Annotated in this window: 52 protein-coding genes and 1 pseudogene (1 of these 53 running past the window's edge); 33 read left to right on the top strand and 20 right to left on the bottom strand. The window is 71.8% G+C overall.

The window, feature by feature from the left end:
• The 3 genes in view from ACIRR9_RS06710 to ACIRR9_RS06700 are tightly spaced (at most 10 nt apart) and all read left to right on the top strand, a layout consistent with a single transcriptional unit that may run on beyond the window.
• Positions 1 to 561, top strand: partial view of an SDR family oxidoreductase gene (locus ACIRR9_RS06710; RefSeq protein ID WP_403748306.1) — the 3' portion only. It extends 183 nt beyond the left edge of the window; only the last 561 of its 744 coding nucleotides appear in the window; the start codon falls outside the window, past its left edge; its stop codon occupies positions 559 to 561.
• 3 nt (positions 562 to 564) lie between these two features.
• Complete coding sequence (locus ACIRR9_RS06705; protein WP_403748303.1) at positions 565 to 1773, top strand: aspartate transaminase; 1209 nt, start codon at positions 565 to 567, stop codon at positions 1771 to 1773.
• A 10-nt stretch (positions 1774 to 1783) separates the two neighbouring features.
• The gene (locus ACIRR9_RS06700) at positions 1784 to 2461 is read left to right on the top strand and encodes a 4-carboxy-4-hydroxy-2-oxoadipate aldolase/oxaloacetate decarboxylase (RefSeq protein ID WP_365336372.1); all 678 of its coding nucleotides are present in this window, start codon (positions 1784 to 1786) and stop codon (positions 2459 to 2461) included.
• A 35-nt stretch (positions 2462 to 2496) separates the two neighbouring features.
• Here ACIRR9_RS06700 and ACIRR9_RS06695 read toward each other — a convergent pair whose 3' ends face one another.
• From ACIRR9_RS06695 to ACIRR9_RS06685, 3 genes are all read right to left on the bottom strand, one after another.
• Entirely contained in the window at positions 2497 to 3408 is a 912-nt protein-coding gene (locus tag ACIRR9_RS06695; RefSeq protein WP_403748300.1) for a squalene/phytoene synthase family protein, read from the bottom strand.
• Between the two features lie 52 nt (positions 3409 to 3460).
• On the bottom strand, positions 3461 to 4417 hold the full coding sequence (locus ACIRR9_RS06690) for an alpha/beta fold hydrolase (protein ID WP_403748298.1): 957 nt from the start codon (positions 4415 to 4417) through the stop codon (positions 3461 to 3463).
• Positions 4418 to 4478: 61 nt separating this feature from the next.
• Complete coding sequence (locus ACIRR9_RS06685; protein ID WP_403748295.1) at positions 4479 to 6116, bottom strand: MFS transporter; 1638 nt, start codon at positions 6114 to 6116, stop codon at positions 4479 to 4481.
• A gap of 183 nt (positions 6117 to 6299) precedes the next feature.
• Between ACIRR9_RS06685 and ACIRR9_RS06680 the strand changes: the two genes are divergently transcribed.
• Complete coding sequence (locus ACIRR9_RS06680; protein WP_403748293.1) at positions 6300 to 7235, top strand: LysR family transcriptional regulator; 936 nt, start codon at positions 6300 to 6302, stop codon at positions 7233 to 7235.
• A 197-nt stretch (positions 7236 to 7432) separates the two neighbouring features.
• Entirely contained in the window at positions 7433 to 8185 is a 753-nt protein-coding gene (locus tag ACIRR9_RS06675; protein ID WP_384564744.1) for a YoaK family protein, read from the top strand.
• Between the two features lie 19 nt (positions 8186 to 8204).
• Here ACIRR9_RS06675 and ACIRR9_RS06670 read toward each other — a convergent pair whose 3' ends face one another.
• Positions 8205 to 9734, bottom strand: a complete 1530-nt coding sequence (locus ACIRR9_RS06670; protein WP_403748290.1) for an APC family permease — start codon at positions 9732 to 9734, stop codon at positions 8205 to 8207.
• Positions 9735 to 10012: 278 nt separating this feature from the next.
• On the opposite strand from ACIRR9_RS06670, the gene ACIRR9_RS06665 reads away from it, so the two are divergent.
• The gene (locus ACIRR9_RS06665) at positions 10013 to 11530 is read left to right on the top strand and encodes a cytochrome bc complex cytochrome b subunit (protein WP_403748289.1); all 1518 of its coding nucleotides are present in this window, start codon (positions 10013 to 10015) and stop codon (positions 11528 to 11530) included.
• Here ACIRR9_RS06665 and ACIRR9_RS06660 read toward each other — a convergent pair.
• Entirely contained in the window at positions 11448 to 11852 is a 405-nt protein-coding gene (locus tag ACIRR9_RS06660; RefSeq protein ID WP_403748287.1) for a cytochrome c oxidase subunit 4, read from the bottom strand. The two genes, ACIRR9_RS06665 and ACIRR9_RS06660, sit on opposite strands and share 83 nt — an antisense overlap.
• Positions 11849 to 13528: a cytochrome c oxidase subunit I gene (ctaD, locus tag ACIRR9_RS06655; RefSeq protein ID WP_403748284.1), complete on the bottom strand. Its 1680-nt coding sequence runs from the start codon at positions 13526 to 13528 to the stop codon at positions 11849 to 11851. Before ctaD ends, ACIRR9_RS06660 begins: the two co-directional genes overlap by 4 nt.
• Before the next feature lie 385 nt (positions 13529 to 13913).
• On the opposite strand from ctaD, the gene ACIRR9_RS06650 reads away from it, so the two are divergent.
• The 4 genes from ACIRR9_RS06650 to ACIRR9_RS06635 all read left to right on the top strand — a co-directional run bounded on the left by ACIRR9_RS06650 (position 13914) and on the right by ACIRR9_RS06635 (position 15919).
• On the top strand, positions 13914 to 14555 hold the full coding sequence (locus ACIRR9_RS06650; RefSeq protein WP_403749000.1) for a dienelactone hydrolase family protein: 642 nt from the start codon (positions 13914 to 13916) through the stop codon (positions 14553 to 14555).
• A 102-nt stretch (positions 14556 to 14657) separates the two neighbouring features.
• Positions 14658 to 15047 carry a TetR/AcrR family transcriptional regulator gene (locus tag ACIRR9_RS06645; protein ID WP_403748281.1) on the top strand — a complete coding sequence of 130 codons (390 nt, stop codon included), beginning with the start codon at positions 14658 to 14660 and terminating at the stop codon, positions 15045 to 15047.
• 33 nt (positions 15048 to 15080) lie between these two features.
• Complete coding sequence (locus ACIRR9_RS06640) at positions 15081 to 15344, top strand: TetR-like C-terminal domain-containing protein (RefSeq protein WP_403748278.1); 264 nt, start codon at positions 15081 to 15083, stop codon at positions 15342 to 15344.
• Positions 15341 to 15919, top strand: coding sequence for an epimerase (locus tag ACIRR9_RS06635; protein WP_403748276.1), 579 nt, complete (start codon positions 15341 to 15343; stop codon positions 15917 to 15919). Before ACIRR9_RS06640 ends, ACIRR9_RS06635 begins: the two co-directional genes overlap by 4 nt.
• Before the next feature lie 248 nt (positions 15920 to 16167).
• Here the strand turns inward: ACIRR9_RS06635 and ACIRR9_RS06630 are convergent, their stop codons facing one another.
• Positions 16168 to 16941, bottom strand: a complete 774-nt coding sequence (locus ACIRR9_RS06630) for a hypothetical protein (protein WP_403748273.1) — start codon at positions 16939 to 16941, stop codon at positions 16168 to 16170.
• Positions 16942 to 16956: 15 nt separating this feature from the next.
• Complete coding sequence (locus ACIRR9_RS06625) at positions 16957 to 18129, bottom strand: MFS transporter (RefSeq protein ID WP_403748998.1); 1173 nt, start codon at positions 18127 to 18129, stop codon at positions 16957 to 16959.
• A 117-nt stretch (positions 18130 to 18246) separates the two neighbouring features.
• On the opposite strand from ACIRR9_RS06625, the gene ACIRR9_RS06620 reads away from it, so the two are divergent.
• The 3 genes from ACIRR9_RS06620 to ACIRR9_RS06610 all read left to right on the top strand — a co-directional run bounded on the left by ACIRR9_RS06620 (position 18247) and on the right by ACIRR9_RS06610 (position 20637).
• Entirely contained in the window at positions 18247 to 18660 is a 414-nt protein-coding gene (locus tag ACIRR9_RS06620; protein ID WP_403748270.1) for a hypothetical protein, read from the top strand.
• Positions 18661 to 19068: 408 nt separating this feature from the next.
• Positions 19069 to 19860, top strand: a complete 792-nt coding sequence (locus ACIRR9_RS06615) for a universal stress protein (protein ID WP_403748267.1) — start codon at positions 19069 to 19071, stop codon at positions 19858 to 19860.
• 150 nt (positions 19861 to 20010) lie between these two features.
• Positions 20011 to 20637, top strand: a complete 627-nt coding sequence (locus ACIRR9_RS06610) for a hypothetical protein (RefSeq protein WP_403748264.1) — start codon at positions 20011 to 20013, stop codon at positions 20635 to 20637.
• 190 nt (positions 20638 to 20827) lie between these two features.
• Here ACIRR9_RS06610 and ACIRR9_RS06605 read toward each other — a convergent pair whose 3' ends face one another.
• The 4 genes from ACIRR9_RS06605 to ACIRR9_RS06590 all read right to left on the bottom strand — a co-directional run bounded on the left by ACIRR9_RS06605 (position 20828) and on the right by ACIRR9_RS06590 (position 26497).
• Positions 20828 to 21718 carry a universal stress protein gene (locus ACIRR9_RS06605; RefSeq protein WP_403748261.1) on the bottom strand — a complete coding sequence of 297 codons (891 nt, stop codon included), beginning with the start codon at positions 21716 to 21718 and terminating at the stop codon, positions 20828 to 20830.
• A gap of 122 nt (positions 21719 to 21840) precedes the next feature.
• Positions 21841 to 23802, bottom strand: coding sequence for a PAS domain S-box protein (locus tag ACIRR9_RS06600; protein WP_403748260.1), 1962 nt, complete (start codon positions 23800 to 23802; stop codon positions 21841 to 21843).
• 211 nt (positions 23803 to 24013) lie between these two features.
• Positions 24014 to 26323 (bottom strand): heavy metal translocating P-type ATPase, encoded by a 2310-nt coding sequence (locus ACIRR9_RS06595; RefSeq protein WP_403748257.1) that lies wholly within the window; start codon positions 26321 to 26323, stop codon positions 24014 to 24016.
• A gap of 30 nt (positions 26324 to 26353) precedes the next feature.
• Entirely contained in the window at positions 26354 to 26497 is a 144-nt protein-coding gene (locus ACIRR9_RS06590) for a hypothetical protein (protein ID WP_403748254.1), read from the bottom strand.
• Positions 26498 to 27446: 949 nt separating this feature from the next.
• Here ACIRR9_RS06590 and ACIRR9_RS06585 point away from each other — a divergent pair.
• The 3 genes from ACIRR9_RS06585 (at position 27447) to ACIRR9_RS06575 (ending at position 31896) form a co-directional block, all read left to right on the top strand.
• On the top strand, positions 27447 to 29873 hold the full coding sequence (locus tag ACIRR9_RS06585) for a SpoIIE family protein phosphatase (protein ID WP_403748251.1): 2427 nt from the start codon (positions 27447 to 27449) through the stop codon (positions 29871 to 29873).
• 188 nt (positions 29874 to 30061) lie between these two features.
• Positions 30062 to 30736 (top strand): CBS domain-containing protein, encoded by a 675-nt coding sequence (locus ACIRR9_RS06580; protein ID WP_403748250.1) that lies wholly within the window; start codon positions 30062 to 30064, stop codon positions 30734 to 30736.
• 134 nt (positions 30737 to 30870) lie between these two features.
• Positions 30871 to 31896 carry a 6-phosphofructokinase gene (locus tag ACIRR9_RS06575; RefSeq protein WP_403748248.1) on the top strand — a complete coding sequence of 342 codons (1026 nt, stop codon included), beginning with the start codon at positions 30871 to 30873 and terminating at the stop codon, positions 31894 to 31896.
• Between the two features lie 36 nt (positions 31897 to 31932).
• On the opposite strand, the gene ACIRR9_RS06570 is transcribed toward ACIRR9_RS06575, so the two are convergent.
• Positions 31933 to 32823, bottom strand: a complete 891-nt coding sequence (locus ACIRR9_RS06570) for a universal stress protein (RefSeq protein WP_403748246.1) — start codon at positions 32821 to 32823, stop codon at positions 31933 to 31935.
• 270 nt (positions 32824 to 33093) lie between these two features.
• Between ACIRR9_RS06570 and ACIRR9_RS06565 the strand changes: the two genes are divergently transcribed.
• The 3 genes from ACIRR9_RS06565 to ACIRR9_RS06555 all read left to right on the top strand — a co-directional run bounded on the left by ACIRR9_RS06565 (position 33094) and on the right by ACIRR9_RS06555 (position 37366).
• On the top strand, positions 33094 to 34146 hold the full coding sequence (locus ACIRR9_RS06565) for a class I fructose-bisphosphate aldolase (RefSeq protein ID WP_403748244.1): 1053 nt from the start codon (positions 33094 to 33096) through the stop codon (positions 34144 to 34146).
• Positions 34147 to 34444: 298 nt separating this feature from the next.
• Entirely contained in the window at positions 34445 to 35503 is a 1059-nt protein-coding gene (locus tag ACIRR9_RS06560; protein WP_403748242.1) for a YbhN family protein, read from the top strand.
• A gap of 273 nt (positions 35504 to 35776) precedes the next feature.
• A complete protein-coding gene (locus ACIRR9_RS06555; protein ID WP_403748240.1) occupies positions 35777 to 37366 on the top strand; it encodes an oleate hydratase in 1590 nt (529 codons plus the stop codon).
• Positions 37367 to 37800: 434 nt separating this feature from the next.
• Here ACIRR9_RS06555 and ACIRR9_RS06550 read toward each other — a convergent pair whose 3' ends face one another.
• Positions 37801 to 38055, bottom strand: a complete 255-nt coding sequence (locus tag ACIRR9_RS06550; protein WP_403748238.1) for a hexameric tyrosine-coordinated heme protein — start codon at positions 38053 to 38055, stop codon at positions 37801 to 37803.
• A gap of 104 nt (positions 38056 to 38159) precedes the next feature.
• Here ACIRR9_RS06550 and ACIRR9_RS06545 point away from each other — a divergent pair, with 104 nt between their 5' ends.
• Complete coding sequence (locus ACIRR9_RS06545; RefSeq protein WP_403748995.1) at positions 38160 to 38576, top strand: DUF1622 domain-containing protein; 417 nt, start codon at positions 38160 to 38162, stop codon at positions 38574 to 38576.
• A 34-nt stretch (positions 38577 to 38610) separates the two neighbouring features.
• Here the strand turns inward: ACIRR9_RS06545 and ACIRR9_RS06540 are convergent, their stop codons facing one another.
• The 3 genes from ACIRR9_RS06540 to ACIRR9_RS06530 form a co-directional block, all read right to left on the bottom strand.
• The gene (locus ACIRR9_RS06540; RefSeq protein ID WP_403748237.1) at positions 38611 to 39015 is read right to left on the bottom strand and encodes a tautomerase family protein; all 405 of its coding nucleotides are present in this window, start codon (positions 39013 to 39015) and stop codon (positions 38611 to 38613) included.
• A gap of 52 nt (positions 39016 to 39067) precedes the next feature.
• On the bottom strand, positions 39068 to 39871 hold the full coding sequence (locus ACIRR9_RS06535) for an MBL fold metallo-hydrolase (RefSeq protein ID WP_403748236.1): 804 nt from the start codon (positions 39869 to 39871) through the stop codon (positions 39068 to 39070).
• A gap of 127 nt (positions 39872 to 39998) precedes the next feature.
• Positions 39999 to 40874 carry a LysR family transcriptional regulator gene (locus ACIRR9_RS06530; protein WP_403748234.1) on the bottom strand — a complete coding sequence of 292 codons (876 nt, stop codon included), beginning with the start codon at positions 40872 to 40874 and terminating at the stop codon, positions 39999 to 40001.
• 128 nt (positions 40875 to 41002) lie between these two features.
• Between ACIRR9_RS06530 and ACIRR9_RS06525 the strand changes: the two genes are divergently transcribed.
• Genes ACIRR9_RS06525 through ACIRR9_RS06515 form a run of 3 tightly spaced genes read left to right on the top strand, consistent with a single transcriptional unit; the run spans position 41003 to position 43495 of the window.
• Positions 41003 to 42190, top strand: a complete 1188-nt coding sequence (locus ACIRR9_RS06525) for a YbfB/YjiJ family MFS transporter (RefSeq protein ID WP_403748231.1) — start codon at positions 41003 to 41005, stop codon at positions 42188 to 42190.
• Positions 42191 to 42215: 25 nt separating this feature from the next.
• On the top strand, positions 42216 to 43247 hold the full coding sequence (locus ACIRR9_RS06520; RefSeq protein ID WP_403748229.1) for a nitronate monooxygenase: 1032 nt from the start codon (positions 42216 to 42218) through the stop codon (positions 43245 to 43247).
• On the top strand, positions 43244 to 43495 hold the full coding sequence (locus ACIRR9_RS06515; protein WP_403748227.1) for a hypothetical protein: 252 nt from the start codon (positions 43244 to 43246) through the stop codon (positions 43493 to 43495). The genes ACIRR9_RS06520 and ACIRR9_RS06515 overlap by 4 nt, the downstream gene beginning before the upstream one ends.
• 39 nt (positions 43496 to 43534) lie before the next feature.
• Here ACIRR9_RS06515 and ACIRR9_RS06510 read toward each other — a convergent pair whose 3' ends face one another.
• A complete protein-coding gene (locus ACIRR9_RS06510) occupies positions 43535 to 44467 on the bottom strand; it encodes a helix-turn-helix domain-containing protein (protein WP_403748225.1) in 933 nt (310 codons plus the stop codon).
• 96 nt (positions 44468 to 44563) lie between these two features.
• Between ACIRR9_RS06510 and ACIRR9_RS06505 the strand changes: the two genes are divergently transcribed.
• Together ACIRR9_RS06505 and ACIRR9_RS06500 are read left to right on the top strand one after the other, a co-directional pair.
• Positions 44564 to 45346: an MBL fold metallo-hydrolase gene (locus ACIRR9_RS06505; RefSeq protein ID WP_403748223.1), complete on the top strand. Its 783-nt coding sequence runs from the start codon at positions 44564 to 44566 to the stop codon at positions 45344 to 45346.
• Positions 45347 to 45389: 43 nt separating this feature from the next.
• Positions 45390 to 46034 (top strand): NAD(P)-dependent oxidoreductase, encoded by a 645-nt coding sequence (locus tag ACIRR9_RS06500; protein ID WP_403748222.1) that lies wholly within the window; start codon positions 45390 to 45392, stop codon positions 46032 to 46034.
• 369 nt (positions 46035 to 46403) lie between these two features.
• On the opposite strand, the gene ACIRR9_RS06495 is transcribed toward ACIRR9_RS06500, so the two are convergent.
• Entirely contained in the window at positions 46404 to 47102 is a 699-nt protein-coding gene (locus tag ACIRR9_RS06495; RefSeq protein WP_403748219.1) for a CBS domain-containing protein, read from the bottom strand.
• 22 nt (positions 47103 to 47124) lie between these two features.
• Positions 47125 to 47461: pseudogene (locus ACIRR9_RS06490) on the bottom strand (cyclic nucleotide-binding domain-containing protein); the annotation flags it as partial.
• 204 nt (positions 47462 to 47665) lie between these two features.
• Between ACIRR9_RS06490 and ACIRR9_RS06485 the strand changes: the two are divergent.
• From ACIRR9_RS06485 to ACIRR9_RS06450, 8 genes are all read left to right on the top strand, one after another.
• Positions 47666 to 49123: an APC family permease gene (locus tag ACIRR9_RS06485; RefSeq protein ID WP_403748217.1), complete on the top strand. Its 1458-nt coding sequence runs from the start codon at positions 47666 to 47668 to the stop codon at positions 49121 to 49123.
• A 24-nt stretch (positions 49124 to 49147) separates the two neighbouring features.
• Positions 49148 to 50353, top strand: coding sequence for an arginine deiminase (locus tag ACIRR9_RS06480; RefSeq protein WP_403748215.1), 1206 nt, complete (start codon positions 49148 to 49150; stop codon positions 50351 to 50353).
• A gap of 19 nt (positions 50354 to 50372) precedes the next feature.
• Positions 50373 to 51374 (top strand): ornithine carbamoyltransferase, encoded by a 1002-nt coding sequence (gene argF, locus ACIRR9_RS06475; RefSeq protein WP_403748213.1) that lies wholly within the window; start codon positions 50373 to 50375, stop codon positions 51372 to 51374.
• Positions 51375 to 51377: 3 nt separating this feature from the next.
• Entirely contained in the window at positions 51378 to 52301 is a 924-nt protein-coding gene (locus ACIRR9_RS06470; protein ID WP_403748210.1) for a carbamate kinase, read from the top strand.
• A gap of 114 nt (positions 52302 to 52415) precedes the next feature.
• Positions 52416 to 54674, top strand: coding sequence for a formate C-acetyltransferase (gene pflB / locus ACIRR9_RS06465; RefSeq protein ID WP_403748208.1), 2259 nt, complete (start codon positions 52416 to 52418; stop codon positions 54672 to 54674).
• Positions 54671 to 55408 (top strand): pyruvate formate-lyase-activating protein, encoded by a 738-nt coding sequence (gene pflA / locus ACIRR9_RS06460; protein WP_403748206.1) that lies wholly within the window; start codon positions 54671 to 54673, stop codon positions 55406 to 55408. The genes pflB and pflA overlap by 4 nt, the downstream gene beginning before the upstream one ends.
• 137 nt (positions 55409 to 55545) lie before the next feature.
• Positions 55546 to 56454, top strand: coding sequence for a universal stress protein (locus ACIRR9_RS06455; RefSeq protein WP_403748205.1), 909 nt, complete (start codon positions 55546 to 55548; stop codon positions 56452 to 56454).
• Positions 56455 to 56586: 132 nt separating this feature from the next.
• Positions 56587 to 56756 (top strand): hypothetical protein (locus ACIRR9_RS06450; RefSeq protein WP_403748992.1); only part of this gene is annotated, 170 nt, incomplete at its 3' end.

Here is a 56756-nt window from a genome sequence, read left to right as displayed (position 1 = left end):
ACCGAGGCGCTCACCGCCACCCTGGCCGGCCTGGAGATCGACGTCCTCGTCAACAACGCGGGCGTCTCCCGCACCGGCAACATCCTCACCGCCGACGAGTTCGCCGTGGACGAGCAGATCGCCGTCAACATCCAGGCCGTCCTGCACCTCGTACGCCTGCTCATGCCCGGCATGGTCGAACGCGACCTCGGGCACATCGTCAACATCAGCTCCATCGCCGGCGTCTACAACTTCGGCGGCAACACGATCTACCACGCCACCAAGGCGGCCGTGCACACCCTCTCCCGCCAACTGCGCGTCGACGGCTACGGCCGCCGGGTCCGCGTCACCGAGATCTGCCCCGGCCGGGTGGAGACGGAGATCTTCGGCCGTCTCCTCGGCGACATGGAGGCCGCCCAGCGCCAGTTCTACGACGGCTACGAGTCCCTCAAGCCCGAGGACATCGCCGACTCCATCGAGTTCGCCGTCGACTCACCGCGGCACGTGAACATCGGCCACATCGAGATCCTGCCCACCTTCCAGGTCCCCGGCGGCCTGAACTTCGAGCGGCGCGAGGGCTGACCCATGAAGACGGCAGCACGCGTCCGCCGCATCAAGCCCTCGCCGAGCACGGCGGCGGCCCAGCGCGTCCGCGAACTCAAGAGCCAGGGCGTCACCCTGTACGACCTGACGGTCGGCGAACCCGACTTCGACACCCCCGCCCATGTCAGGTCGGCCGCGATCCGCGCGATCGAGGCGGGGGAGACCCGGTACACGCCCGTCAACGGCACCCCGCAACTGCGCGCCGCGATCAGCCGGAAGCTCCGCGACCGGCACGGACTGGAGTACAGCGACAGCCAGTTGACCGTCGGCGGGGGAGCCAAGCAGGTCATCTTCCTCGCCCTGATGGCCACCCTTGACCACGGTGACGAGGTCGTCGTACCCGCGCCGTACTGGGTGTCGTACCCGGACATGGTCCTCGCCAACGACGGCACCCCGGTCATCGTGCCGTGCCCGGAGTCCGAAGGCTTCAAGCTCACGCCCGGACGGCTCCGTCCGGCCCTGACCGACCGCACCCGCTGGGTCATTCTCAACACCCCGGGAAATCCCACCGGAGCCGCCTATACCGAATCCGAACTCCGGGCACTGGCCGAGGTGTTGCTCGACCACCCGCACGTCATGGTCCTCACCGACGAGATCTACGACGAGATCTGGTACGGCGACGGGCGGAGCCGCTCCCTCGCCGCCGTAGAACCCCGCCTGGCCGACCGGGTCTTCCTCACCAACGGCGTCTCCAAGACGTACGCGATGACCGGCTGGCGACTCGGCTACGGCGCCGGCCCGGCCGACCTGGTGAGCGCGGTCAACACGCTCCAGTCGCAGATCTCCTCCTGCCCCTCCTCCATCAGCCAGGCGGCGGCGGTCGCCGCGCTCACCGGCCCGCAGGAGTTCGTCACGGAGACCGTTCGCGTCTACCGCGGCCGACGCGACACCACCCTGAAGCTCGTCAACGACATCCCGCACCTGAGCTGCACCGCACCGGCGGGCGGTTTCTACCTCCTGGTGAACTGCGCCGACGTCATCGGCCTGCGTACGCCGGACGGCGAACTCATCGAGAACGACGAGCAGTTCACCGGCCACCTGCTCGACAGCGCGCAGGTCGCCGTGATCCACGGTGCCGCCTACGGCGCACCCGGCTACTTCCGTATCTCGTTCGCCACGTCCACGGACGTCCTCACCGAGGCCTGCGCCCGCATCGCCACGGCCTGTGCCGCCCTGACCCCGGCAGTCTGAAAGGCAGACGATGATCCGCCTCAGCACGAAGTTCGAACGCCCCGATCCCGGCCTCGTCCGGCAGTTGGGCGAGTTCTCCGCCGCGACCGTCCACGAGGCACAGGGCCGGCTCGGCGCCCTGGACTCCACCATCAAGCCGGTCGACCACCGGATGAAGCTGTGCGGGCCGGCCTTCACGGTCGTCTGCGCGCCCCGCGACAACCTGATGCTCCAGACCGCCATCCACTACGCCCGGCCCGGCGATGTGGTCGTCGTCTCGGGCGGCGCCTACGCCGAGGCCGGGTCCTTCGGCGATGTGCTCGCCAACGCGTGCCGCGCCAAGGGCCTCGGCGGTCTGGTCACCGACACCGGCGTCCGGGACACCGAGGACCTGCGGGCCCTGGGCTTCCCCGTCTTCTCCCGCAGCGTCTGCATCAAGGGCACCGTGAAGGAGACCGTCGGCCCGCTCTGCGAGCCGGTCACCGTCGGCGGCCAGACGGTCCGCCCCGGCGACGTCGTCAACGCGGATGCCGACGGGGTGGTGGTCGTCCGCCGCGAGGACCTGCCCGAGGTGATCGCCGCGTCCCGCCGACGGGTCGACACGGAGGAGGAGTTCATCGCCGCCTATCGGTCCGGCAAGACGGTCGCGGAGATCTGCGGCCTGATGCCGATCCTCGCCGCGAAGGGTGTGGTGATCGACGCGGAATGAGCGGGGCAACCGGAGTGCCAGGTGCCCGACGGTGCTCAGCGCGCCGCGCGGGCGCCCCGACGGGCATCTCGCAGCACCTTGAGGGTGCCCGGCAAGGACGGTGACGCCGAGCCGCGCAGGATCCCGGCGCCGCGGGCGAGCACCGCCTCGGCGGTGAGGAGTTCGATCTCGATCAGCGCGCCCACCATCGGCCGGCCGGCGGGCGGGATCAGACCGAGGAGCTCGCGCGCCGAGCGCAGGTCGGTCCGCGCGGCCTCGATCTCGTGCTCCACGAGTGAGCCCAGGCCGGGGGACGCGTGGCCTGCCGCGAGTTCCTCCTCCGTGACCGAGAACTGCTTCAGGGTCTCGGCCGGGATGCCCGGATGCCCCTCCCGTATGTCCTCGGCGAGGTCGTTGACGAAGTCCAGCCGCTGGCTGCCGTCGATGAACGTGCGGCAGCCGGCGCGGAACGCGCCGTCGGGATCGGACTCGGGGCCGATCAACGCCGCGACCATGAAGAAGCCCGGAAGCGAGTAGGCGTCCAGGTAGGCCTGGTAGTCGGCCTCGGTCGCGAAGCCCGCGAACTCCAACTCGGCGCCGGCGGTGGCCAGATAGGAGTCCACGACCTCTCGGTGCCGGGGATGCGCGCTGAGCGTGTGCAGCAGGGTGCGGATCAGGGGATTGTCGGTCGTCCCCGTCTCCAGGGCCGTGCGCACCCGCTGTTCCCAGGCGGCCCAGGCCGGCGCCCGCTGCGGCTTCGGGCCGGTGTCCATGAGGTCGTCGCCGTGGTGCATCAGGGCCGTGGCGGCCAGGACATGGGGCAGTACCGCCGGCGGCAGCAGCATCCGGCAGGCCAGGTAGGCGCTGCGGCGGTACCGCCGCACCACGCCCCGTTGGGTGCTGTAGTCCCGGCGCAGCTCCGGCTCCCGGATGCCGGCCGCGGTCAGGCTCTGGTTCCACGTGCTCACGAGATGATCGTAGAGGTATGCGCGGAGCGCGGAGCCCGACCGCGGAGGGCTCTCAGGTAAGGGACTTGAGGAATTCGACGAGTGCCGCGTTCACCTCGTCCGGCCGCTCCTGCTGGGTCCAGTGGCCGCAGCCCGCGAGCTTCAGGGGCTCGCGTACCAGGTTGGGCATCAGAGCGGGGAGCTGCGCGATGAGTTCGGGCGTACCGGGGAACGCCGCGACCAGGTCCTGGTCGCCGTAGACGTACAGCGCGGGCGTGGTGACGACGGCACCCTGCCAGGGAGCGGTGAGTTCCCAGTTGCGATCGAGGTTGCGATACCAGTTGAGCGCCCCGGTGAAGCCCTGGGAGAAGCTCTCGGCGAGGGCGTCGAGGTCCGCCTCGGTCAGCCACTCCGGAAGCTCCGCCGGCTCCTGCATGTCCGCGAGCCAGCCGCGCTCGGGGTCGACCAGCGGCTGCGCGACCTCACCGGAGCCGTCGCCCGCTGTCGTGGTGAGGAACTTCCGCAGCGTGGTGCGCGGGTCGCGGCCGAACTCGGCGTCGGCGACACCCGGGAGGTTGAAGTAGTTCCAGTAGAAGCGGCCGCCGAACATCTCGTTCATGATCTGCAGCGGCGGCGCCGAGCTCCGGAACGGCGGCGGCACACTCAGTCCGGCCACCCCGCGGACCACGTCGGGCCGCAGCAGCGCGGTGTGCCAGGCCACCGGCGCACCCCAGTCGTGGCCGACGACGAACGCCTGCTCCTCGCCCAACTCCCTGATCAGCCCGACGACATCGCCGACCAGGTGGAAGATGCTGTACGCGTTCACGTCCTCGGGATGGTCACTGCTCCCGTACCCGCGCTGGTCGGGTGCGACCACCCGGTAGCCGGCCGCGGCCAGCGGGCCGAACTGGTGCTGCCAGGAGTGCCAGGACTCGGGGAAGCCGTGCAGCAGCACGACCAGCGGGCCGGAACCCTCTTCGGCGATGTGCAGCCGGATCCCGTTCACGTCGATCATTCGATGCTGAACCATGTGCACGAGCGTACGCTCAATGATCTTCGGTCATCGTCTCCGGCCTCCGGGCAGGCGCGGATCAGGACGTTCTGCCGAGTGCGGTGGACGTGGCGTCGAACGCGTGCGTGACCTCCGGCTCGGTGCCGGGCAGCAGGAAGGCACGGGCCGTGTCCTCGAAGCGGCGGTCGGTCTCGGTCAGCCGGGCGTGGTGCTGGGCGAGATGTTCCGCCCAGGAGCCTACGAGGTAGTTCTCGATGAACCGGCCTGGTGCGTTGCCGTCCTCGTAGAGGCCCCACGTCAACGCTCCGGTACGGCGCCGGGAGCGGGCGACCTGGTCCATCGCATGCGTGAAGGCGGCCCGGTCGTCGGGGGCGATGCGGTAGACGACGGAGACCAGGACCGGGCCGTCGGCCGGGCCGGGCTCGTGGACCAGCGGCGGGGCGGGCCAGTGGTCGGACGGGGTCGGGTCGATGCGGGCGGCGTCGTACAGCGGCCACAGGCGCACGCTCGCCGCGGCGAGCAGCAGCAACGCGGCCGCGATCAGCAGGGCGGTGGTCAGCCCCAGCCACTGGGCGAGGGCGCCCCACAGCGGTGCGGCGAGGGCCTGGCCGCCCTGGAAGACCAACAGGTAGACGGCGAGACCACGGGCCCGTACCCAGCCGGGCAGCCGGGTCTGGGTCGCCGCGCTGAGAACGGACAGCACGCCGATCCAGGCCAGCCCGGCGGGCAGCAGCGCGAGCACCACGACCCAGGGGACGTGGACCGTGCCCAGGACGACGAGTACCGCGGCGAAGACGGCGGCTCCGGCGGCGAGGGTGCCGTTGGCGCCGAGCACCTTGTTCAGCCGGGGGAGGAGGAAGGCGCCGCTGACCGCGCCGACCCCGACGACGGCGAGCAGCAGTCCGTACCCGCCGGAGCCCAGCTTCAGCGAGTCGCCGGCGACCAGCGGCAGCAGGGACCAGACGGCGGCGGCACCGGGGATGAACAGGGCGGTGCGCAGCAGGACACGGCGGACGCCGGGCGCGTTCCACACGTAGCGGCGCGCCGCGTACAGGGCCGTGAAGAACCCCTCGCGCTGGGCGGCCGGGACGGGCGGGGCCGGCGGGCGCTTCCACAGCAGCAGGACGATCACGATGCCCAGGAAGGAGACCGCGTTGAAGGCGAAGGTCCAGCCAGCGCCCGCCGCCGCGACGAGCACACCGCCGACGGCCGGACCGATGGCGCGCGCCAGGTTCATGTTGACCGCGCCCAGCGCGGAGGCCTGGCCCAGCTGGCCGCGGTCGACGAGTTCGGGCTGGATCGCCTGCCACGCCGGGCCCATCAGGGCGGTGCCGCAGCCGAGCAGGAAGGTCAGGGCGAGCAGCGCTCCTGGGGCCAGCGCGTCGGCGAAGGCCAGCACCGCCAGGACCGTCGCCACCGCGCACATCGCGAACTGGGCGACCACCAGCAGCCGACGGCGGTCGAAGCGGTCGGCGAGCACACCAGAGGGCAGGGCCAGCAGCACGACGGGCAGGCTGGACGCGGTCTGGACGAGGGTGACCAGCGTGGCCCCGTGGCCCAGGAGCAGCCACTGGGCGCCGACCGTCTGCATCCAGGTGCCGACGTTCGACACGAACTGCGCGATCCACAGGGCCCGGAACACCGGGACGGCCAGCGGAGCCCAGGCCGACTCCGCCCGGGCGGCACCGCCGGGCTCGGGTTTCGTGCTCACTGCCATGTCGCCGCTCCCGCGAGGTCTGGGTCCCGGGTGCTCAGGTCCACGCCGCCGCCGGACCGGAACGCCGTAAGCCTGCCAGAAGCGACCGGCCAGGACAGCTGCCGGAAGCCGTCGGCGTCCTGGCTCCACATCGGTGCACCGCATCAATTGACCGGAAACGATCGGCGGGAGAGATTGATTCCCATGGAGCTGCGGCATCTGAGGTACTTCCTGGCGGTCGCCGACACCCACAACTTCACCCAGGCCGCCGCGCGTTGCTATGTGGCGCAGTCGGCGCTCAGCCAGCAGATCGCCCGGCTGGAGAAGGACGTCGGCGCCCCGCTGTTCAGCCGCACCAGCCGCTCGGTACGGCTGACCGCCGCCGGCGAGCTGCTGGAGCCGCTGGCCCGGCGCATCCTCGCCGACGTCGACAACGCCCAGGCCGCCCTCGACGCGCTGGCGGGACTGCGCAGGGGCAGTCTGCGGCTGGGCCTGGTGCAGACGATGGCCGTGTCCTTCGACATGGTGGAGGTGGCGGCCGAGTACCGCGCCCGCTACCCCGGCATCGACCTTCGGGTGTCCAACGCGTCCAGCTCGCGCATGGCCGCCGAGGTCCTCGCGGGAACGCTCGACGTCGCCGTGGTCGGCCTCCACTCGGGGCAGGTGCCGGAGGGCCTGGAGTACCGGGTGCTGGGCAGCGCACCGCTGGTCCTCGTCGTACCGCACGACCACGCTCTCGCCGACCGTGAGGCCGTCGGTCTCGCCGAGTTGCCGGAGAGCCATCCACTGATCCAGTTCACCCGTGGCAGCGGCCTGCGTCACCAGGTCGAGGCGGCCTTCGACCGTGCGGGCGTGGCGGCGGGGCAGCACTTCGAGGTCGGCCAGATCCTCGACATGATCCGGCTGGCCGCACGAGGCGTCGGTGTGACCGTCGTACCCCGCTCCTCCGTCGTCGGCCCCGGCTCCGTCCTGGGCCTGGACACCGCCGACGACCTGCCCCGGGGCGCCCGGATGCTGCGTCTGACGGACGACGAGGCCGTCCACCACATCTGTGCGGTGTACGACGGGACCCGGCTGGCACCGGCCGCCGCGGCCTTCCTCGACGTCCTCGAACACCACGGCATCGACGCATCGGCCTGATCGGGCGGGTAGATCGGTCGGCCCGATCGGCTGGTCTGACCGGTCGGCCTGAGGGGGCGGCTCGATCGCTCGCTTGATCTATCGGTCTGAGCGATCGCTGCACGCGGATCCATATGTTGGACAGCACGGCCGGTCCGGCCGGATGCTGGAGGGGACGCACCGCCAGAGGTACGCCCTCCCCCTCCGAATGGACCTCCATGTCGATCAAGGATGCCGTCCACCCCGTCCTGCGTGAGGCACGGGCCACCGTGCTGCCCGACCCGGCCGACCGCCACGGCCCGCTGCCCCCGCTGATGCTCGCCCTCACCGTGGTCACCGGCCTAGTGGACGCCTTCAGCTACCTGGTGCTCGGCCATGTCTTCGTCGCCAACATGACCGGCAACGTGGTCTTCTCCGGCTTCGCGATCACGGGCGCCCCGGGTTTCTCCCTGGCCGCCTCGCTGGCCGCGCTGGCCGCCTTCGCGGCGGGCGCCCTGCTGGGCGGCCGGATCGCCCACCGGGCCTGGGCGCACCGCGGCCGCGTCCTGCACCTGGCCCTCGTCGTGGAGACGGTCCTGGTCCTGGCGGCCTATGCCGTCGCCCGGTTCGCCGAGCCACTGGACGCGGCCGGGACCCGGTACACGCTGATCGCGCTCCTCGGGCTCGCCATGGGCGTCCAGAACGCGACCGCCCGCGCACTCGCCGTACCGGACCTGACCACCACCGTCCTGACCCTGACGATCACCGGCATGGCCTCCGACAGCAGGGCCGCCGGAGGCCGCGGTGGCAGGAGCGGCCGCCGGGCCCTCTCGGCGCTGGCGATGTTCGCCGGTGCCCTGGGCGGTGCCTTCGCCGTCCGGCTCGGCAGCCCGACCCTGCCCCTCCTGCTCGCCGCCCTGCTCCTCGCGGGCAGCACGCTGGACGCGTTCGCCCTGACCAGGTCCGAGGCGAGGTGGACCGACCCGCTGTGAACCGAGGTCCCGCAGTGGCCTACTTCCCGCTGGTCATCGATGCTCGCGTCGGCCTTCCCAGCGCCCAGAAGACGACACCGAGCAGCATGAACCCGACGAGCGGGACCAGCTCCGTCAGCAGGTACTTCCACCGCTCGGCGTGACTCCAGCCGTCCGGCGCGTAGGCGGAGCCGAACCAGTGGTCGCCGAGGCCGGGCGCGACGAGCTGCACGCTGGCGAAGACGATGAGCAGGGTGAGGACGGTGCTGATGACCCAGGGCAAGGGCGCCCGGTAAGGGCGGGGCGTGTTCGGGTACTTCCGCCGCAGGAACGGGAGTGCCGGGAAGATGCCCAGGTAGCTGACGAGCGTGGTGGACACGGCGAGTCCGAGGACTGCGCCGAAGAGCTTGGCCGCGCTGCCGTTGGTGAGCTGGTGGGCCAGGATCAGGACACCCGTGGAGACCAGCCCGCTGAGGATGTTAACCCGGACCGGGGTGCCGAACCGGCTGGAGATGACCCCGAGGAAGCGGGGCGCCGCGCCGTCGTAGCCGGAGACGGCCAGGGCGCGGTCCGAACCCATGATCCAGGTGACGCCGGAGGACAGCACCGTGAGGATGAACATGATCGCGGCGAGGTCCCCGAGCACACTGCCGAACCCGCTGAGCGTGGCCGTGCCGTCGGCGGAGACATGGCCGCCGTACACCGTGAAGACCTGCCGGATCGCGTCGAGGAACCCGCCGAGGCCGGTGATCGCCTTGACGGGCAGGACCAGCAGGATGCCGAGGATCGGCAGCGCGTACAGCAGGACCGAGATGATCGCGCTGCGGAAGATGCCGTAGGGCACGTCCTTCTGCGCGTCGGTCATCTCCTCACCGGCCGTGTTGGGCAGTTCGAAACCCACGTAGTTGAACATCAGGACGGGTACCAGGCCGACGAATCCCGCGTACGTCGGCGAGAAATCGCCGAGCCCGAAGCCGTGCAGCCCGTGCTCGACGCCGTAGACCACGACCGTCACGGTGAACAGGCCGAGCAGCAGGATGCGGCTCCACGCGCCGATCGTCGGGATCCACTTGCCGACGTCGAAGGAGAGGATCGCCGCGAGCACGCCCACCCAGACGAAGACGAGGGTGAAGGCGTAGAAGGCGGGGGTGCTCAGGTCCTTCCCGCCGTTGAAGAAGGTGGTGTACGCGGTCGCCGCCGAGACGGCGAGGGTGCCGCCCAGCCACACCGGGTTGGTGATCCAGTAAAGGAAGTTGTTGACCGCCCCCGCGAGCCGCCCGAAGGCCCGGCTGGTCCAGATGTAGGGGCCGCCCTCGTCGGGGAACGCGGCCCCGAGTTCGGCGATCAGCAGCGCGGACGGCACGAAGAACACCACGGCCAGCACGATCAGCCAGGTGAACGCCTCGGCGCCGGACGAGGCGACGGTGCCGATGGTGTCGACCCCGACGATGGTGCACAGCAGGAAGAACAGGATGTCGAACCGGCCGAAGTGCTTGCGCAGCTTCTTCCGTTCCGTCTGCGCCGCGGCCGGCGCGTCGACCGGCTCGGATGCGATGGGGCCAGCGGTCACCGGGAGCTCCAGCTTGCTTGTGATAACGGCGGGATTCGGCCAATGATCCGCCGCACCGCACAGGCTCACAAGCACTCAGGGTCAAGTCGTGACCATCACTTCTTCAATCGTGGCCGACGGAAACCTCACCGAAACACGAGCGCCACGGACACCCGCTCCCGCTGCCGGTCAGTCAGCCGATCGGGTGGCGCCGCCCGGTCGGGCGGGTGTTTCGCGATGGCCGGTCACTCGCCTCCTGCCTCCCGGGCTAGGGATGGCGAGAGTGAGGAGGGCGTTCGGTGAATCCTGAGAGCGGTGCGGCGGGAGAGCGGCTCGCGGACGCGGTCGACGCCCGGTTGCCCGTCCACGACGGGGCCGGACAGTTGCTGCGCAAGGCCTTCCCCGACCACTGGTCGTTCCTGCTGGGCGAGATCGCCCTCTACAGCCTGATCGTCCTGGTGCTGACGGGCGTGTGGCTGACGTTCTTCTTCACGCCCGAGATGAGTGAGGTCGTCTACCACGGGCCGTACGTCCCCCTGCAGGGACGGCTCGTGTCGGGAGCCTTCGACTCCACCCTCCGCATCAGCTTCGACATCCGCGGCGGACTGCTCATGCGGCAGGCCCACCACTGGGCCGCGCTGGTCTTCGTCGCCGCGATCGGCGTGCACCTGCTGCGGATCTTCTTCACCGGTGCCTTCCGCCGCCCCCGGGAGATCAACTGGGTCATCGGCGTCACGCTCTTCGTGCTCGCCCTGTCCGAGGGCTTCGCCGGCTACTCGCTCCCGGACGACCTGCTCTCCGGCACCGGCCTGCGGATCGCGCAGGGCATCATGCTCTCGATCCCGGTGGTCGGGACGTATGTGAGCACGTTCGCGTTCGGCGCCCAGTACCCCGGCCACGACATCGTCCCCCGGCTGTACAGCCTGCACATCCTGCTGCTGCCGGGAGCGCTGATCGCCCTGGTGACCGTCCATCTGATCCTGGTCTTCCACCTGAAGCACACCCACTGGCGCGGCCCGGGCCGCAGGAACTCCAACGCAGTCGGCAAGCCGCTCTATCCCCGGTTCACGGCCGCCTCCCTCGGTCTGTCCCTCACCGTCTCCGGAGTGCTGGTGGCGCTCTCGGGGGTCGCCCAGATCAACCCGGTGTGGAAATACGGCCCGTACCGGCCCGACCAGGTGTCGACCGGTTCCCAGCCGGACTGGTACGTCGGCTTCCTGGAAGGCTCGCTGCGGCTCGTCCCGCCCTGGGAGACGGAGGTCGCCGGTCACACCCTGATGTGGAACGTACTGCTGCCGGCCGTCGTACTGCCCGCCCTGTTCTTCCTCGTCCTGTACGCCTACCCCTTCGCCGAACAGTGGCTGACGGGGGAGTGGCGGCAGGAGCAGCATCTCTGCGACCGTCCCCGTGAACGGCCCGTCCGCACCGGCCTCGGCGCCGCCGGTGTCACCTTCTACGCGGTGCTGTTGCTGGCTGGCGGCAACGACGTCGTCGCGCTGTCCTTCCGGATCTCGGTGAACGCCCTGACCTGGATCTTCCGGATCGCCCTGATCGTGGCGCCGATCGCCGCCTTCCTCGTCACCCGCACGCTGTGCCGGGCCCTGCTGCACGCGGAACAGGAGCGGCTGACCGAGGGCGAGGAGATCGGCGAGGTACGCCAGACCCTCGCCGGCGGCTACGAGAGCGGGCACCGCCCGGTGACGTCGTTCCGGCCGGGCGCCCCACGCCGGCCGCTCAGTCCTCCTGGTCGGTCCCCCGGTTCACGTACTGGAACACCAGCCCGGCCACACCCCGAGCCAGAACACCGAAGCCGATGAGGAACAGCCACAGCCCGAACACCACCCCGGTCGCCGCGACGGCGAACCCGAACGCGGTGACGACCGGCCAGGGGCTGTGCGGCGGGAAGAACTCCAGCGGACCGGCCGAGTCCGCCACCTCCGCATCCGCACGGTCCTGCGGGCGCGGGCCGCGCCGGACATAGTGCGCCGAGCAGAAGAACGACACCACGGACGCCATCCCGAAGGCCACGACCAGCGCCGCGGTACCCGCCGGGTCGGCGTGCGACCACACGCCGTAGAGCGCCGCCGCGGCGGCGAAGAAGACGGCCACACCGCCGAAGAGCAGCGCCTCGACCTTCACCTCGGAACCTCCGTCTCCGTCTCCATCTCCCGGGCGACCTCCGGATGGTGCAGGTCGAACGCGGGCGACTCCGACCGCACCCGGGGCAGCGCCACGAAGTTGTGGCGCGGCGGCGGGCAGGAGGTGGCCCATTCCAGGCCGCGGCCGAACCCCCACGGGTCGTCCTCCTCGACCTGCCGTCCCTTGTGGGCCGTACGCCAGACGTTGTGGAGGAACGGCAGCGTGGAGACGCCGAGCAGGAACGCGCCCGCCGACGAGATGGTGTTGAGGAGGGTGAACCCGTCGGCCGGCAGATAGTCGGCGTACCGGCGGGGCATGCCCTCCGCGCCGAGCCAGTGCTGCACCAGGAACGTCAGCTGGAACCCCGGGAAGAGCAGCCAGAAATGCAGCTTGCCGAGCCGCTCGTCCAGCATCTTCCCGGTGAACTTGGGCCACCAGAAGTAGAACCCGGCGAACATCGCGAACACCACGGTCCCGAACAGCACGTAGTGCAGATGGGCGACGATGAAGTACGAGTCGGTGACATGGAAGTCGATCGGCGGCGACGCGACCAGGACCCCGCTCAGGCCGCCCAGCAGGAACGACACCAGAAAGCCCAGTGACCACAGCATCGGTGTCTCGAAGGAGAGCGAGCCCCGGTGCATGGTCCCGATCCACGCGAAGAACTTGATGCCGGTCGGCACCGCGATCAGGAACGACATCACCGAGAAGAACGGCAGCAATACCGCTCCGGTGGCGAACATATGGTGCGCCCATACGACCGCGGACAGCATGGTGATGGCGATCGTGGCCCCGATCATCGGCAGATAGCCGAACATCGGCTTGCGGGAGAACACCGGGAGGATCTCGGAGACGATCCCGAAGAACGGCAGCGCGACGATGTACACCTCGGGATGCCCGAAGAACCAGAAGAGGTGCTGCCACAGCAGCGCCCCGCCGTTGTGCGCGTCGAAGACGTGCGAGCCGAACTTCCGGTCGCACTCCAGGGCGAGGAGGGCGGCGGTGAGCACCGGGAACGCGGGCAGCACCAGGACGGACGTGAACAGCACGTTCCAGGTGAAGATCGGCATCCGGAACATCGTCATGCCGGGCGCGCGCAGGCACATGATCGTCGTGGCGAAGTTGACTGCGCCCAGGGTCGTCGAGACACCGGTGACCACCAGGCCCATCACCCACAGGTCCGCCCCCGCACCGGGGGTGTAGTAGGCGCTGTTGAGCGGGGCGTAGGCGAACCAGCCGAAGGCGGCGGCACCACCGGGCACCAGGAAACCCGACACCACCATCAGGCCGCCGAACAGGTACATCCAGTACGACAGCGCGTTGAGCCTCGGGAAGGCCACGTCCGGCGCCCCGATCTGAAGCGGCATCACGGCGTTCGCGAACCCGGCGAACATCGGGGTCGCGAACAGCAGCATCATGATCGTGCCGTGGATGGTGAAGAACTGGTTGTAGGTCTCCTGGCCCATGAACTGCAGCCCGGGCCGCGCCAGTTCGGCACGCATCCCCAGCGCCAGCAGCCCGGCGAGGAGGAAGAAGCAGAACGCCGTCACCATGTACAGCCGGCCGATCACCTTGTGGTCGGTCGTGGACGCCCAGCCCAGCAGCCGGCGGCCCAGCGGTGCCGGAGCGGCGGGAGGCGCGGGCTTCTCGTCGACGCGTTGCGACAGTTCGCTCATGGTCCTCCTCAGCAGTCCCCGGCGCGGAGAGCGCCTCGCGGGCGCCCTGCCCGTCGCCGGGGGAAACCGCCGGTGTCCACGGGCGCCCACCGCAACGAAACAGCCCTGACCGGTAGGCGGGGGTTTGCGCACTCCGGGGCGACGCTACCGGTGCCCCGGCGAATGCCACGTCCGCCACGCCTCGGCTCCCGGGCATTCGATGCGGCGCGCCGGGTGCCCGGCGCCCGACGCACAGGACACCGACGTCCACAGCTTCCCTGACCGTGCGCAGCCCTTCCTCCCCGTTGTCCGGCTTGTCTTCCTGCGGCGACCGGGTACCCCGAGAGGGGAGAATTGTTCTGATTGGTGCAGTGCTTCCGGCAAGGAGGACGCCGTGAACGCAGTCATGGAGAGCGTGCGCATACCCGCCCGAGGTGTGCTGCTCGACGCCGACGTGGTCGTCCCCGAGGCGGCGAAGGGTGCCGTGCTCTTCGCGCACGGCAGCGGCAGCAGCCGGCACAGCCCCCGCAACCGCTTCGTCGCCGGCGAACTGCGGACGGCGGGGTTCGGCACCGTGCTCGCCGACCTGCTCACCCGCGAGGAGGAGAACGTCGACACGGTCACCGGGACGCTCCGCTTCGACATCGACATGCTCGCCGCGCGCCTGGTCGGCCTGGCCGACTGGCTCCAGGGGTACGAGCCCGCCGCCGGCCTCGGCTGCGGGCTCTTCGGTGCGAGCACGGGCGCCGCGGCCGCCCTGGTCGCCGCCGCGGAGCGTCCCGACGCGATCCGCGCGGTCGTCAGCCGGGGCGGCCGGCCGGACCTGGCCGGGGACTCCCTGGCGGCCGTCCGGCAGCCGACCCTGCTGATCGTCGGCGGGCGGGACCAGGAGGTGCTGCGGCTCAACAGGGAGGCGATGCGGGAGATCCCCGGGGAGACCCGGCTGGACGTCGTCCCCGGCGCGACCCACCTGTTCGAGGAGCCCGGCACCCTGGAGCGGGTGGCCCACCTGGCCGGCGACTGGTTCACCCGCCATCTGCCCGGCTGACCTCGCCGCGGGCCGGTCACGGCGTCGAGGGGTGCGCTCGGCGTGCGCTGCCCGTCGTCCCCGACCGAGAGCCCAGGTTTCCTGCACCCATCTATTTGACACATGTATGAAAGCATCGTCGGTGCATCGTCGGCAACGCCGTGCAACGGCGGCGCACAGGAGGGCAGCGCTCTGAGCGACCGGATCGATCCGCGCATCACCCGAAAGGTCCGCGCCTTCGAACAGGCCGGGGTGGAGCTGGCCTCGGAGCGTCCCGTCTCGCAGATCACCGTCGCCGAGCTCGCGGACCGGGCCGGGGTCACCCGGGCCACCTTCTACAACCGCTACGGTACCCCGCTGGACCCACTCATCCAGGTGCTGTACGACGACCTGGAGCGCGGTCACCGCAGGGAGGACGAGCTGCGAGCCCAGGGCGGACACTCCGCTCCGGAACTCCTCCGCCTCGCCACGGCCGACATCGCCGATCACGTCGAACGCTTCATGGACGTCTAGCGGAACTCCCTCTCCGACCCGGCGGACAGCGGTGTGTACGAGGCACTCGTGCGGCACTTCAGCGAGTACACCCTGGGGTTCATGGCCCGCACCGGGCAGCCCGCCCTGCCCGGTGTCAACCGGCAGGTGATCGCCCGGTTCATGGCCCATGGTTTCGCCGGGGCCATCAAGGCCTGGCTCGACGACCCGTCCGTCACCAAGGACGACCTGGTCGAATCGGCCGTGGCCTGCGCCCCCGACTGGTGGACGTCCGGTTCCGATCCGGACCCCGCCTCCCAGCAACGGAGACCCGAGTGAACGTCCTCCTCTTCGGTGCGTCCGGCATGGTCGGACAAGGCGTCCTGCGCGCCTGCCTCCTCGCCCCCACGGTCGACAGCGTCCTGGTCGTGGGCCGCCGCCCGCTGGGCGTCACCCACCCCAAGCTGACGGAGGTGAGCCACGACGACTTCACCGATCTGACCGCCGTCGGCGACCGGCTGACCGGCGTCGACGCCTGCTTCTACTGCCTGGGCGTGTCCTCCGCCGGTATGAGCGAGGCCGAATACACCCGCGTCGCCTACGACTTCACCCCCGCCGCCGCCCGCGCACTGGTGGCCGCGAGCCCCGGACCGACCTTCACCTATGTCTCCGGCGAGGGCACCGACAGCACCGAACAGGGCCGCACCATGTGGGCGCGGGTGAAGGGACGCGCCGAGAACGACCTGCTGGCCACGCCGATGAACGCGTACATGTTCCGCCCCGACTACATCCAGCCGCTGCACGGAGCGGTCTGCAGAACCCGCTCCTACCGCGTCATGTACACCCTCACCTCCTGGCTCTACCCCTGCTGCACCGCCTCGTCCCGGCCCACACGACGACCACCGAACACCTGACCCGCGCCATGCTGGCGGTGACCCGCCCCGGCGCGACCGAGAACCGGGTGCTGTACAGCAAGGACATCAACCGTCTGGGCGCCTGAGGGCTGCCATATGGTCTCAGAGGGCGCGCAGCAGCCAGGTCAGCCGCAGTGCCACGCCGCAGCCTGCGAGCGCTTCTTCGCCGACGACTTCCGCAACCGCACCCGGCGATTCCGTTCCAACGCCTGCGCCGGCCGGCCTCGGTCCGCACACTCCGCCGGTGGTCATGCCCCGGCGGACCGCCCTTCGCCGGACTCCGTCGTGAGCTCTTCGAGCATTGGGCGGAGGCGGGCGGCGAGCCGGGGATCGAAGCGTGCGACCTCGTCCATCGCGAGTGCGGCGGTGGCGGTCAGGGCGCGCCGGAGTTCCGGTTCGCCGAGTGAGCGGACCAGAGTCGACTCCAGCCGGTCCGTCAGCGCCTCGGGCAGCAGATGGGCGCCCTTCGCATAGGCGGTGGCATGGCCCAGCCGAAGGCAGGCCAGTGTGATCGTGTGGTCGCGCATGGCGCTGATCCAGTGCTCGGCCTGCCACCGGCGCCCGCGCTCCGTGCTGACGCGGGCGTGCAGGGCGTGGTGCCAGACGAGCCCGGCCAGGGTGCCGGGGTCGGGAGCCGCGAAGGGGTCGAGCGGCCGGGGCTCGCCGAAGAGCGTGCGCCACTGGGGGCCGCGCGGGCCGAACTCGGCCTCGGGGGCGAAGGTCAGGTCGAGTTCGAGCCAGCCCGGAAGCAGGAAGACGCGGATGACGCGGGTGACGGTGCCGCCGGCCGGCAGCTCCCAGTGGTGCCGGACGTCGAGTTCGTCGTAGAGCCACCGGGTCCAGTGATCCGCCGTGGCGGTCGGCTCGCCGCGTACGGCGAGGACCAGGTCGATGTCCGACCACCGATCGCCCGCACCGACGGCGAGCGAACCCGTGAAGGCCGCGCCGGTGACGGTCCCGTCGGTCTCGGCACGGGCCAGCAACCGCTCCCTGACCCGGTCCCGTTCGGTCGCCGTGAACATCTCACCCGGCTCCTTTCAGCTGTTCTGCCCCACCGGGGGCTCGGCCCGCCGTGCGGCCACGAGCATGACGACCACGGAAGCCAGCGCGATCGCCGCACCGGTGTAGAGCGGCGCCGTGTAGCCGAGGCCCGCGCTGATGGCGAGGCCGCCGAGCCAGGCGCCGAGGGCGTTGCCGACGTTGGACGCGGACACATTGGCGCTCGCGGCCAGCGCCGCGCCGTGGGCGGCATCGGTCACCCTGGTGATCATGCCGGGAACGCCGGCGAACCCGGCCACCCCCATCAGGAACACCAGGATCACCGACGCCACGGCACTGCCGGCCAGCAGGCCGAACGCGGCCAGGGTGACGGTCAGTCCGAGCGCCGAAAGAACCAGGGTGCGGTCCCGGGCCCGGTCCGCGGCCCGCCCGCCGATCAGGTTCCCCACGACCAGACCGACGCCGTACACCATCAGCAGCCAGGCGACATCCGCCGACGAGAAGCCGCTGACCTCGGTGAGGGTGTACGCGAGGTAGCTGAACGCCCCGAACATCCCGCCGTAGCCGAGCGCGGTGGCCGTCAGTGTCAGCCAGACCTGCGAGGACCGGAACGCCCGGAGCTGGTCCCGCAGGCCGGTGGGCACCCCGGCCCCCGTCACCGTCCCGGCCCGGCCGGGGACGAGGGCGACGATGCCGGCCAGTGCCAGCACGCCGATCGCGGTGACCGCCCAGAAGGCCGCCCGCCAGCCCCAGCGCTCGCCCACCAGCGCACCGAACGGCACACCCAGTACGTTCGCGACCGTCAGCCCGGCGAACATCACCGCCACCGCCCGGGACTTCCGCTCCGGTGCGACCAGACTGCCGGCGACGAGCGAGCCGATGCCGAAGAACGAGCCGTGACACAGCGCGGCGACGATCCGCCCGAGCAGCATCACGGAGTAGGTGGGCGCGATCGCGGACAGCAGATTGCCGATGACGAACAACGCCATCAGACCCACCAGGACCTGCTTGCGAGGCAGCCGCGCCGTCGTCGCGGTGAGCAGGATCGCGCCGACGGCGACACTCAGCGCGTACCCGGAGATCAGCCGGCCCGCGGTCGCCTCGGACACCGCGAAGTCCGACGCCACCTGCGGCAGCAGCCCGGCGATCAGGAACTCGGTCAGCCCGATGCCGAACCCGCCGAGTGCCAGCGCCACCAGCCCGCTCGGCACCCGCCGCGGCCCGGCCGCGCGCGCCTCCACCGGCACCTGCCGGTCGTCGACCCCGAATCCGCCCATGCACCGACCTTCACCGCCGACACCGGCTCCGTCCATGGACAAAGACCGACGGTGCTTGGACGAATCGGGATCACCGCCGCGGTCCTCGGTCTGTACCAGCCCGGCGTCGCCGCCGACGGCCTCGACCGTCCCTTCCTGCTGGTCGGCAAGGACGGCAACGACCTCGACACGGTGCCGTCCTGGAACGCCCTGTGGCGGCACAGCCGCGGCCCGCGCGAGGGCCTGACAGTGCGCGGCGCGGAACACGCCACGTACACCGACGCGGAGGCGATGATCCCGCAGCTCGCCCGCCGGCTCGGCCTGCCCCGGAAGACGGTCGTCGAGAACATCGGCACCATCGCCCCGGGACACGCGATCGCCGCCGAACGAGCAGTCCTCGCCTCGTTGTTCGACCGCCGGCTGCGTGGACGTGACGGCGAAGTCCTGCCCGGCCGTCATCCGGAGGTGCGCGCCTTCTCCCGCTGAGCAGCAGCCCCTTGCCGCGAGTCGACCACGTCCCCGCCCGTCGACCCTGCCCTGGTCCCTCGCGTCCCCTCCTCTCCCGTCCCGTCGCGGCTCGTGCGCCGCGCCGTATTCGCGATGGCCGGACCCGGCAGGTTCAGGAGATGCCGGCCGCCCGTGTGGGGTATCTCCTGCGAGGCAGGCCTTCCCCGCCCCGGTAATCGTCCGCTCCAGGGTCGTACGGCCTCCGTCGAGGGGCCGAGCGGCGGGCCGCAGGGCGCCTGCGGCCCCTGCCCGGGGCGCCGGGGAGCGACCAGCATCGTCCGCGGAGCCGCCGCACGTCCCGGCGCGCCGTCCTCGGGCGCTGTCCTGGGGCGATCACGGCAGTCGGCGGTCCCTTCCACCGTGCAACGGAGCAGAAGGGAACTCGACATGACCCACCGGAACGTGGTCGTCGGAGTGGACGGTTCGCTGATCGCCGTACGGGCGCTGGACCTGGCCGCGGACGAAGCCGTACGGCGTGCCGCCGGACTGCACATCGTGTACGCGGTGCCCGACCGCGACGAGGCCCCGCCGGTGCTCGCCTCGGCCGCCGCCCGCGTCCGCGCACGGCACCCGCGACTGCCCGTCGTGACCAGTGCCGTCGAGAGCGGCGCCGTGGAGGCGCTCGACCACGAGAGCGAGCGCGCGGCCCTCACGGTCGTGGGCACCCGGGGGCTCGGCGGTGTCACCGGCCGGCTGGCCGGTGCGGTCAGTCTTAGGCTTGCCGCGCAGACCCGGGTACCCCTGCTGGTCGTACGTGACGACCGTCCGTGCGACCGGAGCACGCCGGCAGCGCGGTCGGAGCGGGAGCTCCGCGGCGGTCCGCCGGTACTGCTGGGCCTGGGGAGCGACGCCGACGCGGACGTTGCTGCCTGCGCCTTCCAGGAGGCGGAGCGGCGCCGGGTGCCGCTCCGGGTCCTGCACGCGGCGGCCCATCGGCACACCGCGCCCCGGGCCGACGTCGACCGGCTGCGCGAGCGGCACCCCGAAATCCTTGTCGACGCCTGCAGGGTGCGTACCGGCCCGGCGCGGGCCCTGGTGGAAGCCACTCGCGACGCGGCCGTCGTCGTCATCGGCGTCCACCGCCGGTCCGGCCCGCTCGGCCGGCACCTCGGCCCCGTCGCGCACGCCCTGCTGCACCGCTCCAACTGCCCGGTGCTGCTGGTGCCGATCACCAGCTGACGGGTCCTCAACGTCCCTCACAGCGAGGGACGTTCGGCCCTGTGAGGTGGGCGGGGCAGCCCCCTGCGGAGCGGGTGCGACAGCGGGACATTGAAGGCGCAACGAATACGTCGGATCCCCACGCACCACCCCTTGGAAGGGATGAGCATCATGGCAGTCCACCACGACCACCCCCGCCGGCACCTGGGGTTCCACCTCCCCTCCCTGCGCAGGGCCGGGATGGCGCCCGAGTCCGGTGAGGTGACGACCGCGGCGGCGATGGCGACCAGCGCACACGCGCTCGCCGGGCTCCGTCTGGTGACCGGGTTCGTCTTCCTGTGGGCGTTCCTGGACAAGACGTTCGGCTTCGGCTATGCCACCCCGTCCGGAAAGGGCTGGATCGACGGCGGCTCGCCGACCAAGGGCTTCCTCGGCTCCGTCGCCGCCGGCCCGATGCAGTCCACGTTCCACGACTGGGCCGGACAGGTCTGGGCGGACTGGCTGTTCATGCTCGGTCTGCTCGGCATCGGCCTCGCGCTGGTCGCCGGCATCGGCCTGCGGATCGCCGCGGTCGCCGGCACCCTGATGATGGCGTTCATGTGGATCGCCGAGTGGCCGCCGGCCAAGCACCTCTCGGACGGTTCGGCGAGCATGTCCACCAACCCGTTCGCCGACTACCACCTTGTCTACGCCGTCGTCATGATCGCCCTGGCGGCCGCGGGCGCCGGCACGGTCTGGGGCCTGGGCAAGGTCTGGGCGCGGCTCCCCTTCGTCAGCCGCAACCGCTGGCTGCTCTGACCCTCGGGTTGCACACCGAAACACGGCAGGCCCCGGAACGGGGCCTGCCGTGCTGTGGTCGGTGGCCGGGCACCGCGAGCCGATACGGGGAAGACCGGTCTGTTCGGCGAGCCGCACGATGCGCGCGGTGTCGCAGGAGGCCGTGGCGTCGGATCGGGCCCGTGCGGTACGGCGCCACGGCCCTGGGAACTCACTCGTGCGGCACGATCGCGACCGGGCAGCGGACGTGGTGCATCACGGCGTGCGCGACGGGGCCGGTGTGCGAGCCCAGCCGGGCCGGACGGATCCGGCGGCCGACGGCCAGCAGACCGGCGTCCTGCGCGGCGCTCAGCAGCCGCTGAGCCGGATGCCCCTCCTCCGCCTGCTCGACGACCTCGACGGTGGGGAACTTCTCCCGCCACGGGGCGAGCGCCGCGGTCAGAGCCCGCCGGGCGGCGGCCTCCTCCGCCTGGTGCGCCCCGGCGTCCGCAACGGCCCGCACCATCGGCAGCCGCCAGGCGTACACCGCCCGCAACGGCGCCCCGCGCAGGGCCGCGCTCTCGAACGCGAACGCGAGCACCTGTTCCGCGGGCCGCACCGCGTCGACACCGACGACCACGGCGCGGTACGGGGTGTCGGCCGACGGGCGCCCCTCCGGATCCGGGGTGTGCTCGTCCTCGACGGTCTGGTCGGCGCGGACGAGCACGACGGGCCGTGCCACCCGGGTCACCGTCTGCAGCGCCACCGAACCGGCCAGGAACCCGCCGAACCCACTGAACGCCCGGCTGCCGAGCACCAGCAGTTCACCGGCGTCGCCTGCGGAGACGAGCGCCTCGGCGGCGGGCCGGGCGATCTGCTCCGCGCTCAGGTACACCTGCGGATACCGTTCGTTGATCCGGTCCATGGCGTCGCGCAGGATCCGCCGTGCCCAGTGGCGCGGGACAGAGAGCTCCGGCGGTTCCGACTCACCTGCGGCCGGTGAGTCGGCCGCGTGCACCAGGCGCAGCGGCAGACCGCGCCGCAAGGCCTCCCGCGCCGCCCAGTCGGCGGCGGTGAGACTCTCCCGCGATCCGTCCAGTCCTACGACTACAGGGCGAAGCACGACCCTCACCTCTCTCGGATCCGTGCCCGCGCCCGGTGGTACGGGCTCCGTACCACCAGGGTCGCCGCGCGACGCCGGTCGGGGCAGGGGCTGCCCGGCCCCGGGAGCGGGCCGAACGTCCCTCACAGCCGCAGGGTGAACCAGGTGGTCTTCCCCTCGTCCGTGGGTCGTACCCCCCAGCTGTCGGCGAGCGTACGGACGAGGAGCAGCCCCCGGCCGGACTCCTCGTCCTCGGCGGCCCGGCGTGGCCGGGGCAGCTGCGGGCTGCGGTCGCTGATCTCGACGGTGAGGTCGGTGGCGGTGCGGTGCAGATGCAGGCCGATGGGACCCTCGCCGTGCTGGACGGCGTTGGTCAGGGTCTCCGACAGCAGCAGGAGCGCGTCGTCCACGCCCGCGGCGCAGTCCCAGGCGGTGAGCGCCTTGTGCAGGAACGCCCGCCCTTCCGGCACCGAGGAGGGGCAGGCCGGAAGAGCGGTGGTGAGGGCCGCCAGCGGCGCGGCCGGCAGCTGCGCGAGCAGCAGGGTGACGTCGTCGTTGTGGCTCTCGGCGTCCGGGAGCAGGCTCGCCAGCACCTGGTCGGCGGCGGTCTCCAGGCATGGGGTACCGGTGAAGAACTCCTCCAGGGTGACGCTGAGTTCGGAGATCCGGCCCTCGATGTCACTTCCGGGGGTCTCGATCAGCCCGTCCGTGTACAGCACGAGGGTCGACCCGGGCGGGACGGCCGTGCGGGACTGCTCGTAGAGGATGCCGCCCACCCCCAGCGGGGCGTTGACCGGCGAGTCGAGGATGCCGACCGCGCCGTCGCCGGCGCCCGCGACGAGCGTCGGCAGATGGCCGGCCGAGCAGACGGTCACGGTCCCGGAGTCGGGGGCGATGACCAGATAGCAGCAGGTGACGAGCTGGTCGGGGACGTCGAGGTCGGCCACGCAGGAGTCCAGGGCCTGCATCAGCAGCCGGGGTTCCATCCCGGTCTTGGCGAGCGCGTGCGCCGCCGAGCGCAACTGGCCCATGACGGCGGCGGCCTCCAGCCCGCGGCCCATGACGTCACCGATGAGCACGCCCACCCGGTCGGCGCCCAGCGGTATCAGGTCGAACCAGTCGCCGCCCACCCCGGCACCCTGGGTGGCGGGCCGGTAGCGGCTGGCGGTGGCGAGGCCGGGGAGCGCGGGCGGGGTGCCCATCAGGCTGCGCTGCAGGGTGAGGGCGATGTGCCGCTGCTGCTCGTACAGGGCGGTCAGTTCGGCCTCGGCGCGCTTGCGGTCGCTGATGTCCCGGACGATGGCGCAGGCCCCGACGACCCGGCCCCGGGTGTCGCGCGTCGGCCACAGGGTCACGTCCACGTCCAGCAGGGCGCCGGAGTCGGTGACCCGCAGCGTCTCGAAGTGCTCGACCTTCTCGCCCTGGCGCAGCCGGGTCAGCAACGCGCTGATCTCGCCGCGGAGTTCAACCGGGGCGAGCATGGAGACGTGCCGGCCGATGGCCTCCTCGGCGGTGTAGCCGTAGAGGTCCTGTGCCGCCGCGTTCCAGTACGTGATGTACCCGTCGAGGGTCTTGGCGAGGATGGCGTCCTGGGAGGACTCGACGAGGGCGGCGAGTTCGTTGATGCGGGCCTCGGCGGCCTTGCGGTCGCTGACGTCGCGGACGGCGGCGGACACCAGCAGCCCGTCCTCCGTCTCCATCGGGCTGAGACTGATCTCCACCGGGAACTCGGTGCCGTCCTTGCGCAGCCCGTGCAGTTCCAGACCGGCACCCATCGGACGCACCTGGCGGTTGGCCGAGTAGCCGCCCCGGTGCCGGGTGTGCTGGCTGTGGAAGCGGGTCGGTATCAGCAACTCGACCGGACGGCCGAGGAGTTCCTCGCGGCGGTAGCCGAAGAGCGCCTCGGTCTGCGCGTTGACCAGCTTGATGATGCCCGAGCCGTCGACGATGACCATCGCGTCCGGCGCGGCCTCCAGCAGACCGCGGAAGCGTTCCTCCGCGGCGCCGGTTGCCTGTCCGGCAGCCGCAGAACGGCTGCACGTGCAGTGCTCCGCCTCCGCCGTGACGATCACACGCGCCCGTTCGCCTTCGAGGGAGCCGGCCATGTCCGCCCCACCCCTTTCCCAACGATGGTTGGGGTCATCTCAGCGGTTCCGGCGCGCTCGGGCGAGGAGAAGTCGTTTACTGGCCGTGACCGGCCGAACCTGTCCGGTGCGGCACACTGGTTGGTCACCTTGTGTGCGGGACCGGCGACCGGGCCGTGGGGGCAGCGAGGGATGGGCCGATCTGCCTCCCCCCGGGGGGCACGGCATCAGCTCACGGCGCGAGGGAGAAATAGTTCTCCTCCTCCTGCGTGAAGTGCAGGCGCAGCACGGTGTGCAGTCCGTACAGGCAGGCCCGCAGATCGTCGAGTTGCTCCGGGGCCAGGGGGCCGGCCGGGCCGGCGAGCGCGAGGTGGGTGGCGATGCGGCGGGCGAGGCGGTCGATCTCAGCATGGGCGCGGCTCATCGTCGCGGTGGCCTCGGGGCCGCCGAGGGCGGCGGCGAGCGCCGGGTAGAGCTGGTGCTCCTCCGCGTACTCGTGCGGCAACAGCCGCTCGGTGAGCAGCCGGTGGACCTCCGCCACCGCCGCCAGGGACTCCGGCCCGGCGCCGTCGGAGAGACGGTCGGCGGCCGAGCGTACGGCCTCCAGCACGTCCCGCAGGTCGTCGTGTTCGGCCGCGAAGCGGTGGATGAGCGCCTCCGTGGAGGGCCTCAGGGCCGACCGGGCCGCCCGGTCGTCGGCGAGCGCACGCAAGGCGTTGAGGATCACCAAGACGTCGATCCCTTCCTGGAGGAGGGCACCGACGGCCGGTGGGAGCAGACCGGCGGCGGCCGCGGCCATCGCGGCCAGCGACAGCGCCATTCCGCCGAGCGCGCTCTGCACGGCGATGCGCCGGGACCGTACGGCGACGGCGACCGCGTCGGCCAGACGGTCCACCCGGTCGGTGGTCAGCACGATGTCGGCCGCCTCCGAGGACGCGGTGGCGCCGCGCGCCCCCATGGCCACGCCGATGTCGGCGGCGGCGAGGGCGGGTGCGTCGTTCACGCCGTCGCCCACCATCACGGTGACCGCACGGGCGCGTTCCGCGCGGACCGCGGCGACCTTGTCGGCCGGGGAGAGACCGGCCCGCACCCCGTCGAGGCCGAGCACGGCGCCGACCTCCTGGGCGGGTTCGGGACGGTCGCCGGTGAGCATCACGAGCCGTTCGACGCCCGCCGCGCGCAGCCGGCGCAGGGTGCGCGGCGCGTCGGGGCGCAGCGGATCGTGCAGTAGGACGGCACCGACCGGGCGGCCGTCGACGCTCAGCCAGGCCACGGCCGCCCCGTCGAGCAGGGCCCGGTTGTCCACCGCGCGGACCCAGCCCGGCTTCTCTGCGGAGGGGGCGAGACGGCCGACCTCCATGCGGCGGCCCGCGAGTGTACCGGCCGCGCCCCGGCCGGGCTCCTCGGACACGTCCTGCGGCACGGACAGCGGCAGCCCCCGCTCACGGGCCGCACCGACCACCGCCTGCGCCAGCACGTGCGGCGAGTACTGGTCGAGCGAGGCGGCGAGCCGCAGCACCTGGCTGGACTGCCAGCCGGGCGCGGCGACCACGTCAAGGACCTGGGGACGGCCCTTGGTGAGCGTCCCGGTCTTGTCCAGGAGCAGCGTCCGGGCCCGGCCCAGGGCCTCCAGCGCCCCGCCGTCCCGTACCACCACACCGAGGCGCGAGGCCCGCGACAGCCCGGAGACGACGGCCACCGGCGCAGCCAGCAGCAGCGGACACGGCGTGGCGACCACCAGGACCGCCACCGCGCGCACGGCGGAGCCGGTGATCAGCCAGGCCAGCCCCGCGGTCACCAGGGACAGCGGCAGGAACCAGGCCGCGTACCGGTCGGCCAGCCGTACGACGGGCGCGGACTCGGCCCCGGCCTGCTGGGCCAGCCGGACGATCCCGGCGTAGGTGCTGTCCCGCTCGGTCGCCGTGGCGCGCATCTCGAACGCACCGCCCGCGTTGACGGCACCGCTGCGCAGCGACTCGCCGGCCGGGCGCCGTACGCTCAACGGCTCGCCGGTGAGCACCGATTCGTCCAGTACGGCCGTGGCATCGGTCACCCGGCCGTCGACGGGGACGACCTCGCCGGGGCCGACGACGAGCAGGTCGCCGGGCACCACCTCGGCGGACGGCACGATCCGCACCTCGGTGCCGCTGCGCCGCCGCGCGGTGCGGGGGGCGTGTTCCAGCAGGGCGCGCAGGTCCCGGGAGGCGCGGCGCTGTGCCGCGGACTCCAGGGTGCGGCCGGTGGCGAGCATCAGGGCGATCAGAGCGCCGGCCAGGTACTCGCCCACGGCCAGCGTGCCGCCGAGGGCCACCACCGCGATCAGGTCCACGCCCGCGTGTCCGCGGAGCAGGGCCGCCAGCACCCAGCCGACGGCGGGTACGACGGCGGCGGCGGTGCCGACGGCCCAGCAGAGGTCGGCGAGGCCGTGGGCGCCGAGCAGCCAGGCGACGGCGCCTGCGGTCAGCGCGGCGGCCGTGACAGCCAGGAGGGCGGGTTCGGTTCCCGGGAGCCGGAGCGGCCTGATCCGCAGTGCGTGACTCATGACGGTCCTCGCTGGGGCGACCACAGGCCGTCAGCCGTGTGTGACGACGGTGGCCGGGAGCGCGGCGAGGGCGGGCCGCGGCCCGGTCCCGGGGACCGTCGGCCCGCGCCGTCCGTACCGTCGCGCGGGCGGGACGTCGGACCCGACGAAGCCGTCGAACGCGGAACCGGTCATGACACACCTCCGATGCCGGCGCGACAGCCGGGTCAGGACGTCGCGCGGTTGCCTCTGATCCCAGCCTCCGCGCCCGCGGGCCCGCCCGGGGAGGGCCGGTCGGGTGCGCTGCCGGGCCCGTACGGCCCAGTGCTGGCCGGACCGGTCAGGCAGACGCTGACACCGGACAGTGCGGCGGTGACCGCCCGGCCACGGGCCCCGTCCGCACCGTGCCGCCGTGTCCCGGTGCCCGGGACGGAATCTGCGGAGAAGGGGAGGCCTGGCGTGAACGGTCCGGTTGTCGTGGCGTGGTCGGCACGTACGGCAGGCGGGGACTCCCGCCGGGCTCGGCCGGCCGCACGCTGCTGCGGCACGCACACTGCTCGGTCGCCGTGGTCCCGCCGGGAAGGGCGTGAGCACGGAGGCACCGGTGCGGGGTGGCAGGTCATGACCGGGCAGGTTCGGCCTGCTTGCCTGCCGTCCGCTCCGCACTAGGGGCCGACCGGCGCCCGAGTCGGCGCCGGACACTGCATAGGCGCGCGCCCCGTTCCGCCGGCGCCTGAGGTGCGATGAATCCAGGAGGCGTCGAGTCGGAGGAGGCACGATCATGAAGGACCGGAACGCCTGCTCCGTGACGACTGCCGACGAACGGCAGTCCGGCGGCGACCTCCCGCCGTCGGCCTGCCCGCCCGCCGCCCTTGCACCACCCGTCTGGGGTGGTGATCCGTCCGCCCGTGTCGCTGGAGGAGCGCGGACGCGTACAGGAAGCACTTCGCGGGCCGGGGCGCTCAGGTACCGCACCGCGACGGTGGGAGGAAACGCGGAGGTGCCGCGCGAGGGCGAGCGGTGAACGATGGAGATGAGGTCTGAGGCCGACGTGGTGAGACCGGCCGGCCAGGGCAGTCCGTGACCTCTTCGGCATCGGCCGAAGGCCACGGCGTCCGGGCCGGCGGAACGGGCGGTGACCGGCATGCGTGATGTCACTCCACTCGGCGGGAGCCCCGGCGTACCGCCGGATCCGGCGGACTCGGCCACGGCGGTCGTCGACGACCGGGGAATCGTGACGGGCTGGAGCGCGGGAGCGGAGCACCTGCTGGGCTACCCCTGTCACGAGGCCGTGGGAAGCCCGGTCAGCCGGCTGATCGCCCCGGACGCGGGCGGCGGCGGGGACGGTCTGCCGACCCTGCACGGGCCCGGTACCACGGTCCTGCTCCGGCACCGGGACGGCCGTCACGTGGAGGTGCGGGTGCGGGCGTATCCGTCCGTCGACCGCGAGGGCCGCACCCAGCGCCTCATCGTGGCGACGCCACCGGAGCAGCCACCACCGGATCTGGTGACGGCCGACGAGGCGTTCGCGCAGTGCCGACTGCCCGTGATGGTGTACGACTCCGCGCTGCGGGCCGTACGGGCGACCGCAGGTGCCGTACGGGTACTCGGCCTGAGCGAGGAGCGGATGCGCGGCCGGCGGGTCACCGACATCCTGCCTCCTCACCTCTGTGAACGGATCGAGGACGGCATGGGCCGGGTGCTCGTGACGGGTGAGTCCGAGCGGTTCCATGTCCGGGGCAGGGCCCGGCGGGACGCGCCCGAGAAGGTCTGGTCCGTGGCCGTGTCCCCGCTCGTCACGCCGGCCGGGCAGGTGCGGCACGTGGAGGTCTCGGCGCTCGATGTGACCGAGCAGCACCTGGCCCGGGAGCGGCTGGCGCTGCTGAACGACATCAGCGCGCAGGTGGGCAGCACTCTGGACGTGATGCGGACGGCCCAGGAGATGGCCGACGTCATCGTGGGCCGGCTCGCCGACTTCGTCACCGTCGATCTGCTCGACTCCCTGTACCGCGGGGTCGAGCCGAAGCCCTCCACGACGGGCTCGGTCCCGCTGCGGCGCGCGGCCCAGCAGTCCGTCCTGCCCGGCGCGCCCGAGGCGCTGATCGAGCTGGGAGACGTGGACGACTACCCCGAATTCACACCCCCCGTCCGCTGCCTGGCCACCGGCAGATCCTCACTGCACGGCACCCAGGACGAGGCGATCAGGAACTGGCAACGGGCGGATCCCGGGCGGGCGGGAATCGTCCGCAGGTTCGGCATCCACTCGATCATGGTCATCCCGCTGCGTGCCCGCGGTATCACTCTCGGTGTGGCGGTCCTCGTCCGGCACCAGCGGGAGGATCCCTTCACCCACGACGATCTGCTCCTGGCCGAGGAGATCGGCGCCCGGACCGCCGTGGCCGTGGACAACGCCCGCCGCTACACCCTGGAACGCGGTACCGCACTGGCTTTGCAGCGCAGCCTGCTGCCGAGCCGGCTCTCGGCCCAGGACGCCGCCGAGGTGGCCCATCGCTACCTTCCGGCCCGTACCCGGGCCGGGCTGGGCGGCGACTGGTTCGACGTGATTCCCCTGTCGGGCGCCAGGACGGCGCTGGTGGTGGGCGATGTGGTGGGGCACGGGCTGCGGGCGTCGGCAACCATGGGGCGGCTGCGGACCGCGGTGCGCACGCTCGCCGACGTCGAGCTTCCCGCCGACGAACTGCTCACCCACCTCGACGACCTGGTCACGCACCTGACGGCCGAGGAGGACAGGAACGCGGACCACGAGCCGGACCTCGCAGTTTCGGCGGATCTCATTGCCACCTGTCTGTACGTGGTCTACGACCCGGTCTCCCGCCGGTGCACGGCCGCCTCCGCGGGCCATCCGCCGCCCGCGGTGGTCCGGCCGGACGGCCCGGCGGGATTCGTCGACGTGCCCCCCGGCCCTCCGCTGGGTGTGGGGGGTCTGCCCTTCGAGACCGCCGAGTGGGAGCTGCCCTCCGGCAGCCTCCTTGTGCTCTACACGGACGGCCTGGTCCAGGACACCGGGCACGACCTGGGCAGGGGGCTGGAGCAGCTGCGCCGGCGTCTCGACCGGGCCGTCTGCCGGCCGCTGGAGACGCTGTGCGACGACCTGATCCGGTCGCTGCTGCCTGCGCGGCCCGAGGACGACGCCGCCCTGCTGGTCGCACGCACCCGGGTGCTCGACGCCGACCGGGTCGCCACCTGGGACCTGTCCTCCGACCCGGCACTGGTGGCCGACGCCCGTGCCCAGGTGCTGGCCCGGCTGGACGCCTGGCACCTGCCGGACGTGGCGTTCGCCGTCGAGCTGGTGGTGAGTGAGCTCGTCACGAACGCGATCCGCTACGGGCAACCGCCCATCCGGTTGCGACTGATCCGCGGTGCCGCGCTGATCTGCGAGGTGTCCGACGGCAGTGGCACCGCCCCGCACCTGCGGCGGGCCCGCACGTACGACGAGGGGGGCCGCGGTCTGCTGCTCGTCGCCCAGCTCGCTCAGCGCTGGGGCACCCGGCACTACGCCGGAGGCAAGACCATCTGGGCCGAGTTCGAACTCACCGAGCCGGACAGATGACGGCCCGAGCCGGACAGTCCACGACCGCGGCGGTTCCAGGGCCTCGGTCCAAGGGGGCCGGACGGCCCTGATCTCGGCCCGTCCGGCCTTCGGCCAGGGCCTGGGTGGCTCCGAGTCGCACGAGCGGTTCCCGACCATGCTGGAGGGGTGACGGCCGCCGGCTGCCACGCGAGAAAGTGAGGCGCTCCATGCAGCACCGTACCGTCGCCGACCTGATGACCCGTGCTGTCGTCACGGCCCGGCGTGACACGTCGTTCAAGGAGATCGTCAGGCTGCTGGCGGACAACGACGTCACCGCCGTACCCGTGGTGGACGAACTGGACCACCCCCTGGGAGTGGTGTCCGAGGCCGATCTGCTGCGCAAGTGCTCCGTCCAGGCAGATCCGTCCAGCCGGACGCCGGCCGGCCATCCGGAGGCGTGGGAGAAGGCCGAGGCCGAGGGGTCCCGGGCCGAGGAGCTGATGTCCGCCCCCGCGGTCTGCGCACGTCCTGAGTGGACCGCGGCGGAGGCGGCCCGCGTCATGACCCTCCACAACGTGAAGCGGCTGCCCGTGGTGGACGAGGCGGAGCGGCTCACGGGTGTCGTCAGCCGGGGAGACCTGCTGCGGATCTTCCTGCGCCGCGACGACGCCATCCGCGAGGAGATCGCCCGGGACGTGCTGGGACACACATTGGGCCTCGCACCCTCGGACGTGGTGGTCGAGGTACGCGAGGGGCGGGTGACACTCACGGGAACCGTCGAGGTGAACAGCCTGATCCCGGTCATCGAGCGGCTGGCCGGGAACGTCGACGGCGTGGTCTCGCTCGCCGCACACATCGGGTACCGGACCGGTGCCGCCCGCACGTCCCTCACGGACGCCTGAGCGCCGGGTCGCAGGAAGGCCGGATGCCTCCCGGCACCCGGCCCCGGAGCGAGTCGCCGTGGAGAGCGCCGTCGCTCAGAATGGATCTCACGATCGAAGAAGAACCTCACCCGTGTACGAAGGGGGAGGGAACCATGAAGGTAGGAGTACTGACCGGCGGCGGTGACTGTCCCGGTCTCAACGCCGTGATCCGCAGCGTCGTCCGCAAGGGTGTCCAGGAGTACGGCTTCGAGTTCGCCGGCCTGCGGGACGGCTGGCTCGGTGCGCTCCAGGACCGGGTGGTGCCGCTGGGCGTCCCCGAGGTGCGCGGCATCCTGCCACGCGGCGGAACCATCCTCGGCTCGTCCCGCACCAACCCGTTCAAACACGAGGACGGCGTGCGCCGCATCCAGGACACCCTCGCCGCGCACGGCATCGAGGCCCTCGTCGCGATCGGCGGCGAGGACACGCTCGGCTCGGCGGCCGAGCTGAGCCACCGGGGGATCCCGATCGTCGGCGTGCCCAAGACGATCGACAACGACGTACCCGGCACCGACTACACCTTCGGCTTCGACACGGCCGTGGGCATCGCGACCGAGGCCATCGACCGTCTGCACACCACCGCCGAGTCGCACATGCGCACCCTGGTGGTGGAGGTGATGGGCCGGCACTCCGGATGGATCGCCCTGCACGCCGGTGTAGCGGGCGGTGCCAACGTGATCCTCATCCCGGAACGGCCCTTCGACATCGATCAGGTGTGTGCGTGGGTGAAGCGCCGCTTCGAGTTCCACTACGCGCCGATCGTCGTCACCGCCGAAGGGGCTGTTCCCAAGGAGGGGCAGATGGTCCTCAAGGACCGGTCGCTGGACGAGTACGGCCATGTGCGGCTGTCCGGGATCGGCGACTGGCTGGCCCGCGAGATCTCGCAGCGGACCGGCACGGACGCCCGCACGACGGTGCTCGGTCACGTCCAGCGCGGCGGCACGCCGAGCGCCTTCGACCGGTGGCTGGCCACCCGCTTCGGACTGCACGCCGTCGACGCGGTCAAGGACGGCGCCTTCGGGACCATGGTCGCCCTGAGCGGCACCCGGATCGTACGGGTCCCGATCCCCGGCGCCGAGACGAAGACGAAGATGGTCGACCCGTCGCTGTACGACGAGTTCGGGGTGTTCTTCGGCTGACACCCGCGGTGTTCCTCGGCCGGTCCCTGCGCGGTGTCAGGCGGCGTGCGGTACGACCGCCACCGGGCACCCGGCGTGGTGCAGCACGGCGTGCGTGACCGGCCCCAGCCGGCCCTCGCCGGCGCCCCGGCCGGCACCGCGGCCCACGACCAGCAGGTCGGCTCCGCGGGACGTGTTCAGGAGTGCCTCCGCGGGGTGCAGGAGGACGACATCCGTGCGGACCGCCACCTCGGGGCACTGCTCCTGCCGGGCGCGCAGGGCGTCGGACAACCGCAGGACTTCCTGGTCCTCCCAGGTGGCGCGGTCCTCCTCGGCCACGAACAGCGTCCGCGGCGACACGGCCTCGGCGGGAAAGGCCCATGCCTGCACCGCCCGGAGCACCGCCCCGCGCGTCCGGGCCGCCCCGAACGCGAAGTCCGCCACCTCGCCGACCGGGCGGTGCGCGTCGAAACCCACCACGACCTGAGGGACGGTGCCCGCCGGGCGTGCGCCGTTACCGAAGCCGCCGGGCCGCGGGCCGGGCACCACGACGACGGGGCCGTCGGCGGCAGCCGCCACCCGAAGGGCCACCGAGCCGACCGCGAGGCCGTTGAAGCCGCCCGAGCCCCGGGCGCCGACCACGAGCAGCCCGGCACCGTGAGCCGCGGAGAGCAGAGCCTCGGCCGGGGCGTCGGCGCTCTGCTCGCCCCGCACCCGCAGCTCCGGGTAGCGGGCATGGAGGTCGGCGATCACCCCTTGGACGATGCGCTCGCCCACGCGGCGCAGCGTCTCCCCGGCCTGGTGGGGAACCGCACCTCCCGGAAGGGGCGGAGCGGCGTGCACGACACGCAGGGCAACATCCCGCAGCACCGCTTCCCGCGCCGCCCACTCGGCCGCGGCCAGGCTGTGCTCGGAGCCGTCGACACCGGCCAGCACGGGGTGACTCATCGTGTCCTCCTTCGCCCACCGTGCCTGTTCACGCGTCCTCCACTGTTCCACGGCGGGGCCTTCGACAGTCCCGGCAGGCGCGATGTCCGGCTGCTCGTGGGCCGTTCGGCCCCGACGAAGGACCCGACCGGCTCTGCCGGGACGTCTCCCCGCGCGGATGATGGACAGGGAACCCGTGACGCGGCCGCACGGACTGTGTCACGTCCTGCTGCCCCGCACGTGTGCGGCCGTCTCCAGCGACATTCCGCGGACCAGGAGAGGGCGGAAGCCATGACCGACATCCAAGAGCTGCTGGGCGACGAGGCCAAGGACCTGCTGACCCACTCCGCCCAGGGGATCCCGAGGGAAGACCTGGTACTGCCCGGACCCGACTTCGTCGACCGGGTCGTCTCCGGGACCGACCGCTCGCCCCGGGTGCTGCGCAACCTGCAGTCACTCTTCGGCCACGGCCGGCTGGCAGGCACGGGGTACGTGTCGGTACTGCCGGTCGACCAGGGTATCGAGCACTCCGCGGCGTCGGCGTTCGCCCCGAACCCCCGCTACCTCGACCCCGCGAACATCGTCGAACTCGCCCTCGACGGCGGCTGCAACGCGGTGGCCAGCACACTCGGCGTGCTCGGCGCCGTGTCGCGGCGCTACGCGCACCGGATCCCCTTCATCGTCAAGCTCAACCACAACGAGCTCCTGACCTACCCCAACCACTACGACCAGATCATGTTCGGCGGCGTCGAGCAGTGCTTCGACCTCGGCGCGGCGGGCGTCGGCGCCACGGTCTACTTCGGTTCGGAACAGTCCGACCGCCAGCTGCGGGAGACCAGTGAGGTCTTCGCGCGCGCCCATGAACTGGGCATGTTCACCGTGCTGTGGTGCTACCTGCGCAACTCCGCGTTCAAGCAGGACGGCGTGGACTACGCGCTCTCCGCCGATCTCACCGGCCAGGCCAACCACCTCGGCGTGACGATCGAGGCCGACATCGTCAAACAGAAACAGGCGGAGAACAACGGCGGCTACCGCGCACTGGGCTTCGGCAAGACCCACCCGCTGCTGTACGACAGGCTCACCACCGACCACCCGATCGACCTCACGCGCTGGCAGGTCGCCAACTGCTACATGGGCCGCGTCGGACTGATCAACAGCGGCGGCGCCTCGGCGGGCCAGGGGGACCTGGCCCAGGCGGTACGCACCGCGGTGATCAACAAGCGGGCCGGCGGCACCGGCCTCATCACCGGCCGCAAGGCATTCCAGCGCCCCACCGCCGAGGGCATCGAGCTCCTGCACGCCGTCCAGGACGTCTACCTGGACGAGGGGGTCACCGTCGCCTGACGGGGGCGGGGCCGGACGCCCCGCCAGTGCCCGGGACGGCAGCGGGGGGAAGCCTTCAGGGCGGGCGACGGCCCCACCGTCCGGCACGCCGGTACCGAGCGTCGGCCGGAGGGCGGACACCGCCGGCCGGACCCGGATGCCCCGGGCGGACGACGCCCGGCAGGCCGCACCCGGCTGCGGGCCACGGCGCCGGGCGGCATCGTGATCCGTGGCGAGCGGGGTGAGCATGGCGCGACGGCACACGGATCCCACCGCCGCGACCGGCTCTGCCTCTCGCGCCGACTCTCGAAAGGGAAGCATGCCGCAGCCGGTGACCCGAGCCGGGGACACCGGACCGGCGCCGGGCGGAGTCACCCGGCCGGGCCGGTTCTGGTGGCTCTGCTCGGCACTCGTACTGGCTGCCGCGGTGGTGGCCGCCCTCTCCCGGCGGCGGGAGATCGCGGAGGCGTATGACCTGATCGCCCGTGTGCGGCCACCCGGTCTCGTGATCGCCATGGCACTCGAAGCCACGTCTCTGCTGTGCTTCGCGGCCGTGCCGCGGTGGCTGCTGAGGGTGGGGGGCGTGCGGTGGAGCATGGCGAGGATGACGTGTACCACCGTGGCCGCCAACGCGATGGCGGGTGCGCTGCCGGCCGGCGCGGCTTTCTCGGCCGCCTGGCTGCTGCGCCACCTGTCCCGCCGGGGTGCGGGCGGTGTGCTTGCCGCTGCCGTCCTGGTGACCTCGGGCGTGGCGTCGGCGGCGGGCCTCTGCCTGCTGTTCGCCGCCGGGGTGGCGGTGGCCGGTCCGGCCGGTCCCGGTGCCCTGGTACGCCCGGTGACGGACGACGTACTGCTGCCGGCTCTCGTCGCCGCGCTGGTGCTCCTCGCTCTGTCCCGCTTCGCCGGCTGCCGCCGTCTGCTGTGTTGTGTCTGGAAGAGCACGGGCCGCCGGTACCCGCGAGTGCGCCGCGCGGAATCCGACTTCGCCGGTGTGGTGCGGCAGGCCCGCGCCGCAGAACCCCGGCCGCTGCCCTGGCTGTGGCCGCTCGGCTACGCCTTCCTGAACTGGCTGCTCGATGCGGCTGTCCTGGCCGCCGGGATGTGGGCCCTGGGCATCGAGGTGCCCTGGCGGGGACTGCTCCTGTCCTACGCGCTCACCCAGCTGGCCGGCAGCCTGCACCTGACGCCGGGGAACCTGGGCATCGCCGAAGCGACGCTGTCCGCCCTGCTCGTCATATCCGGTCTGCCGGCCGCACAGGCGATCGCCGCGACGTTCCTCTACCGGATCATCAGCTACTGGGCACTGCAACCCGTCGGCTGGATCTGCTGGGTCGGCCTCGCCCTCGAAGAGACACACACGGCGCGCGGCGGGCGATGAGTTCCCGCCGCGACCCTCTCGCCGGCCGCCGACGAGGCCGGGCAACGCGTCCCGCCCCTGCTCCTCGTCCACGCCCCTGAGAGCGCTGCCGCCGGCTCCTCACCGTTCCGCATCGACCCGCTCGACGGTCCGCGGTCCCCCGGACCCGGGACCGTCGGCTGGTGACCAGGGACATCCGGCCCCTGCCTGCGCGGACGTACCGCGAATTGACTGACGGCGACCCCGATACGAGCCGGCCGTCACCTTGCGCGCCCGGCAGAACGGAGGAACGTCATGACCGACGCTCCGCAGCAGCCCCGGGCCTACCTCGTCGGTGGTGGTATCGCCTCGCTGGCGGCCGCCGCCTTCCTGATCCGCGACGGCGGCTTCCTCGGGCACAACATCCACATACTGGAGGAACTCCCGGTCGCGGGCGGCTCCATGGACGGCCGTGGCGGATCCGCCGGTTACGTCAGCCGGGGTGGCCGCATGCTGGAGGACGAGGCGTACACCTGCCTGTGGAACCTCCTGGAGAGCATCCCGACCCTCACCGACGAGAGCGTGTCGGTACGCGAGGAGATCCGGGCGTTCAGCGCCGAGTGGCCCACCGACGCCAAGGCCCGGCTGATCGGCAAGGGCGCCGAGATCCTGGACGCCTCCGACTACGGCCTCGACACCCGTGACCGCATGGAGCTGACCCGGCTGCTCGTGCTCCCCGAGTCGGTGATCGGGGCCCGCCGGATCGACGAGTTCTTCTCCCCGCACTTCTTCGAGACCAACTTCTGGGCGATGTGGCGCACCACCTTCGCGTTCCAGAACTGGCACAGCGCCATCGAGCTGAAGCGCTACTTCCTGCGCTTCATGCAGGAGTTCCCCCGTATGCACACCCTCTCGGGCGTGCGCCGGACGCGGCTCAACCAGTACGACTCGATCATCCGCCCCCTCCAGGCCTGGCTCATGGAACTCGGCGTTCGCTTCGAGCACGGGGTGCGGGTCACCGACGCAGACATCACCACCGACGCGGACGGTACCCGCCGAGTGCGCCGCCTCCACCTCGACCGCGCCGGACAGCCCGACGTGTACGACCTCGCCACCACCGACCACGCGTTCCTCACCCTCGGCTCCATGACCGCCGATGCCGCCTACGGCGACGACGACACCGCACCCGAGCTCATCCGCGACAAGCGCGACGGCGGCTGGCGGCTGTGGGAGACCCTCGCGGCCAAGGCCGACGACTTCGGGCGCCCGGCCGTCTTCCACGGCAACGTCGACGAGGCCAAGTGGGAGTCCTTCACCCTCACCCTGCGCAGCCCGCTCCTGCTCCAGCGCATCGAGGAACTGTCCGGCAACCTGCCGGGTACCGGCGCGCTGATGACGTTCAAGCACTCCGGCTGGCTGATGTCGATCGTCGTCCCGCACGCCCCGCACTTCGAGGGCCAGCCGGAGGACGTCTACACCGTCTGGGGCTACGGCCTGTTCGTCGACCGCGACGGCGACTTCGTCCACAAGCCGATGGCACAGTGCACCGGCAGGGAGATCCTCACCGAACTCCTCGGCCACCTGGGCATGCCGGACATCGAGGAGCAGGTCGCGGCCACCACGACCGTGATCCCGGTGATGCTGCCCTACATCACCAGCCAGTTCGCCCCGCGCACCCCGCACGACCGGCCGCCGGTCATTCCGCGCGGCGCGGCGAACTTCGCCTTCCTCGGCCAGTTCACCGAGATACCCGAGGACGTCGTCTTCACCGTCGAGTACTCCGTACGCGGCGCGATGCACGCCGTCTACGGCCTGCTCGGCCTCGACCACGAGATCCCCGGCATCCACCATGCCCTCGCCGACCCGAAGACGGCGTTCGGCGTGCTGAAGTCCGCCCTGGCCTGAGACCGCACCGGGCCGTCCCCCAACTCCCCGAAGCCGGCCGCCTCCTGGGCGATTCCTCGGCCAGGCCGCGCCACCCGAGCCGGTCCGGGCCCGACGTATGGAAGCCGCGGTCAGCCGAGCGTCGCGCACCAACCGGGCCGCAGCCTTGAGTGTCAGGAACCGTGACGGTGGCCTCCGAGGGACTGCTGTGCTCCAGGGGAGGCTGGGCCGGCCGACGAGGTGGCCTTGGCGCCGGCCGGACCCCCGCTTGTGCCGGACGACGGGGGCTCGGCGGCGCGGACGGGGAGGCGCTGGTCGTGGGAGCGGCCGAAGGAGACGCCTGACCCAGCCGGCGCGCGGGGACGGCCGCAGCGAGGACCACGGCGAACGGCCGTCCTTCGCACCCCGTCGTCGGGCATCCCGAAGCTTGAGGGACGGCCGGGATGAAAGCGAGCCTATTTCCGCCAGTAATTATTGGCGGCGGCAATGGTCTGGAACTCGACGGCCACAACCCGTGCAGACTCGATGAGGCTTTCCGGAGTGGTGGAGTAGTTGGGTCGACCACCCTTTAGGACATCCAGATCGGGCTGGATGTTGTGAACAGTGTGGCGTGCCAGAGTGAGAGCCAGGGCCCGCCCCTCTTCGGGAGTGCTTGTGATCAGGGAGTTTCCGGGTACGAGGACCAATCCCTCGTCAGGTACTCGATTCATGTCGCCACGGTAACCTGGGTTCTCTCGAAACCTGCATCGCTCGAATACGATGTCGCACGTCTGGAGGGCCATCCGGTATCCGACGGGAAGCGGGACTGCAGATGATGGCATGGGAGTTTCTGCCGGATTCGCTGCTTCGCGACACGGTTGATGTCCTGGCTCGGCTGGTCGAGTTCGCAGGCGCGATCATCATCTTCGCCGGTGCGCTGATCGCGTTCCTCCGATTTGTCGCCGGAACCATGAGAACAAGGCGATACGTAAAGAGGGAAAGGGCTGCGGCGATCGAGGATTTCCACCTTATTCGCCTTGGCCTCGGGCGCTTCCTCGCTCTGGGCCTGGAGTTTCAGCTCGCCGGAGACATCCTGCGTACAGCGGTGGCTCCGACCTTCACGCAGATCGGCCAACTGGCGGCCATCGCCGCGATCCGCACCGCTCTGAACTATTTCCTCGGCAAAGAGATCAAGGAGCAGCGCCAGGAGGTGGAGCGAGCCACGCCTGGTCAGGCCACGTCTTCACACTGATCCGCCGTGGCGGTGCCCGGCGCGGGGGCGATGGTCAGCGTCCGGGGACGGCCAGGTCTCCCTCGATGTACTGGGCGCGGCCGAAACCGAAGGACCAGTCCTGCGGGTTGTTCTCCATGATGCTGAGGAAGACGTCCTCGCCGCCGACGCCGAGGGGTTCCAGCTGCTTGGCGACGGCGTGGAAGAGGCTCTGCTTGACCTCGGTGGTGCGCCCCGACTGGGTGAAGATCTGGATCATCACCAGATGGTCGGTCCGCTCGAAGCCGAGGCCGGCGTCGAGGGCGATGATGTGGTCGGCGTCGTGCTCGGTGATGACCTGGAACCGGTCCCGCTCGGGGATGGCGAGGACGTCCACGAGCGCGCGGTGCGCCGCGTCGGCGATCGCCCGGATCTCTTCCGGACGGCGTCCGCGGATGAGGTCGATCCGTACGAAGGGCATGGCTCTCGTTCCTTGATCGTCGGGGACTGAATCGTCGGTGGCTGTCGGTGTCTCAGCGGTGCAACTGCACCCAGGTCCCATGGGGTACCGCACGCAGCAGCGAGGACAGGCCTGCCTCGTGGAAGGCGAGTTCGATCTCCGGCAGTCCCTCGGAGAAGTGGGCCCAGCCGTCGTAGTGGGCCGGGATCACCGTAACCGCGCCCAGGACGGCTGTCGCGGCGGCGGCGCCGCGGCCGTCCAGGGACAGCGGGCGACCGTCGAACTTCGTCGGCACGCGGGCGGATCCCGCGTGCAGCACGGCCACGTCGATGTCCGGCACCCGCCGGGAGATCTCCGCGACCGCGCGGATCGAAGCATTGTCGCCGCTGATGTACACGGTCGGCAGGCCCTGCCCGGACAGCACGAATCCGGTGACCTCGCAGTTGACGTTGCCGTCGGCGTCCCGGTCCCCGTCCTCGGGGCCATGGACGGCGGGGACCGCCAGCACGGTCAGCTCACCGGCGCCGTCCGGACGGGGCACGGCGTGGCTCGTCCACGGGGAGAGACCGACGGCGGGCGCACCGAACCGTCGGGCGGCCGTCGGACCGCTGAGCACCAGCGGGGCGGCCTGCGCGAACGCGCGGCCCCGGTCGTCGAGGTTGTCCGGATGCGCCTCGTGGCTGACGAGGACCAGGTCGACCGGCCCCACCGCGTGCTCGTCGACAATGGGTCCGGCCGTCTTGGTGAGGTACCCGTGGGGGCCCGCCGCGTCGAAGGTCGGATCGCTGACGATCCGCAGGCCGCCGAGGTCGATGACGGCCGTGGGCCCGCCCAGGACGGTGATCGCGCGCTCCTGGCGGGACAGTATGAGGCTCATCGTGCCCCTCGCCGGATGATCCAGATGGTCGTGATGGTTCCACTCATGCACAAGACGCTAGTGACCGTCGGGGCCGGTGAGAAATGCCTGTCGCGATCGGTCCATGACCAGCGGGCATAGATTCTGGTCAGTGCGTGGTGCTCGGTGCTGCCCCGGACGCGGCGGCCTGTACGGCGGCGTCCAGGAACCGTCGGATCAGTGTCCGCCGGGCGTCGGGCATATGGACGAGGCTGACCGGGCTCGGCGGTGCGTCGGTGAGCGGGACATAGCGGACGGCGGGGTGCCGGCTGCGGCGTTGCGCTGCCTCGGGGACGATGCCGATACCCCGGTTGGCGGCCACTGTCTCCAGCCACTCGTCGTAGTTCGCCGTTTCGATGATCTGGGCCGGGCGTTGGTCGGCCGGCCACGACCAGGGGCCGGTCGTACCGCTGACGGTATTGACGACCAGCGGCCAGTACCGGACGTCCGTCCAGGCCAGATGACCGAGGCGGGTCAGATCGCTGTGCTCGGAGCACACGGCGATGCGCGGCTCGTCGAACAGATGCAGGGTGCGGGACCCTCGCGGTGCGTCGAAGTCGCCCCGGACCACGGCGATGTCGAGAATGCGCCGCCGCAACGCCTGAAGAGGGTCGTCGGTCCTGGTCAGGGCGACCGTCGCTGCCGTGCTCTCCTCGAAGAGGCCGACGGCCTGCTGCGCCCATGGATCGGGCAGCAGCCAGCTGAAACCGAGCCGCAGGGTGACACGGTGGCCCGCGACGGCGAGCGCCTGATCCAGGGTCGCGAGGACCCGCTCCACGTGGACGAGGAACTCCGCGCCGGTGTCGGTCAGTTCGACGTGCCGTGAGGAGCGGTCGAGCAGCCGTACGCTCAGGTTGCCCTCCAGCTGCGCGATCGTCCGGCTCAGCGCCGGCTGGGTGATCAGCAGTTCCTCGGCGGCCCGGGAGAACGAGCGGTGCCTGGCCACCGACGCGAAGGCCCGCAGGTGACGGAGTTCGACGTCCATGCTCACGGCGTCCCTTTCCAGCATCCATGCCTGCCGTGCATAGCGGCAGCTTAACCGGCATTTCACAGGCACACACACGCTGCCTAGCGTGAGAAGCGACCCCCACAGCCGCCAGGAAGGTGATCAAGGTGCAGACCTCGGCCCCGTCCAGTCCGCGCAGGGAAGGCCCGTGGACGATCGCCGCCCGGGCGGGGGCGGCGCTCGCCGCGGGCATGGGCATCGGCAGGTTCGTCTACACGCCCATCCTGCCGCTCATGCACGCCCAGGCCGGACTCTCGGCGGCCTTCGGGGCGAGCCTGGCGACGGCCAACTTCATCGGCTACCTCGCCGGCGCCGTGACCGGCATCGCCGCGCCCGCCGTCGTACGGTCGACCGCGGCGCTGCGCGGATCCCTCGTCGTACTGGTCCTGACGCTGGGGCTCATGCCGGTCACCGAGGACGGCACCGTCTGGTTCCTGTTGCGCCTGACAGCCGGCGCCGCCAGCGCGCTGATCTTCGTGATCGCCGTCAGCGCCATGCTCGCCCGCCTGCATGCCCATGCCCATGCCCATCACCTGGTCGGCTGGGCCTTGGGCGGCGTCGGCGCCGGAATCGCGCTGTCCGGTCTGCTGGTCGTCGCAGTGCAGTCGGCGTCCACCTGGCAGGCGGCCTGGTGGCTCTGCGCGGCCCTCGCGGCCGTACTCGCCGCCGTGGCCTGGCCGTTGACCCCGCGCACGGAGCCTTCGCAGGCCGCCGCGCGAGCCGGACGGCCGCGTACCCACCGCTGGTTCCTCGCGCTGCTCGCCAGCTACACCTTCGAGGGCATCGGCTACATCGTCGCCGGCACCTTCCTGGTCGCGGCGGTCCAGCAGCACACCACGGGATGGCTCGGCGGCGGCGCCTGGATCGTGGTCGGACTCGCCGCCCTCCCGTCCTGCGCCCTGTGGACGCGGCTGGCCCACCGCTGGTCCCGGCCGGCGCTGCTGTTCACCTCGCTGACCATCCAGGCCGTCGGGATCGCCCTGCCGGCGGTGCTCGGCGGCACCGCGCCCGCGCTCGTCTCCGCCGTGCTGTTCGGCGCCACCTTCATGGGCGTCAGCACGATCGCCCTGTCCATCGGCACCCACCTTCAAGTGCCGCGCGCCGTAGCCCTGTTGACCGCCGGATACAGCGCCGGCCAGATCCTCGGCCCGCTGCTCGCCGCGCCGCTGCTGAGCCGTGGATACCACCAGCCGCTGCTGCTGGGCGCCGGGATGGTGGTGGTGGCCGCGGTTGCCTCCGCCGTCCTCTGCGTCCGCTTCCCGCACCATCTCACCGTCGCGACCGCGACGGCCTGACACCCGCCCCGCGATCGGAGTCGACGTGAACACACTGCAGTCCGGCCTCGGCGTGGACCTTCCCGTCCTCGCCGCCCCCATGGCCGGTGGACCGAGCAGCCCCGCCCTGGTCGCCGCCGCCGCTCGCGCGGGCGGCCTCGGATTCCTGGCCGGCGGCTACAAGACCGCCCAGGCTCTCGCCGGGCAGATCCACACCACACGCCTGGACGGCGTGGCCTCCTTCGGCGTCAACCTGTTCGTCCCGAACCCCGTCCCCGTCTCCGACGAGGCCTACCGGCGCTACGCCCGCGAAGTACAGGCGGAGGCCGACCGCTACGGGCTCACTCTGCCCGAGGAACCGGTCGAGGACGACGATCACTGGACGGACAAGATCGATCTGCTGACCTCGTCCCCCGTTCCCTGGGTCTCCTTCACCTTCGGTATCCCGGGCCGCGTGGTCGTCGACGCCCTCCGCCGGGCCGGAAGCGTCGTCCTGCAGTCCGTCACCTCGGCCGACGAAGCACGCCGAGCGGCCGAGTCCGGCGTCGACGCGCTGATCGTGCAGGCCCAGGCAGCCGGCGGGCACTCCGCCACCCTCACCCCCGCACGGCCCCCCGCGCCGGTCCCGCTGCCCGACCTGATCGCCGCGGTCCGCCACGCCGTGGCCCTGCCCGTCATCGCGACCGGTGGGATCACCACCCCCGACGGCGTGGCAGCCGCACTGCGCGCGGGCGCGGCGGCCGCCATGGTCGGCACCGTCCTGCTGCGCACGCACGAGAGCGGGGCCTCAGCTCCGCACAAGGCAGCCCTGGTCGACCCGGCCTTCGCAGCCACCGTCGTCACCCACGCCTTCACCGGTCGGCCCGCCCGAGCCCTGCGCAACCACTTCACCGACCGCTACGACCCCGTCGCCCCGGCCGGCTACCCCGCCCTGCACCACCTCACCGGCCCCCTTCGCAAGGCTGCCACCGAAGCGGGCGACACCCGCCTGATCCACCTGTGGGCCGGAACCGGACACGGCGAGGCGAGAGTGGAGTGCGCAGCGGACACCTTCGCGCGTCTCGCGAGCCGGCTGTGAAGGACGCCCTGATCGGCCCAGGCTTGGTGGCCACCCGGGTCCTGAACGCCGAGGGCGAGGTCGTCGCGGCCCTGTCGGTGGTTGTGGCCTCCGGGTCGGTGGACCTTCGCGCGGTACGGCCCGCGGTCATCGCCTCCGGCCTCGCCGTGTCCCGCCGACTGGGATGGCAGCCCGCGGTGGGGGTGCGGAAGGTCCGGGAGCACGGGAGCGGGCGCCGCTGGCCCACGGCGAGGAGGATCTCCATCTGACGGTCATGCGGCTTCTGCCGGTCGTACGGCTTCTGCCGGTCACGCGGCCGAGTGGCCGTCGGTCCCCGACTGGCGCTGGCGGAATTCGCCGGGCGTGGTGCCGGTATGGCGGGTGAAGAACTTGCCGAAGTTGGTGGGTTCGGAGAAGCCGAGGCGGCGGGCGATGACGCCGACGGGCTCGTCGGTGTGGGAGAGGAGCCGCTGGGCCTGGAGGGCGACCCGGGCGTCGATGGCCTCCTTGACGGACTGCCCCGTGGCGGCCCGGCAGACACGGGTGAGGGTCTTGACGGTGTATCCCAGGCGGTCGGCGTAGTCCTCGGCGCGCCGGGTGGTGGCGTAGGAGCGTTCCAGCTCGGCGCGGAAGCGGGCGTAGACCTCACTGCCGGGGTGCGGGTCGGTGCGCGTCCCCGGGTGGGGGAGGCGGTCGATGTGCAGCAGGAGCGCGGCGAGCAGCAGCCGCAGGATGTCGCGGGATATCCCGGACGGGCGGGTGTACTCGGCGTGCAGCCGGCTGAGGAGTGCGGAGGTGGCGGCGTAGTCGCCGCCGGTTCCCAGTTGGCGGCAGACGGGCCCGGACCAGTCGTCGGTGAGGTGGACAGCGGCCGCGGTCGGCTCGGGGAAGGCCGGGGTGAACAGCACATGGGTGCCGTTCATGCGGCCGGGATCAGTGAAGCGCTGCACCTGGCCGGGGCGGACCCAGAGCAGGGTGCCGGGGCGGCAGGGGTAGGTGACGAAGTCGACGGTGTGCTCTGCGCTGCCCTCGGTGATCAGGGTGAGGGAGTGGAAGTCGGCGCGGTGCACCCGTTGCAGGCTGCCGTCGGTGACCCGGCCGTGCAGCGCGGCCAGACCGGTGATCTCGATGCCCGGCACGGGAGCGTGCGGCGGGTTGAACCGGAACCCCGGGATGGGGGCCTCCCCGGCCCGGCTGCCGGCCCCGGCATTCGAGCTGATGTCCGTCTTTGACCACGACACGTCTTCACCGTACCTCGTCTGCCAGCCGCTTCGCGCGGACAGTGGAGTGCGAGGCGGCCCGGCGGCCGCGTCCCACCACCAGGAGGCAGGAACACCATGAACGGCACGGTCACCGTCATCGACAAGGGCGCGGTGCGCATCCACAGCTACATGGCCGGTGACGACAGTCTGAACGTCACCACCCAGCTGATCGAGACCCCGGCACGGGTGATCGCCGTCGACGGCCAGTACGCGCTCGCCTACGCCGACGAGGCCGTCGCCTACTCCAGGGGCCTGGGCAAGCCGCTGGACCGGCTGATCATCACCCATGCCCATCCGGACCACTTCCACGGTGCCGCCCGGTTCGGCGTCCCGGTGCACGCGCTGGCCGCGGTGCGCGACCAGATCGCGGCCCAGGGCGACGGCCGGGACCCGGCCGGAACGGTCATCCCGGTCGCCGACATGACCCCGACCGTGGAGATAACGGCGGGCACGGAGGTGATCGACGGCGTCCCGTTCGTCTTCGAGGCCCATCACGGCGGCGAGGCGGCCGACGAACTCGTGATCAGGCTTCCGGAGCAGGGTGTGCTGGTCGCCCAGGACCTCGTCTACCACGCCACGCACCTGTTCCTCGGCAACAACGACATCGCCGGCTGGGCCAAGGCCGTGGACGCGCTGGCCGCCGACCCGGCGTACGACACCGTCCTGGCCGGTCACGGCCTGCCCGCCGGTCCCGAGGTCTTCGACGAACTGCGCCGCTACCTCGCGGACGCGGGCGAACTCCTCGGCGCTGACGGAGCGGCGTACAAGCAGGCCATCATCGAGCGCTACCCCGCGTGGGGCGGCCCGTTCCTGATCGACATCGGCAACCAGTACCTCTTCGGCGCCACCGGCGCCTGACCCCGACACCCACAACGCCACAGCAACAGAAAGAGATCACGTGATGAGCAGGATCGTCGTGTTCGGAGCCGCGGGCAAGGCCGGCTCCCGAATCGTTGCCGAGGCCGCCGCCCGCGGCCACCAGGTCACTGCCGTGGCCCGCGACGCCGATGCGCTGACCGCGCTTCCCGACGGGGTCCGCGCGGTCGCGGGCGACATCACCGACCGGCCCGCGGTCGCCGTCCTCGCCAAGGACGCCGACGTCCTGGTGCTCACCGTGGGCGGCCCGGACGCCACCCTCTACACCGACGCCGTCGACTCCGCCGCCGCGGCCGTCCGCGCACTGGGCCCGGCCGGCCCGCGCATCATCCACATGGGCGGCGGCGCCAGCCTGCTCGACGACGACGGCGTGCGGTTCTTCGACACCCCGAGCTTCCCCGAGGAGTTCAAGCCGTACGCCATCGGCCAGATCCGCGCCCTGGACGCCTACCTCGCTCTCGACTCCGCCGTGACCTGGACCTACGTCTCCCCGCCCCCGGTGCACTTCGCCCCGGGCGAGCGCACCGGCAGCTACCGCACCGGCCTCGACACCCCCGTCGCGGGCGAGGACGGGCAGGCTCGCATCTCCTACGAGGACTACGCCGCCGCCCTCGTCGACGAGATCGAGGACCCCCGACACCTCAACCGCCGCTTCACCGTCGGCTACTGAGCCGCACGCAACGCGCTCGGTGACGACCCTTATGCCGACGCCGCCCGCCAGCGAACACGGCCGCCGCCTCGGGCGTGGTCCGCTCGCGGTGAACGGTGCCGGTGCCCCGGCGGCGTCACCGAAGCCGGCCGACCCGCACCCGCTCGCCCTGGACGCCCTCGGCCACGGCTACTCGGTCGGCTTCGTCGTCTGCGGCCCGGCCGTGCCGGGGAAGCGCCGTGCACCAGGCGTCGCGAGTGACGTCCTCGGCGCAGATCAGAGCAAGGTCACGACAGCACCCGAACATTCCCGGCAGGTCGACGCAGTCGGGAGGGACGGGCAGAGCGCGGGCTGCCCATGCCGATCGTCGCCCTGCCCGGCCGGGACGCGCTAGGGACGGCCCGCCCCGCTCGTGCGTTGCGGATCCGTCGTCGCGGGCGGCGTCCGGTCCGGGGACAGGTCGAAGTTCACGTCCACCACGCCCTCGACGGCCCTGACCAGCCGTGCCGCCACCGGGACCAGGGACGTGTCGCGGATCCGGCCGACGAGCGTCACGACCCCCTCGCGGACGTCCACACGCAGCACGGACGCGGGGGAGGGGAAGAGGTACGACACGATCTCACGGCGGACCTCCTCCGCGATCTCCTCGTCGCCGCGCAGGAAGACCTTGAGCAGGTCGGTGCGGCTGATCACGCCCTGCAGGACGCCCACGTCGTCGGTCACCGGCAGGCGCTTCACCCTGGCCCGTGCCATGATCCGCGCGGCCTGCGCGAGCGTGGTGTCCGGGCGGACGGTGAGTGCGGGGGCGGTCATCAGTTCGCCCGCACTCAGGGCACCGGCCTTGGCCAGTTCGTCGATGCGGCGCAGCTGGGTGTACCGGTCGGGGTCACCGTCCCGGAACTCCTCCTTGTGCAGCAGGTCCGCCTCGGAGACGACGCCGACGACCCGGCCCTCGCCCTCGATCACGGGCAGGGCGCTGACCCGCCAGTCCCGCATGAGTTGCACGAGCTCCTTGAAGGGGGCGTCGCGTCCGACGCTCACGACGGTCGTCGTCATGACGTCGCTGACGATGTGCGGCGTGCCGTGCATGTCGGTCACTCCTCGCTCGGTTGCTCGCGCCGGCGCCGTACGGGGCGTACAGGGCGAGCACTCGGGTACGGGCCGCGCGCAGCGGTGGGCCAGTACTGCACGTACGGGCCGAACAGCCAGGACCAGCCGACCAGTTCGTCGGGGCCGAGGTTCTCGATGACGGCCGCCCGGCGGCCGGGCACATGCATGTCCAGTTCGATCCGGCCGGTTCGGACGATCCAGAACCGGTCGGCGCGGCCGCCCTCCTCGAAGAGCCGGGCCCCGGGGGCGATGGACACCTCCTGGGCGGTCCTCATCAGCCGGTCCCGGTACTCGGGCGGGAGCGTGCGCAGCACGCCGGGGGTCGGGGATGCGGTCATGGCGGCCTCCCGGCTCGGGCTTGCCTGGTCCTACGGCCAGCGTGTGCCGCCGGGCGCGGGCCTGCCATGGGCCGAGCGGACCCGCCGGCCCGGGACCATCAGCACGCCCACGGGCCGTACGGCCGCTCCCGCCACCCCGGCGTGGCGCAGAACCATCGGTCCCGCATCGCACCGATCCCAGCACCACGCACAAGGAGCACAGCCATGTCCACGACCCCGGCGACCGGGAAGCGCCCCGCGCTCCCGGCCGCGCTCGGCCTGCCCGCCGCCTCCGCCCTGGTGATCGGCAGCATCATCGGCACCGGAGTCTTCGCCCTGCCCTCCGCACTGGCGCCCTACGGGCCGATCGCGCTGGTCGCGTTCGGCGCCGTGACCCTCGGCGCGCTCGCCCTGGCGCTGACCTTCGGCGCGCTCGCCGGCCGCACCACGGCCAGCGGAGGGCCGTACGTCTACGCCCGCGAGGCCTTCGGCGAGTTCGCGGGATTCCTCAACGCGTGGTCGTACTGGATCACCGCGTGGGCCGGCAACGCGGCGATCGTGGTGGCCTGGGTGGGTTACGTCGAGGTCTTCGTCAACACCGGCCACCGGAAATGGATCTCCGTTCTCCTGGCGCTGGCCGGCCTCTGGATACCCGCCGCGATCAACCTCACCGGCGTGCGGAACATCGGCGCCTTCCAGGTGGTCACCACCGTGCTGAAGTTCGTCCCGCTGGTCTTCATGGCCACCGTCGGGTTGCTGTTCGTCGACTCCGGAAACTTCGGCTCCTTCAACGCGAGCGGCCAGTCGGCGCTGGGCGCGATCTCGGCAGCCGGCGCCATCGCCCTGTTCAGCTATCTGGGTCTGGAGGCCGCCTCGGTCGTCGCCGGACGCGTCCGTGAGCCAGGCCGCAACGTGCCGCGGGCCACCGTGTACGGCACGCTGGTCTGCGCCGTCATCTACATCCTGGGCACGCTGGCCGTCTTCGGCACGGTGTCGCACACGAAGCTCGGCGGCTCCACCGCGCCGTTCACCGATGCGGCGAACAACATCTTCGGCGGCACCTGGGCCGGCGACCTGGTCGCCATCGCCGCCATCGTCTCCGGCATCGGCGCCCTCAACGGCTGGACCATGCTGTGCGCGGAGATGCCGTACGCCGCCGCCCGCGACGGGCTGTTCCCCGGGGTCTTCGCACGGCTGCGCGGCGAGAAGGACGTGCCCGCCTTCGGGATCGTCGCCTCGACCGTGCTGGCCTCGCTGATCACCGTGTTCAGCTACACCCGCTTCGAGGACGTCTTCACCAAGATCGTGCTGCTGAGCGTCCTGACCGCGGTGATCCCGTACCTGTTCTCCGCCGCCGCGCAGCTGTACTGGCTGCTGGTCCGCGGCCGGGACGCCCTCAGCCCGCGCCGGCTCGCCCGCGACACGACGGTTGCCGCGCTGGCCCTGGCCTTCTCCTACTGGTCCATCCAGGGCAGCGGTTACCAGACCGTCTACTACGGCCTGTTCGTCCTGCTGCTCGGTGTGCCGGTCTACGTCTGGCTGAAGCGGGACCAGAGCCGCAGCACCGCTACCGAGCAGCGGGCGCCGGAGACCGCCACCCCGGACGTGCGGCACTCGCGCGGGCTGCGCACGAACCGCGTCGGCGGTGCCCGCAAGCCGCGCTCCCTCCGCCACCAGGACTGACCCCGCGCCCCCGGAAAGGCCACCATGAACACCTTCCACGTCGACTCCGAGGTCGGCCCGCTGCGCCAGGTGATCCTGCACCGTCCCGGCCTCGAACTCGCCCGCCTCACCCCGCGCAACGTCGACGCCCTGCTCTTCGACGACATCCTGTGGGCCAAGCGCGCCCGTGAGGAGCACGACGCCTTCGCCCAGGTGCTGCGCGACCACGGTGCCCGCGTCCACCACTTCGCCGACCTGCTCGCCCAGACCCTCGCCCTGCCGGAAGCCCGCGACTGGCTGCTGGACCGGGTCGTCACTCCGGCGGGCGTCGGCCCCGCACTCGTCGACCCCGTCCGCGACCTGTGCGCGGAACTCGACGGCGAGACGCTCGCCGGATACCTCATCGGCGGGATCCTCAAGAGCGACCTGCCGCTGGCCGCACCGCAAAGCCTGGTCTGGAGCGCGCTGGACGCCGACGACTTCGCGCTCGCGCCCCTGCCGAACCACCTCTTCCCGCGCGACAACTCCTGCTGGATCTACGACCGTCTGTCGGTCAACCCGATGGCGAAACCGGCCCGGCGGCGGGAGAGCCTGCATGCCGAGGCCGTCTACCGCTTCCACCCGCTGTTCGCCGGCACGACGCTGCTGGACGGTGTGGCGGGCACCCTGGAGGGCGGTGACGTGCACGTCCTCGGCAACGGCGCCGTCATGGTCGGCATGGGTGAACGCACCACCGCGCAGGCGGTGGAGAACCTGGCCGCCCGGCTGTTCGCCGACGGCACCGCGTACCGGCTCGTCGCCGTCAAGCTGCCGTCCGCCCGCGCGTACATGCACCTCGACACGGTCCTGACCATGGTCGACCGCGACGCCTTCACCATCTATCCGGGACTCGCCGACTCCCTGCGCTCCTGGACGCTCACGCCCAGCAGCACCCGCGACACCGGATTCGACGTCACCCCGGACTCCGACCTGGCCACCGCCCTCGCCGAGGCCCTCGACCTGGACAAGGTCCGCATGCTCTCGGCGCCCCAGGACATCCGGGGCGCCGAGCGCGAGCAGTGGGACGACGGCAACAACTTCCTCGCCGTCGCGCCCGGCGTGGTCGTCGGCTACGAGCGCAACGTCACCACCAACACCTACCTGCGCAAGCAGGGCATCGAGATCATCACCATCGCCGGTGCCGAACTCGGCCGCGGCCGGGGCGGCCCGCGCTGCATGAGCTGCCCGATCGAACGCGACCCGGCCGTCTGACAGAGCAAGGGACCCCACCATGACCGTCGACCTGCGAGGCCGCTCCTACTTGAGCGAACTCGACTTCACCGCCGCCGAGATCCACCACCTGCTGGGCCTCGCAGCCCAGCTCAAGGCCGAGAAGCGCACCCGCACCGAGCGGCCCCGGCTGACCGGCCGACAGCTCGCGCTGATCTTCGAGAAGACCTCCACCCGCACCCGGTGCGCCTTCGAGGTCGCCGCCGCCGACCAGGGCGCCCACACCACCTACCTGGGCCCCGGCGACACCCACATCGGCGGCAAGGAGTCCGTCGCCGACACCGCCCGCGTACTCGGCCGCATGTTCGACGGCATCGAGTACCGGGGCGGCGTCCAGTCGACCGTCATCGACCTCGCCGCCCACTCCGGCGTCCCCGTCTACAACGGCCTCACCGACACCGCGCACCCCACCCAGAGCCTGTGCGACGTCCTCACCATGCACGAGCACAGCCGCAGGCCACTGCAGGACATCGCCTACTGCTACCTCGGCGACGCCCGCAACAACATGGGCAACTCGCTGCTGTCCATGGGCGCGCTGCTCGGCATGGATGTCCGGATCGCCGCGCCCGCCGCGCTGTGGCCCGACCCCGCGCTGGTCACCCGCTGCCGGGAACTGGGCGAGCGCAGCGGAGCCCGGATCCTGCTCACCGAGGACGTCGGGACCGCCGTGCGCGGCGCCGATTTCCTCCACACCGACGTCTGGGTTTCCATGGGAGAGCCGGCGGACACCTGGCGGGAGCGGATCGAGCTGCTGCTGCCCTACCAGGTCAACGACAAGACGCTGGCCGCCACCGGCAACCCGGACGTGAAGTTCATGCACTGCCTGCCCGCCCTGCACGACCGCAGCACCCGCCTGGGCCGGGAGCTCTTCGAAGCCCACGGTCTGGACGGTCTGGAGGTCACCGACGAGGTGTTCGCCTCGCCGGCGTCGATCGTCTTCGACCAGGCGGAGAACCGGCTGCACACCATCAAGGCCGTACTCGTCGCCACCCTGGAGGACTGAACCGTGCGTATCGTCGCCGCCCTCGGGGGCAACGCCCTGCTGCGCCGGGGCGACCACCCCGACGCGGCCGTCCAGGAGGCGAACGTCGAGCGGGTCGTCACCGCCCTGGCCGCCCTCGCCCACGAACACGAACTGGTGATCACCCACGGCAACGGCCCGCAGATCGGCCTGCTCGCCGTCGAGAGCGTCGCGGACCCCGCGCTGACCGCCCCCTACCCACTGGACCTGCTCGGTGCCGAGACCCAGGGCATGATCGGCTCCCTGCTGGCCCGCGCCCTGCACAACGCGCTGCCCGGCCGCCGAATCGCCACACTCGTCACCCACACCCTCGTACGGGCCGACGACCCGGCCTTCGGCCGGCCCACCAAGTTCGTCGGCCAGGTGTACTCCGGAAAGGCCGTCCCGACCCTTGCACGGCTGCGCGGCTGGCAGGTCGCGCGGGACGGCGACGGCTGGCGGCGCGTCGTACCCTCCCCCAGCCCGGAGGGCATTGTGGAGACGGAGACCGTTCACGAACTGCTCGCCGTCGGCACGCTGGTGATCTGCGCGGGCGGCGGAGGCGTGCCCGTCACCGCCGACGCCGGCACCGGAGCCCTCACCGGGGTCGAGGCGGTCGTCGACAAGGACCTCACCGCCGCCCTGCTCGCCGAGGAGCTCAAGGCCGACTTCCTGCTCATCCTCACGGACGTGCCGTGCGTGTACGAGGGCTACGGGACCCCACGGCAGCGCCCGCTGGACGACGCCACCCCGAGCCGGCTGCGCCGGGGCGGCTTCCCGGAGGGCTCGATGGGCCCCAAGACGGAGGCCGCAGCCCGGTTCGTCGAACGCACCGGCGGCCTCGCCGCCATCGGCGCCCTGGACGCCGCGTACGAGATCGTCCACGGCCGCTCGGGCACCCTGGTCCGCCCGGACCTCATGGGCGAGTGAGCGGCAGCCGGGGGCCGTCCGGCCCCGCGACCGGGACCTGCCGGCACTCCCCGCGATCACCGCGGCAGACCACCATTCGAAGCGAGAGCCGTCCAGCCGAGGAGAGAACCGACGATGACCGCGACCATGACCGTCGGCAGCCGTACGGATGCCTGGCGGGGCTTCACCGGCATCCGCTGGCGCGAGCAGATCGACGTGCGCGACTTCATCCAGGCCAACTACACACCGTACGAAGGGGACTCCGCGTTCCTGAGCGGAGCCACCGGGCGCACCCGTGCCGTCTGGGAGAAGGTCAGCGTCCTGTTCCCCGAGGAGCGGCGCCGGGGCGTCCTCGACGTCGACACCGCCACCCCGTCCACCATCACCTCGCACGCGCCCGGGTACATCGACCGCGACCGCGAACTGATCGTCGGACTCCAGACGGACGCCCCACTCAAGCGCGCGATCATGCCCAACGGCGGCCTGCGGATGGTGGAGAACGGGCTGCGGGCGTACGGCTACGAGCCCGACCCGTTCGTGACACGCGTCTTCGGCACCTACCGCAAGACCCACAACGACGGGGTCTTCGACGCCTACACACCCGAGATGCGCGCCGCCCGCAGGGCAGGCATCATCACCGGACTGCCCGACGCCTACGGCCGCGGCCGGATCATCGGCGACTACCGGCGGGTGGCCCTGTACGGCACCGACCGTCTGATCGAGGCCAAGCGCGCCGAACGCGCCATGCTGGACGGGCTCGACTCCACCGCCGACGTCGTCCGCGACCGCGAGGAACTCGCCGAGCAGGCAAGGGCGTTGACCGAACTGACACAGATGGCGGCGACGTACGGCTGCGACGTCTCCCGCCCCGCCGGCACCGCCCACGAGGCCGTCCAGTGGCTGTATCTCGCCTACCTGGCCGCAGTGAAGGAGCAGAACGGCGCGGCGATGTCGCTCGGCCGCACCTCCACGTTCCTCGACGTCTACCTCCAACGGGACCTGGCGGACGGGACCATCGACGAGACCCGGGCCCAGGAGCTGATCGACGACTTCGTGATCAAGCTCCGGATCGTACGATTCCTGCGCACCCCCGAGTACGACGCCCTGTTCTCCGGCGACCCGACCTGGGTGACGGAGTCCATCGGCGGCATCGGCCAGGACGGCCGGCCGCTGGTCACCCGCACCTCCTTCCGGTTCCTGCAGACCCTGTACAACCTCGGCCCCGCCCCGGAACCCAACCTGACGGTGCTGTGGTCGCCCCGACTCCCCCCGGGATTCAAGGAGTTCTGCGCCCAGGTCTCGGTCGACACCAGCGCCGTCCAGTACGAGTCCGACGAACTGACCCGCCCGCGCACCGGCGACGACACGGCGATCGCCTGCTGTGTGTCGGCGATGGCGGTCGGCAGGCAGATGCAGTTCTTCGGAGCGCGGGTCAACCTCGCCAAGGCGCTGCTCTACGCGGTCAACGGCGGCCGGGACGAGCTCTCCGGCGAACAGGTGGCCCCCGCTGCACCGCCGTTGACCGGGGAGTACCTGGACAGCGACGAACTCGCCGCCGCCTACGACCGGATGCTGGACTGGCTGGCGCGGACGTACGTCAACGCGCTCAACGTCATCCACTACATGCACGACAAGTACGCCTACGAACGCGTCGAGATGGCCCTCCACGACCACCCCGTGCACCGCTTCATGGCCTGCGGAATCGCCGGCCTGTCCGTCGCCGCGGACAGCCTGTCCGCCGTGAAGTACGCCCGGGTCAAGGTGATCCGGGACCCGGAGACCGGACTCGCCGTCGACTACGAGGTCGAGGGGGACTACCCGGCGTACGGCAACAACGACGACCGCGCCGACGAACTCGCCGTCGGTCTGGTCGAGTCCTTCATGGCCAAGGTGCGCCGACACCCCACCTACCGGAACGCCGAGCACACCCAGTCCGTCCTCACTATCACCTCCAACGTCGTCTACGGCAAGCACACCGGCAACACCCCCGACGGCCGCCGCGCCGGACAGCCCTTCGCTCCCGGCGCCAACCCGATGAACGGCCGCGACCGGCACGGGGTCGCCGCATCCGCGCTCTCGGTCGCCAAGCTGCCGTACGAGCAGGCCCGCGACGGCATCTCGCTCACCACGACCATCACCCCGGAGGGCCTGGGACACCGCCCGGAGGAACGCGCCCGCAACCTGGTGGGCATCCTCGACGCCTATATGGCGGCCGGCGGCTTCCACATGAACGTCAACGTCCTGGACCGCGCCACCCTGGAGGACGCCATGGAACACCCGGAGAGGTACCCGGACCTGACGATCCGGGTGTCCGGGTACGCGGTCAACTTCGTCCGGCTGACCCGCGAGCAGCAGCTCGACGTGATCAGCCGCACCTTCCACGGATCGTTGTGAGCACCCTGGTACGGGGCCGGATCCACTCCTGGGACCTGTCCACCGGCGTGGACGGTCCCGGGACCCGGTTCGTGCTCTTCGTGTCCGGCTGCCCGCTGCGCTGTCTGTACTGCGCGAACCCGGACACCTGGCACATGCGCGACGGACGGGAGGTGACCGTCGACGAGGTCATGGCGGAGATCGAGAAGTACCGCGCGTTCATCACCACGGCCGGCGGCGGAGTGACCGTCACGGGTGGCGAACCGCTGCTCCAGCCCGCCTTCACCGGCGAACTGCTGCGGCGCTGCAAGGAGGCCGGGCTGCACACGGCGCTCGACACCTCCGGCTTCCTCGGCGCGCGCGCCTCCGACGAACTCCTCTCCCACACCGACCTGGTCCTGCTGGACATCAAGTCCTTCGACATCAACACCTACCGGCGCCTCACGGGCGGCGAACTCGCCCCCACCCTGAGCTTCGCCACCCGCCTCGACCGGCTCGGCGTGCGGATGTGGATCAGGTACGTCCTGGTCCCGGGCTGGACCGACGCCCCGGAACCCGTCGACGGCCTGGCCCGCTTCGTCGCGGGCCTCGATTCGGTCGACCGCGTGGACATCCTGCCGTTCCACAAGCTGGGCGCCGCGAAGTACGAGGCCCTCGGCATCCCGTTCCCGCTGCGCGACACACCGAGCCCCGCGCCGGACTCGGTCGAGCGGGTACGGCACCAGTTCCGCGCCCATGGCTTGTGGGCTCACTGAACGAGGGCTCCCGTTGGTCCGCCGTATCACCCACCAGCCAGGGCCGACCGGCCAATCACAAGGACCTGCGGCCCCTGCCGGAGATCCCGTCCGAGGACGACGCTCGTACCGGAAACCCCGTTCAGGAGGCAGAGATCATGACCCGTACCGTCACCGTCGGTCTCGACGGCTCTCCCGAGAGCCGCGCCGCGGCCGAGTGGGCGGCCCGTGAGGCGGAGTTGCTCGAACTGCCGCTCAAGCTGGTGCACGTCTGGGAGCCCGTACCGGCGCCCGTGGCGCAGGCACCGGTGCTCGGTCCCGAGACCCACCGGCACTGGAGCGAGCGCATACCGCGCGAGGCGGCCGAGGGTGTGCGGCTGCGTCACCCTGGCCTCGACGTGAGCACCGAGCAGGTGTCCGGCAGGCCTGCTGACGTCCTCGTGGGCGCGGCGAACGACGCCGAACTGCTCGTCCTCGGCTCCCGCGCCCTGGGCGGCATCGGCGGGTTCATGGTCGGCTCCGTCGGCCTGTCCGTCGTCGCCCACGCCGAACGGCCGGTCGTCCTGGTCCGCGCCGGGGAACAGGCCGCCGAGGAGCACGAGTCGGCCCCCTTCGGCGTCCCGTCCGCGCAGACACCGTTCCGGCCCGTCGTCCTCGGCCTCGACATCGAGAGCCCCGACGACGACCTGATCGCGTTCGCCTTCGCCGCGGCCGCCCGCCGGGGTACGTCGCTGCGGGTCGTGCACGGCTGGAACCCGCCCTACTCCTACGACACCTACGGCATGGCCGTCGACCTGGGTCTCCGCGAAGAGCTGGCACGGTATGAAGGCACCGCGTTGACCGAGGTCCTGCGCCCCTGGCGGGAGAAGTTCCCAGCCGTCGAAGTCATCGAGCAGTCCCACTGCGGAACCCCCGGCAACCACCTCGTCGACGCCTCCCGCGAAGCCTGCCTCGTGGTCGTCGGCCGGCGTGCCCGTCGCAGCCCGTTCGGCACCCACATCGGCTCCGTCACCCATGCCGTCCTGCACCACTCCACCGCCCCCGTCGCCGTCGTCCCGCACAGCTGACCTGCTGGGGGCTGCCCACTGCAGACGCAGCAGTTCCGTCTCCTGCTCCTTGCGCGGCAGCTCCGCCGCGTTCTGGCCGGCCATCCCGCCTACACCGCCCGACGCCCCCCCCGCGACTTCTGGAGTCTTTCCATGTCCAAGGCCGAACACCAGGGCGCCACCATGCTTTCCGACGACGAACTGCGCACCCTGGACGCGCACTGGCGTGCCGCGAACTACCTGGCCGCGGGCCAGATCTACCTGATGTCGAACCCGTTGCTCGCCGAGCCGTTGCGGCCGGAGCACATCAAGCCCCGGCTGCT

The sequence above is a fragment of the Streptomyces sp. NPDC101234 genome (assembly GCF_044767525.1).
GTDB classification, from domain to species: Bacteria; Actinomycetota; Actinomycetes; order Streptomycetales; family Streptomycetaceae; genus Streptomyces; species Streptomyces sasae.
Note: the sequence above shows the minus strand (reverse complement) of the source record. Positions and strands in the feature narration are given on the sequence as shown.

Bases quoted from the DNA above. Each gene is read 5' to 3' on its own strand.
- ACIRR9_RS06705 (WP_403748303.1), top strand. From the start codon at position 565: ATGAAGACGGCAGCACGCGTCCGCCGCATCAAGCCCTCGCCGAGCACG.
- ACIRR9_RS06700 (WP_365336372.1), top strand. From the start codon at position 1,784: ATGATCCGCCTCAGCACGAAGTTCGAACGCCCCGATCCCGGCCTCGTC.
- ACIRR9_RS06690 (WP_403748298.1), bottom strand. From the start codon at position 4,417: ATGGTTCAGCATCGAATGATCGACGTGAACGGGATCCGGCTGCACATC.
- ACIRR9_RS06685 (WP_403748295.1), bottom strand. From the start codon at position 6,116: ATGGCAGTGAGCACGAAACCCGAGCCCGGCGGTGCCGCCCGGGCGGAG.
- ACIRR9_RS06680 (WP_403748293.1), top strand. From the start codon at position 6,300: ATGGAGCTGCGGCATCTGAGGTACTTCCTGGCGGTCGCCGACACCCAC.
- ACIRR9_RS06675 (WP_384564744.1), top strand. From the start codon at position 7,433: ATGTCGATCAAGGATGCCGTCCACCCCGTCCTGCGTGAGGCACGGGCC.
- ctaD (WP_403748284.1), bottom strand. From the start codon at position 13,528: ATGAGCGAACTGTCGCAACGCGTCGACGAGAAGCCCGCGCCTCCCGCC.
- ACIRR9_RS06650 (WP_403749000.1), top strand. From the start codon at position 13,914: ATGGAGAGCGTGCGCATACCCGCCCGAGGTGTGCTGCTCGACGCCGAC.
- ACIRR9_RS06645 (WP_403748281.1), top strand. From the start codon at position 14,658: ATGTATGAAAGCATCGTCGGTGCATCGTCGGCAACGCCGTGCAACGGC.
- ACIRR9_RS06630 (WP_403748273.1), bottom strand. From the start codon at position 16,941: ATGTTCACGGCGACCGAACGGGACCGGGTCAGGGAGCGGTTGCTGGCC.
- ACIRR9_RS06615 (WP_403748267.1), top strand. From the start codon at position 19,069: ATGACCCACCGGAACGTGGTCGTCGGAGTGGACGGTTCGCTGATCGCC.
- ACIRR9_RS06610 (WP_403748264.1), top strand. From the start codon at position 20,011: ATGGCAGTCCACCACGACCACCCCCGCCGGCACCTGGGGTTCCACCTC.
- ACIRR9_RS06600 (WP_403748260.1), bottom strand. From the start codon at position 23,802: ATGGCCGGCTCCCTCGAAGGCGAACGGGCGCGTGTGATCGTCACGGCG.
- ACIRR9_RS06595 (WP_403748257.1), bottom strand. From the start codon at position 26,323: ATGAGTCACGCACTGCGGATCAGGCCGCTCCGGCTCCCGGGAACCGAA.
- ACIRR9_RS06590 (WP_403748254.1), bottom strand. From the start codon at position 26,497: ATGACCGGTTCCGCGTTCGACGGCTTCGTCGGGTCCGACGTCCCGCCC.
- ACIRR9_RS06585 (WP_403748251.1), top strand. From the start codon at position 27,447: ATGCGTGATGTCACTCCACTCGGCGGGAGCCCCGGCGTACCGCCGGAT.
- ACIRR9_RS06580 (WP_403748250.1), top strand. From the start codon at position 30,062: ATGCAGCACCGTACCGTCGCCGACCTGATGACCCGTGCTGTCGTCACG.
- ACIRR9_RS06575 (WP_403748248.1), top strand. From the start codon at position 30,871: ATGAAGGTAGGAGTACTGACCGGCGGCGGTGACTGTCCCGGTCTCAAC.
- ACIRR9_RS06570 (WP_403748246.1), bottom strand. From the start codon at position 32,823: ATGAGTCACCCCGTGCTGGCCGGTGTCGACGGCTCCGAGCACAGCCTG.
- ACIRR9_RS06565 (WP_403748244.1), top strand. From the start codon at position 33,094: ATGACCGACATCCAAGAGCTGCTGGGCGACGAGGCCAAGGACCTGCTG.
- ACIRR9_RS06560 (WP_403748242.1), top strand. From the start codon at position 34,445: ATGCCGCAGCCGGTGACCCGAGCCGGGGACACCGGACCGGCGCCGGGC.
- ACIRR9_RS06555 (WP_403748240.1), top strand. From the start codon at position 35,777: ATGACCGACGCTCCGCAGCAGCCCCGGGCCTACCTCGTCGGTGGTGGT.
- ACIRR9_RS06550 (WP_403748238.1), bottom strand. From the start codon at position 38,055: ATGAATCGAGTACCTGACGAGGGATTGGTCCTCGTACCCGGAAACTCC.
- ACIRR9_RS06545 (WP_403748995.1), top strand. From the start codon at position 38,160: ATGGCATGGGAGTTTCTGCCGGATTCGCTGCTTCGCGACACGGTTGAT.
- ACIRR9_RS06540 (WP_403748237.1), bottom strand. From the start codon at position 39,015: ATGCCCTTCGTACGGATCGACCTCATCCGCGGACGCCGTCCGGAAGAG.
- ACIRR9_RS06535 (WP_403748236.1), bottom strand. From the start codon at position 39,871: ATGAGCCTCATACTGTCCCGCCAGGAGCGCGCGATCACCGTCCTGGGC.
- ACIRR9_RS06530 (WP_403748234.1), bottom strand. From the start codon at position 40,874: ATGGACGTCGAACTCCGTCACCTGCGGGCCTTCGCGTCGGTGGCCAGG.
- ACIRR9_RS06505 (WP_403748223.1), top strand. From the start codon at position 44,564: ATGAACGGCACGGTCACCGTCATCGACAAGGGCGCGGTGCGCATCCAC.
- ACIRR9_RS06500 (WP_403748222.1), top strand. From the start codon at position 45,390: ATGAGCAGGATCGTCGTGTTCGGAGCCGCGGGCAAGGCCGGCTCCCGA.
- ACIRR9_RS06495 (WP_403748219.1), bottom strand. From the start codon at position 47,102: ATGCACGGCACGCCGCACATCGTCAGCGACGTCATGACGACGACCGTC.
- ACIRR9_RS06485 (WP_403748217.1), top strand. From the start codon at position 47,666: ATGTCCACGACCCCGGCGACCGGGAAGCGCCCCGCGCTCCCGGCCGCG.
- ACIRR9_RS06480 (WP_403748215.1), top strand. From the start codon at position 49,148: ATGAACACCTTCCACGTCGACTCCGAGGTCGGCCCGCTGCGCCAGGTG.
- argF (WP_403748213.1), top strand. From the start codon at position 50,373: ATGACCGTCGACCTGCGAGGCCGCTCCTACTTGAGCGAACTCGACTTC.
- pflB (WP_403748208.1), top strand. From the start codon at position 52,416: ATGACCGCGACCATGACCGTCGGCAGCCGTACGGATGCCTGGCGGGGC.
- ACIRR9_RS06455 (WP_403748205.1), top strand. From the start codon at position 55,546: ATGACCCGTACCGTCACCGTCGGTCTCGACGGCTCTCCCGAGAGCCGC.